Source organism: Rhizobacter sp. OV335 (genome assembly GCF_900142965.1).
Taxonomy (GTDB): Bacteria; Pseudomonadota; Gammaproteobacteria; order Burkholderiales; family Burkholderiaceae_C; genus Rhizobacter.
In genome coordinates this window covers 1-54,394 of record NZ_FRCQ01000024.1, presented here as the reverse complement: position 1 = coordinate 54,394, position 54,394 = coordinate 1, and the positions used below count along the sequence as shown (strand labels likewise).

60 protein-coding genes, 3 tRNA genes and 2 riboswitches (1 of these 65 cut by a window edge) are annotated in these 54,394 nt (G+C 69.3%); of the genes, 31 read left to right on the top strand and 32 right to left on the bottom strand.

What is annotated here, in order from left to right:
• Positions 1–690 carry the 5' portion of a beta-ribofuranosylaminobenzene 5'-phosphate synthase family protein gene (locus BUE42_RS22490; RefSeq protein WP_073467524.1) on the bottom strand. It extends 309 nt beyond the left edge of the window, so 690 of the gene's 999 nt are visible here — the first part of the coding sequence; it begins with the start codon at positions 688–690; its stop codon lies beyond the left edge, outside the window.
• A 116-nt stretch (positions 691–806) separates the two neighbouring features.
• Positions 807–1,196, bottom strand: a complete 390-nt coding sequence (locus BUE42_RS22485; protein ID WP_073467593.1) for a 4a-hydroxytetrahydrobiopterin dehydratase — start codon at positions 1,194–1,196, stop codon at positions 807–809.
• Positions 1,197–1,277: 81 nt separating this feature from the next.
• On the opposite strand from BUE42_RS22485, the gene BUE42_RS22480 reads away from it, so the two are divergent.
• Positions 1,278–2,051 (top strand): pentapeptide repeat-containing protein, encoded by a 774-nt coding sequence (locus BUE42_RS22480; protein WP_083614409.1) that lies wholly within the window; start codon positions 1,278–1,280, stop codon positions 2,049–2,051.
• 391 nt (positions 2,052–2,442) lie between these two features.
• Here BUE42_RS22480 and BUE42_RS22475 read toward each other — a convergent pair whose 3' ends face one another.
• Positions 2,443–2,751 carry a hypothetical protein gene (locus BUE42_RS22475; RefSeq protein WP_073467591.1) on the bottom strand — a complete coding sequence of 103 codons (309 nt, stop codon included), beginning with the start codon at positions 2,749–2,751 and terminating at the stop codon, positions 2,443–2,445.
• Positions 2,752–2,858: 107 nt separating this feature from the next.
• Between BUE42_RS22475 and BUE42_RS22470 the strand changes: the two genes are divergently transcribed.
• Positions 2,859–3,413 carry a flavodoxin family protein gene (locus BUE42_RS22470; protein WP_073467523.1) on the top strand — a complete coding sequence of 185 codons (555 nt, stop codon included), beginning with the start codon at positions 2,859–2,861 and terminating at the stop codon, positions 3,411–3,413.
• Here BUE42_RS22470 and BUE42_RS22465 read toward each other — a convergent pair.
• The 6 genes from BUE42_RS22465 to BUE42_RS22440 all read right to left on the bottom strand — a co-directional run bounded on the left by BUE42_RS22465 (position 3,359) and on the right by BUE42_RS22440 (position 9,040).
• Positions 3,359–4,393: a vWA domain-containing protein gene (locus BUE42_RS22465; protein ID WP_073467522.1), complete on the bottom strand. Its 1,035-nt coding sequence runs from the start codon at positions 4,391–4,393 to the stop codon at positions 3,359–3,361. The genes BUE42_RS22470 and BUE42_RS22465 overlap by 55 nt on opposite strands.
• Positions 4,390–4,935 (bottom strand): hypothetical protein, encoded by a 546-nt coding sequence (locus BUE42_RS22460; RefSeq protein ID WP_073467521.1) that lies wholly within the window; start codon positions 4,933–4,935, stop codon positions 4,390–4,392. The genes BUE42_RS22465 and BUE42_RS22460 overlap by 4 nt, the downstream gene beginning before the upstream one ends.
• A complete protein-coding gene (locus BUE42_RS22455) occupies positions 4,926–5,978 on the bottom strand; it encodes a vWA domain-containing protein (RefSeq protein ID WP_200799012.1) in 1,053 nt (350 codons plus the stop codon). Before BUE42_RS22455 ends, BUE42_RS22460 begins: the two co-directional genes overlap by 10 nt.
• Positions 5,975–6,877: a hypothetical protein gene (locus tag BUE42_RS22450; protein WP_073467520.1), complete on the bottom strand. Its 903-nt coding sequence runs from the start codon at positions 6,875–6,877 to the stop codon at positions 5,975–5,977. The genes BUE42_RS22455 and BUE42_RS22450 overlap by 4 nt, the downstream gene beginning before the upstream one ends.
• Complete coding sequence (locus BUE42_RS22445; RefSeq protein WP_073467589.1) at positions 6,870–7,721, bottom strand: DUF58 domain-containing protein; 852 nt, start codon at positions 7,719–7,721, stop codon at positions 6,870–6,872. The genes BUE42_RS22450 and BUE42_RS22445 overlap by 8 nt, the downstream gene beginning before the upstream one ends.
• A 296-nt stretch (positions 7,722–8,017) precedes the next feature.
• A complete protein-coding gene (locus BUE42_RS22440; protein WP_073467588.1) occupies positions 8,018–9,040 on the bottom strand; it encodes an AAA family ATPase in 1,023 nt (340 codons plus the stop codon).
• A gap of 276 nt (positions 9,041–9,316) precedes the next feature.
• Here BUE42_RS22440 and pqqA point away from each other — a divergent pair, with 276 nt between their 5' ends.
• The 5 genes from pqqA to pqqE all read left to right on the top strand — a co-directional run bounded on the left by pqqA (position 9,317) and on the right by pqqE (position 12,567).
• Positions 9,317–9,391, top strand: a complete 75-nt coding sequence (pqqA, locus tag BUE42_RS22435) for a pyrroloquinoline quinone precursor peptide PqqA (RefSeq protein ID WP_073467587.1) — start codon at positions 9,317–9,319, stop codon at positions 9,389–9,391.
• A 64-nt stretch (positions 9,392–9,455) separates the two neighbouring features.
• Positions 9,456–10,376, top strand: coding sequence for a pyrroloquinoline quinone biosynthesis protein PqqB (gene pqqB / locus BUE42_RS22430; protein ID WP_073467519.1), 921 nt, complete (start codon positions 9,456–9,458; stop codon positions 10,374–10,376).
• Between the two features lie 20 nt (positions 10,377–10,396).
• The gene (gene pqqC / locus BUE42_RS22425) at positions 10,397–11,137 is read left to right on the top strand and encodes a pyrroloquinoline-quinone synthase PqqC (RefSeq protein ID WP_073467586.1); all 741 of its coding nucleotides are present in this window, start codon (positions 10,397–10,399) and stop codon (positions 11,135–11,137) included.
• Positions 11,134–11,409: a pyrroloquinoline quinone biosynthesis peptide chaperone PqqD gene (pqqD, locus tag BUE42_RS22420; RefSeq protein ID WP_073467518.1), complete on the top strand. Its 276-nt coding sequence runs from the start codon at positions 11,134–11,136 to the stop codon at positions 11,407–11,409. Before pqqC ends, pqqD begins: the two co-directional genes overlap by 4 nt.
• A 3-nt stretch (positions 11,410–11,412) precedes the next feature.
• Positions 11,413–12,567, top strand: a complete 1,155-nt coding sequence (pqqE, locus tag BUE42_RS22415) for a pyrroloquinoline quinone biosynthesis protein PqqE (protein ID WP_073467517.1) — start codon at positions 11,413–11,415, stop codon at positions 12,565–12,567.
• Between the two features lie 9 nt (positions 12,568–12,576).
• On the opposite strand, the gene BUE42_RS22410 is transcribed toward pqqE, so the two are convergent.
• From BUE42_RS22410 to BUE42_RS22380, 7 genes are all read right to left on the bottom strand, one after another.
• Positions 12,577–13,122, bottom strand: a complete 546-nt coding sequence (locus BUE42_RS22410) for an SRPBCC family protein (RefSeq protein WP_200799011.1) — start codon at positions 13,120–13,122, stop codon at positions 12,577–12,579.
• Between the two features lie 23 nt (positions 13,123–13,145).
• A complete protein-coding gene (locus BUE42_RS22405; RefSeq protein ID WP_200799010.1) occupies positions 13,146–14,120 on the bottom strand; it encodes a YncE family protein in 975 nt (324 codons plus the stop codon).
• Positions 14,096–14,473, bottom strand: a complete 378-nt coding sequence (locus tag BUE42_RS22400; protein WP_073467514.1) for a hypothetical protein — start codon at positions 14,471–14,473, stop codon at positions 14,096–14,098. Before BUE42_RS22400 ends, BUE42_RS22405 begins: the two co-directional genes overlap by 25 nt.
• On the bottom strand, positions 14,470–15,156 hold the full coding sequence (locus tag BUE42_RS22395) for a hypothetical protein (RefSeq protein ID WP_073467513.1): 687 nt from the start codon (positions 15,154–15,156) through the stop codon (positions 14,470–14,472). The genes BUE42_RS22400 and BUE42_RS22395 overlap by 4 nt, the downstream gene beginning before the upstream one ends.
• 88 nt (positions 15,157–15,244) lie before the next feature.
• Positions 15,245–16,120: a substrate-binding domain-containing protein gene (locus BUE42_RS22390; protein WP_073467512.1), complete on the bottom strand. Its 876-nt coding sequence runs from the start codon at positions 16,118–16,120 to the stop codon at positions 15,245–15,247.
• Positions 16,117–16,512, bottom strand: coding sequence for a c-type cytochrome (locus BUE42_RS22385; protein ID WP_073467511.1), 396 nt, complete (start codon positions 16,510–16,512; stop codon positions 16,117–16,119). Before BUE42_RS22385 ends, BUE42_RS22390 begins: the two co-directional genes overlap by 4 nt.
• Before the next feature lie 112 nt (positions 16,513–16,624).
• On the bottom strand, positions 16,625–18,367 hold the full coding sequence (locus tag BUE42_RS22380; RefSeq protein WP_369822987.1) for a PQQ-dependent ethylene glycol dehydrogenase XoxF: 1,743 nt from the start codon (positions 18,365–18,367) through the stop codon (positions 16,625–16,627).
• A gap of 471 nt (positions 18,368–18,838) precedes the next feature.
• Here BUE42_RS22380 and BUE42_RS22375 point away from each other — a divergent pair, with 471 nt between their 5' ends.
• The 12 genes from BUE42_RS22375 (at position 18,839) to gph (ending at position 30,614) form a co-directional block, all read left to right on the top strand.
• The gene (locus BUE42_RS22375; RefSeq protein ID WP_073467509.1) at positions 18,839–19,552 is read left to right on the top strand and encodes an ATP-binding cassette domain-containing protein; all 714 of its coding nucleotides are present in this window, start codon (positions 18,839–18,841) and stop codon (positions 19,550–19,552) included.
• A 128-nt stretch (positions 19,553–19,680) separates the two neighbouring features.
• Positions 19,681–20,631: a PQQ-dependent catabolism-associated beta-propeller protein gene (locus tag BUE42_RS22370; protein WP_073467585.1), complete on the top strand. Its 951-nt coding sequence runs from the start codon at positions 19,681–19,683 to the stop codon at positions 20,629–20,631.
• A 38-nt stretch (positions 20,632–20,669) separates the two neighbouring features.
• Positions 20,670–21,818, top strand: coding sequence for an ABC transporter substrate-binding protein (locus tag BUE42_RS22365; RefSeq protein WP_073467584.1), 1,149 nt, complete (start codon positions 20,670–20,672; stop codon positions 21,816–21,818).
• Positions 21,819–21,823: 5 nt separating this feature from the next.
• Positions 21,824–22,693: an ABC transporter permease gene (locus BUE42_RS22360; RefSeq protein WP_369822986.1), complete on the top strand. Its 870-nt coding sequence runs from the start codon at positions 21,824–21,826 to the stop codon at positions 22,691–22,693.
• On the top strand, positions 22,690–23,658 hold the full coding sequence (locus BUE42_RS22355) for a Bug family tripartite tricarboxylate transporter substrate binding protein (RefSeq protein ID WP_073467507.1): 969 nt from the start codon (positions 22,690–22,692) through the stop codon (positions 23,656–23,658). The genes BUE42_RS22360 and BUE42_RS22355 overlap by 4 nt, the downstream gene beginning before the upstream one ends.
• Before the next feature lie 22 nt (positions 23,659–23,680).
• Positions 23,681–24,619 (top strand): sensor histidine kinase, encoded by a 939-nt coding sequence (locus BUE42_RS22350; protein WP_159445476.1) that lies wholly within the window; start codon positions 23,681–23,683, stop codon positions 24,617–24,619.
• Positions 24,616–25,257 carry a response regulator gene (locus tag BUE42_RS22345; protein ID WP_073467505.1) on the top strand — a complete coding sequence of 214 codons (642 nt, stop codon included), beginning with the start codon at positions 24,616–24,618 and terminating at the stop codon, positions 25,255–25,257. Before BUE42_RS22350 ends, BUE42_RS22345 begins: the two co-directional genes overlap by 4 nt.
• 345 nt (positions 25,258–25,602) lie before the next feature.
• On the top strand, positions 25,603–27,900 hold the full coding sequence (locus tag BUE42_RS22340) for a TonB-dependent receptor (RefSeq protein ID WP_073467504.1): 2,298 nt from the start codon (positions 25,603–25,605) through the stop codon (positions 27,898–27,900).
• Between the two features lie 118 nt (positions 27,901–28,018).
• Positions 28,019–28,423: a hypothetical protein gene (locus tag BUE42_RS32520; RefSeq protein WP_143171691.1), complete on the top strand. Its 405-nt coding sequence runs from the start codon at positions 28,019–28,021 to the stop codon at positions 28,421–28,423.
• 154 nt (positions 28,424–28,577) lie between these two features.
• Entirely contained in the window at positions 28,578–29,012 is a 435-nt protein-coding gene (locus BUE42_RS22335) for a hypothetical protein (protein WP_073467503.1), read from the top strand.
• 200 nt (positions 29,013–29,212) lie between these two features.
• Positions 29,213–29,671 carry a hypothetical protein gene (locus BUE42_RS22330; RefSeq protein ID WP_143171690.1) on the top strand — a complete coding sequence of 153 codons (459 nt, stop codon included), beginning with the start codon at positions 29,213–29,215 and terminating at the stop codon, positions 29,669–29,671.
• A gap of 268 nt (positions 29,672–29,939) precedes the next feature.
• Positions 29,940–30,614, top strand: a complete 675-nt coding sequence (gph, locus tag BUE42_RS22325; RefSeq protein ID WP_073467501.1) for a phosphoglycolate phosphatase — start codon at positions 29,940–29,942, stop codon at positions 30,612–30,614.
• A gap of 5 nt (positions 30,615–30,619) precedes the next feature.
• Here gph and BUE42_RS22320 read toward each other — a convergent pair whose 3' ends face one another.
• Positions 30,620–31,258, bottom strand: coding sequence for a chalcone isomerase family protein (locus BUE42_RS22320; protein ID WP_369822985.1), 639 nt, complete (start codon positions 31,256–31,258; stop codon positions 30,620–30,622).
• Positions 31,259–31,676: 418 nt separating this feature from the next.
• On the opposite strand from BUE42_RS22320, the gene trpE reads away from it, so the two are divergent.
• Both trpE and BUE42_RS22310 read left to right on the top strand, forming a co-directional pair.
• Positions 31,677–33,161, top strand: a complete 1,485-nt coding sequence (gene trpE / locus BUE42_RS22315) for an anthranilate synthase component I (protein ID WP_073467499.1) — start codon at positions 31,677–31,679, stop codon at positions 33,159–33,161.
• Positions 33,161–33,856 carry a CTP synthase C-terminal region-related (seleno)protein gene (locus BUE42_RS22310; RefSeq protein ID WP_073467498.1) on the top strand — a complete coding sequence of 232 codons (696 nt, stop codon included), beginning with the start codon at positions 33,161–33,163 and terminating at the stop codon, positions 33,854–33,856. The genes trpE and BUE42_RS22310 overlap by 1 nt, the downstream gene beginning before the upstream one ends.
• A gap of 1 nt (position 33,857) precedes the next feature.
• Here BUE42_RS22310 and BUE42_RS22305 read toward each other — a convergent pair whose 3' ends face one another.
• From BUE42_RS22305 to BUE42_RS22240, 14 genes are all read right to left on the bottom strand, one after another.
• Positions 33,858–34,199, bottom strand: coding sequence for a (2Fe-2S) ferredoxin domain-containing protein (locus BUE42_RS22305; protein WP_073467497.1), 342 nt, complete (start codon positions 34,197–34,199; stop codon positions 33,858–33,860).
• A 24-nt stretch (positions 34,200–34,223) separates the two neighbouring features.
• Positions 34,224–36,323 carry a TonB-dependent receptor gene (locus BUE42_RS22300; protein ID WP_083614398.1) on the bottom strand — a complete coding sequence of 700 codons (2,100 nt, stop codon included), beginning with the start codon at positions 36,321–36,323 and terminating at the stop codon, positions 34,224–34,226.
• Between the two features lie 74 nt (positions 36,324–36,397).
• Positions 36,398–36,625: riboswitch (cobalamin riboswitch) on the bottom strand.
• 30 nt (positions 36,626–36,655) lie between these two features.
• On the bottom strand, positions 36,656–37,633 hold the full coding sequence (cobJ, locus tag BUE42_RS22295; RefSeq protein ID WP_073467496.1) for a precorrin-3B C(17)-methyltransferase: 978 nt from the start codon (positions 37,631–37,633) through the stop codon (positions 36,656–36,658).
• Positions 37,630–38,436 (bottom strand): CbtA family protein, encoded by an 807-nt coding sequence (locus BUE42_RS22290; protein ID WP_073467582.1) that lies wholly within the window; start codon positions 38,434–38,436, stop codon positions 37,630–37,632. Before BUE42_RS22290 ends, cobJ begins: the two co-directional genes overlap by 4 nt.
• Before the next feature lie 13 nt (positions 38,437–38,449).
• Complete coding sequence (locus tag BUE42_RS22285) at positions 38,450–38,638, bottom strand: CbtB domain-containing protein (protein ID WP_073467495.1); 189 nt, start codon at positions 38,636–38,638, stop codon at positions 38,450–38,452.
• Between the two features lie 29 nt (positions 38,639–38,667).
• The gene (locus BUE42_RS22280) at positions 38,668–39,063 is read right to left on the bottom strand and encodes a cobalamin biosynthesis protein (protein ID WP_073467494.1); all 396 of its coding nucleotides are present in this window, start codon (positions 39,061–39,063) and stop codon (positions 38,668–38,670) included.
• Positions 39,060–39,803, bottom strand: coding sequence for a cobalamin biosynthesis central domain-containing protein (locus BUE42_RS22275; protein WP_073467493.1), 744 nt, complete (start codon positions 39,801–39,803; stop codon positions 39,060–39,062). The genes BUE42_RS22280 and BUE42_RS22275 overlap by 4 nt, the downstream gene beginning before the upstream one ends.
• On the bottom strand, positions 39,796–40,581 hold the full coding sequence (gene cobI, locus BUE42_RS22270; protein ID WP_073467492.1) for a precorrin-2 C(20)-methyltransferase: 786 nt from the start codon (positions 40,579–40,581) through the stop codon (positions 39,796–39,798). The genes BUE42_RS22275 and cobI overlap by 8 nt, the downstream gene beginning before the upstream one ends.
• A complete protein-coding gene (cbiE, locus tag BUE42_RS22265; RefSeq protein WP_073467491.1) occupies positions 40,578–41,879 on the bottom strand; it encodes a precorrin-6y C5,15-methyltransferase (decarboxylating) subunit CbiE in 1,302 nt (433 codons plus the stop codon). Before cbiE ends, cobI begins: the two co-directional genes overlap by 4 nt.
• Before the next feature lies 1 nt (position 41,880).
• A complete protein-coding gene (locus BUE42_RS22260) occupies positions 41,881–42,990 on the bottom strand; it encodes a cobalt-precorrin-5B (C(1))-methyltransferase (RefSeq protein WP_073467490.1) in 1,110 nt (369 codons plus the stop codon).
• On the bottom strand, positions 42,987–43,679 hold the full coding sequence (locus BUE42_RS22255; RefSeq protein WP_073467489.1) for a precorrin-8X methylmutase: 693 nt from the start codon (positions 43,677–43,679) through the stop codon (positions 42,987–42,989). Before BUE42_RS22255 ends, BUE42_RS22260 begins: the two co-directional genes overlap by 4 nt.
• Positions 43,654–44,538 carry a sirohydrochlorin chelatase gene (locus tag BUE42_RS22250; RefSeq protein ID WP_073467488.1) on the bottom strand — a complete coding sequence of 295 codons (885 nt, stop codon included), beginning with the start codon at positions 44,536–44,538 and terminating at the stop codon, positions 43,654–43,656. Before BUE42_RS22250 ends, BUE42_RS22255 begins: the two co-directional genes overlap by 26 nt.
• Positions 44,535–45,335: a precorrin-4 C(11)-methyltransferase gene (gene cobM / locus BUE42_RS22245; protein WP_073467487.1), complete on the bottom strand. Its 801-nt coding sequence runs from the start codon at positions 45,333–45,335 to the stop codon at positions 44,535–44,537. Before cobM ends, BUE42_RS22250 begins: the two co-directional genes overlap by 4 nt.
• Complete coding sequence (locus BUE42_RS22240) at positions 45,332–46,636, bottom strand: cobyrinate a,c-diamide synthase (RefSeq protein WP_073467486.1); 1,305 nt, start codon at positions 46,634–46,636, stop codon at positions 45,332–45,334. Before BUE42_RS22240 ends, cobM begins: the two co-directional genes overlap by 4 nt.
• 83 nt (positions 46,637–46,719) lie before the next feature.
• Positions 46,720–46,958: riboswitch (cobalamin riboswitch) on the bottom strand.
• A gap of 136 nt (positions 46,959–47,094) precedes the next feature.
• On the opposite strand from BUE42_RS22240, the gene BUE42_RS22235 reads away from it, so the two are divergent.
• From BUE42_RS22235 to BUE42_RS22210, 6 genes are all read left to right on the top strand, one after another.
• On the top strand, positions 47,095–48,165 hold the full coding sequence (locus BUE42_RS22235; protein ID WP_073467485.1) for a Fic family protein: 1,071 nt from the start codon (positions 47,095–47,097) through the stop codon (positions 48,163–48,165).
• A gap of 249 nt (positions 48,166–48,414) precedes the next feature.
• Positions 48,415–48,999: an anthranilate synthase component II gene (locus BUE42_RS22230; protein WP_073467484.1), complete on the top strand. Its 585-nt coding sequence runs from the start codon at positions 48,415–48,417 to the stop codon at positions 48,997–48,999.
• Entirely contained in the window at positions 48,996–50,012 is a 1,017-nt protein-coding gene (gene ltaE, locus BUE42_RS22225; protein WP_073467483.1) for a low-specificity L-threonine aldolase, read from the top strand. The genes BUE42_RS22230 and ltaE overlap by 4 nt, the downstream gene beginning before the upstream one ends.
• A gap of 19 nt (positions 50,013–50,031) precedes the next feature.
• Positions 50,032–51,066, top strand: coding sequence for an anthranilate phosphoribosyltransferase (gene trpD / locus BUE42_RS22220; RefSeq protein ID WP_073467482.1), 1,035 nt, complete (start codon positions 50,032–50,034; stop codon positions 51,064–51,066).
• A complete protein-coding gene (gene trpC, locus BUE42_RS22215; protein WP_073467481.1) occupies positions 51,063–51,851 on the top strand; it encodes an indole-3-glycerol phosphate synthase TrpC in 789 nt (262 codons plus the stop codon). Before trpD ends, trpC begins: the two co-directional genes overlap by 4 nt.
• On the top strand, positions 51,848–52,561 hold the full coding sequence (locus BUE42_RS22210) for a uracil-DNA glycosylase (RefSeq protein WP_073467480.1): 714 nt from the start codon (positions 51,848–51,850) through the stop codon (positions 52,559–52,561). Before trpC ends, BUE42_RS22210 begins: the two co-directional genes overlap by 4 nt.
• A 19-nt stretch (positions 52,562–52,580) precedes the next feature.
• On the opposite strand, the gene BUE42_RS22205 is transcribed toward BUE42_RS22210, so the two are convergent.
• Positions 52,581–53,198, bottom strand: coding sequence for an outer membrane beta-barrel protein (locus BUE42_RS22205; RefSeq protein ID WP_073467479.1), 618 nt, complete (start codon positions 53,196–53,198; stop codon positions 52,581–52,583).
• Positions 53,199–53,336: 138 nt separating this feature from the next.
• Between BUE42_RS22205 and BUE42_RS22200 the strand changes: the two genes are divergently transcribed.
• The 4 genes from BUE42_RS22200 to BUE42_RS22185 form a co-directional block, all read left to right on the top strand.
• Positions 53,337–53,422: transfer RNA gene (locus tag BUE42_RS22200), tRNA-Tyr, on the top strand.
• 135 nt (positions 53,423–53,557) lie between these two features.
• Positions 53,558–53,631 (top strand) — tRNA-Gly (locus BUE42_RS22195).
• Positions 53,632–53,698: 67 nt separating this feature from the next.
• Positions 53,699–53,773 (top strand) — tRNA-Thr (locus BUE42_RS22190).
• Positions 53,774–53,816: 43 nt separating this feature from the next.
• The coding region (locus BUE42_RS22185; RefSeq protein WP_143171689.1) for a GTP-binding protein at positions 53,817–54,394 on the top strand (578 nt) is incomplete at its 3' end.

Sequence of the window (54,394 nt, the reverse complement as noted above, 5' to 3'; positions counted from 1 at the left end):
CTCACCGCTCGCGGCACCGGGCAGCACGCGCATCAGCACCTGGTGGCAGATGTCGGCAGACAGCGCCTGCGGCAAGGGCGGCAGCGTCGCGATGGCCTGCTTCTCCTGCGGGCCCGACAGGCCGCGGTGGCGATCGTCCTGGACCACGATGACGCGCCAGGCGGCCGGGAAGGCGATGCGCGACAGCAGCGGTGCCGGCAGGCCGTCGGGGCCGGGGCCGCCATCGAGCAGCAGGCCGCCCTGGTCGAAGCCGGCGATGCCGATGCCCGAGCGCAGCCCGCGCGCCAGCCACTGCGCGAGCGTCGCGCTGCCGAGCGCCAGGCCGTGCCAGTGCGCGAACACCCGGCCGATGGCCAGCGCGAGCTGCGTGCCCGAGCCGAAGCCCGCATGCGGCGGCAGCACGCGCGTGAGCTGCAGGCGCAGCGGCGCCCGCAGGCCGGTGTGCTCGCGCAGCAGGTGCAGGAAGCGGGTGGCGCGCTCGATCTCGGCCTGCGCGGCGGGCTCCCCGGTCACCACCTCGTCGACCGCTGCGCTGCTCAGCGCGACCTCGGTCGCGAGGCCGTCGATCACCAGCCCCAGGCTGCCGAAGCGGCGGCCCAGCGTGCCGGCTGGATCGAGGAACCCGAGGTGCAATCGGCCCGGCGCGCGAAGCGTCAGCAGGCGGTGGGGGTCGGCGGCGGTGACAGGCATCGGAGCCTGGGTAAGCAAGCGCCGTTCCGCTGGGGTTTACCCCGGAAAAGCGGGGCGGAAGGTGCGCGGCAGCGCGCGCCTGTCCCGGCCGGGGGACACAGTGTCCTGCGGCGGCTTCAGTCGTACTTGATGTACTTGAAGCGCGGATCGTCGGGCGTGCCTTCCAGCGCCGAGCCTTCGTCCGCGCCGGGCCGCCACATCACCACCTCCTCGATCTTCGCGGCGAGCGCGAAATCCTTGTCGGTGATGCCCTTGGCCGCGTGGTTCATCAGCTTCACGGTGACGAAGGCGAACGAGACCGTGAGGTCCGGGTGGTGCCAGGCCGCTTCGGCGAGGTGGCCGACGGTGTTCACCACCATCAGCGTGCCTTTCCAGCCACCGGTCTTGTACTTGCGGCGGATCCAGCCGTCTTCGAGGAACCAGTTCGGCAGCTCGGCCTTCAGGCGGGCCTCGACCTCGTCGGTCGAGTAGGTTTCGTCGGGGGTCTTCTTGCGCCATTGCGACATGTCGGTCTCCTCGGCAGGGTTGACGGCCTTGATCTTTTGCGCGGCACCGCACAGCATCATCGCTCCGCGGGAGCCAACACCATGCGCAGAAGGGTCTGGAACATCGGCATCGCGTCCGCGCTGCTCGGCATGAGCAGCCGTGGCGCGCAGGCCGCGCCTCTCACCGTTGAGCAGGTGCGCGAGCGGCTGGCCGCTGCCACGGCGCAGCAGCCGGCCGACCTGTCGGGTCAGGACTTGTCTGACCTCGACCTGAGCCGCGTCGATTTCCGCCAGGCGCGGCTTGTGGGCGCCAGCCTGTTCGCGTCGAAGCTGGTGCTGAGCCGCTTCAACGGTTGCGACCTGACGCGCGCCAACCTGAACGGCGCGTGGCTGATGGGCACCGACTTCAGCGGCGCCACGCTGGTGGGCAGCAGCCTGCTCAGCGTGGTGGTGCTGGGTGGCGAGGTGAAGAAGCCGCCCACGTTCGCCGGTGCCGACCTGAGCGGGGCGCGCGTCATCGCCGATTTTCCGGGGGTCGACCTGCGCCGCGCGAAGCTGGTCGGGACCAACCTCGGCGTCAACATCAAGAACCAGGGCATGGGGCAGATGCGCACCGACCTGTCGGGCGCCGACCTGAGCGAGGCCGACCTCGAAGGGGCGGACCTGAACCGCTCGCTGATGTCGTTCGCGAAGCTGGTCAACGCCAACCTGCGCGGCGTGAATTTCTTCAACGCGAAGATGGCCGGCGCCGATCTGCGCGGGGCCGATGTCACCGGCGCTGATTTCACCGATGCGGTGCTCGATGACATCGTGCTGACCGACGTGAAAGGCTTGGACAGCGCGAAGGGCTTGGCCCGAAAAAGCCGGTCGCCGTGAGCCCAAGAGGTCCTTGGAGGGACCAGGCCGTTGCAAAGAAACCCCGTTCGCCCTGAGCCTGTCGAAGGGTCTGTGTGCATCGAGCCGGGTCTTCGACAGGCTCAGCCCGAACGGAGGGGGGCAAACCGTTCGCCCTGAGTTTGTCGAAGGGGCTGTGTGCATCGAGCCGGGGCTTCGACAAGCTCAGCCCGAACGGAGGGGGCAAACCGTTCGCCCTGAGCCTGTCGAAGGGCTGCCCTGAGCTTGTCGAAGGGTCTGCGTGCATCGAGCCGGGGCTTCGACAAGCTCAGCCCGAACGGAGGGGGCAAACCGTTCGCCCTGAGCTTGTCGAAGGGTCTGCGTGCATCGAGCCAGGTCTTCGACAGGCTCAGCCCGAACGGAGCTGTGCGCGTCAGCTCTTGCGCTTCACCGACACCGGCTTCGAACCGGCCGCGAGCCGCGTCGCTTCTTCATCCGCCGGCAGCAGCGACGTCAGCGTTCCAGGCGGCAGCTGGCGCAGTTGCGCGGCATCGAGCTTGCCGATGAACTTCCAGCCGGTCGGCAGCTTGATGAACGCGAAGGCGGTCGGCGGATCGACGAAGACGTCGTACTCGTTCACGACGACCGCATCGACGGCCTGGGCCTGGGCGGCCGGCGCTCCGATCAAGGCACCCAGCACGAGCGCGAAACAGAACAGGGGGTGGGCAACGTAGCGGGGCATCGAGAACTCCAGTGGCATGTCGGGTGGAAGGCCAGTGTCGTTGCCGCGTGCTTCAGCCAGACTTCATGGAACACTGCGTGCGTTTCATTCGTTGCCGCCACCCGCCCATGTCCCACTTCCTCTTCATCGTCGCCTCCACCCGCGAGCCCGGCCACGTCGGCAACACCGAATGGCTCGCCCGGCGCGCCGCCGAGAGCCTGCCCGCCGACACCACGCAGACCTGGCTGCACCTCGCGCACATGCCGGTCCAGCCATTCACCGACCAGCGCCACACCGTCGGCACCTACCCGTGGCCCGACGACGGCCACCTGCGCACGCTGCTCGACGCGACGATGGGCTGCACCGATCTCGTCCTGGTGTCGCCCGTCTACTGGTACAGCTTCCCGAGCTCGCTGAAGACCTACCTCGACCACTGGAGCGCCTGGCTGCGCATCGAGGGCCTGCCGTTCAAGGCCGAGATGGCCAGAAAGCGCATGCACCTCGTGACGACCAGCGGCGATCGCGCGAAGGCGCAACCGATGATCGACTCCGCACAGTTGTGCGCCGCCTTCCTGTCGATGCCGTTCGACGGCGCGCTGTGGGGCAAGGGCGGCCCGCCGGGCACGGTTCAGTCCGATGCCACCGCGCTCGCCGCAGCCGACCGCTTCTTCCGCAGCGCCTGACGCATCCGCTGCGCCGCCGGCCACGCGTTGCGCAACAGAAGCAACAGGAACGCCAGCGCCGCCAGCGCGACCCGCCCATCGGCCCGCGCGACTACCGGCTTCGCGAGCGCCGGGTCGGTCAGCGCCTCCGAGAAGCCCGGCGCCGTCTGCAGCCGATGGAAGCGCAAGCCGCGTTCGCTCGCAAGCAGCCGCAGGTAGCCCTCGCGCAAGGCCGACAGGTGCTCGGTGCCCGGCGTCGCTCCCAGTCCTGCCACCGCCGGGCCGGCGCCATCGTCCGCCAGCGCCTCGCCGCTGACGCTCGCGCCACGGCCCTGGCGGCGCATGTCCGTCTGCATCACCTCGTCCGCACGCCAGACGCCGAGCGGCCGCCCGAGCGGATCGGTCTTCGGGATCGGCGACGCCAGCAACTCGCCGACCCCGACCAGCAGCCCCGGCACCTCGCCCGGCTTGTCGTCGAACGCCGGGCGGTACTGCGGGTTCAGCGGCGGGGCCTCCTGGCCGTCGGTGATGAACACCAGCGACGGCTTGCCGGGCAGGTCGCGCGCGATGCCGATGGCGCTGTGCAGGCCCTTCGACACCTCGCTGTTGCCCGACCAGGCCATGCGGCCGTCGATGCGCGCGAGCGTCGCGCGCAGCTCGCCCAGGTTGGCGCACACCTCCACCGGCGCGAGCAGCAGGAACGAGCGGTATTCGGTGAACACCGCCCAGCCGACCTTGGAGCCGCAGGGCAGCTCGAGCAGGCCCTGGCGCAGCGCCTCCTTCGCGAACGCGAGGCGCGACGCCGGCTTGCCGGCCAGCACCTGGTCGGTCACGTTCATGCTCTGCGTGATGTCGAGCACCACCACGTGCTCGAACAGCCGGCGCTCGATGCGCAAGCCGGGGTTCAGGAAGGTCGCGGCCAGCGCGAGGGCCGCCAGCGCCAGCAGCCAGGCGTCGCGCCGGCCGCGCCACGACGCGCGCAGCCACGCGACCGCCTTCATGGCAGGCCCGGCGAGTAGCCGCGCATCGTCGTGACGGCGCGCTCGGCATCGCGCCGGCCGTCGGCGGGCGCGGCCAGCGACTCATCGGGGTCGGGCAGCAGGCGCTGCGCGCGTTCGAGGTTGTAGCGCGCATCCCATTGCCCGGGGTCGTTGCGCAGCACCTCGCGGTAGCCCTCCTTGGCCAGCTCCAGCAGCGGGATCGCGAGCCCCGGCTGCGCGCCGCCGCGCACCTCGATGGCCTGGCGCATCAGCAGGTTCGCGCTGTTGTAGCGCGCCGCCTGGCCGAGCGGCGTGTCGCCTTGCAGCGCGCGGTAGCGCTTCAAGGCCTCGTCGGTGGCGCCGCTCGCGGCCTGCGCATGGGCCAGCGCGAACTGCAACTCGGCGGGCGGCGGGTTGCCGACGGCCACCGGCGGGTCGGCCGCGATGGCCGCGTTCCAGCGATGCAGCCGCCACAGGTGCATGCCGTCGGCGAGTGCCGCCACTGCAACGACTATCAGCACCCCCAGCACGATGCGCGTGCGCCGCCGCGTGTTCACGCCCATCGCCGGATCTCCAGCGCCTGCGCGCCCCACAGCAGCAGCACGCACAGCAGCGCGATCGCATGGCCCCAGGGCGACAGGTCGCGCCGCGGCACGGTGTCGAGGTAGGTGATCGGCATGTTCTCCAGCCGGTTCACGTCGTCGATGGCGGCCTGCAAGGCCTTGTCGTTGTCGGCCTCGTAGGCGCGGTACGGCGTGCCGAGCGACTGGAAGAAGCGGTGCAGCTGGTGCTCGGGCACCGTGTCGGCCGCGCCGAGCGGGTCGCCCGCTTCGGCGTTCAGGCCGGGGCTGTTGGCCGAGCGCAGGTAGAACCAGTTGATGGCGGTGCGCTGCTTGCGCGCGGCGAACGCGATGCGCTCCTGCGTTGCCGGGTCGAGGTGGTCGCCGCCGTCGGACACCAGCATCACGATGCGCGACCCGGTGTAGGGCCGGTCGTCGAAGAACGACAGCGCCTCCAGCAGCGCCAGGCCGATGTTGGTCTCCGACAGGCCGCGCCCGATCTCGCCGGCGGCGATCGCGGCCTGCACCACCTCGTTCTTCTGCGTGAACTCGAGCACGCGCATCGGCAATGTGCTGAACACCACCATGCCGAAGCGGTCGTCGGGCCGGCCGGCCGCGAACTCCGACAGCAAGCGGCGTGCAACCTTGCCCTTGGCGTCGCGCGAGCGGCCCGGCGACAGGCTCATGTAGTAGTCGAGCGCCTCGGGGCCGGTGCCGCGCGGCTTGGCCGTGCCGGCCGCGAGGCGGGCTCCCGCGAAGCCCTGGTCCATGCTGCGGCTGCGGTCGAGCACCACGACGATCTCGGCGCCCTGGCCGACGCGCTCCACCGTGTACTCCGGCCGGTACGGCCCGGCCATCGCCAGCACCAGCAGCGCGAGCGCGAGCACCGCGGCGCCCTTCAGCAGGCGCTGCAGCGTGTCGGACGCGCGGTCGCGCGGCATCAGCGTGACCCAGGCATTGCGCACCGGGTGCGCGGCGCGCGCCCACCACGGCCACAGCGCCAGCGGCAGCAGCACCAGCAGCCACGGCGTGTCGAAATGGATCACGCCGCGCCTCGCTCGGCATCGCGGCACTTGCGGCAGAACTCGACCAGCCAGCGGCCGTCGTTCGCCGCCGGCGGGGCATCGGCGAAGAACTCGTGCCGCGATTGGCGGAAGAACGCCAGCAGCTCGTCGCGCAACGTGGCATAGCGCGGCTGTGCCGCGACGAAGCGGTCGACGCCGTGCTCGAACACCACTTCGCCGGCCGTCAGGTTCAGTGCCTCGTGCAGGCGCTGGAACGCGGCCCGCCGCGCGGGCGCCGGGCTGTCCGGCGGCAGGTGGTTCAGCTGCCGCCATGCGCTCGCGAACGGCCGCTTGCGCCGCGACCACCACGGCAGCGCGAGGTAGACCTGCGCGAGCCAGGCCAGGCACAGCAGCAGCACCGCGCCATAGGCCAGCAGGCGGTGTTGCGCGGCGCGGGTGTCGATCAGCGGCGGCGGCAGGTCGGGCCGCAACTCGCCCAGGCCTTCGCGTGGCGAGACCTCGAGCGGCACCAGCGGCGACACCGTCACCGGCCAGGCGTCGACGCGCAGCGACTGCTCGCGTCCCTCGCCCTTGAAGCCGAGCGAGAACGGCGCGATCTCCAGCGTGCGCACCTCGGCGGGCGCCATGAACACCTGGTAGCGCAGCTGCAGCGTCAGGCGGGTGCCGCCGGCGTCGGCGGTGCTGTGCTGCGACACGCCCTGCAGCTCCAGCGCCTTGCCGCGCGCGCCGGGGCGCGGCAGCGAGGCCTCGTCGAGCTCGAAGCCGTCGGGGATGTGGACGATCAGCTCGCGCTCGACGGTGTCGCCGACGTGGTAGCCGAACGCGCGCGGCTCGACGGTGCTGGCGTGCAGCGTGTCGGGTGCAGCGAGCACCGGGCCGCTGCAGGCGATCAACGCGAGGGTGACCAGGCGTTCACGCATGGAAGTGCCGCGTCACCGTGTCGGCATCGAAGGCGCCTTCGATGAACAAGGGGCTCAGCCGCTGCGCGCGGAACACCCGCAGCAGCGCCTCGTGCCGCTGCGCCTGCTGCGTGCGCCACTGCTCGCGCAGCGCGGGGCGCCACCACACGAGGCGTTGGCGGCCGCTCTCGGGGTCGAGCACCGGGGCCAGGCCGCGCGGCGCGCTCAGGCTGAACTCTTGCGGATCCCACAGCACCACCGGCACCAGGTCATGGTGGGCCAAGCTCGCGAGCACCGTCTGCACCTCGTCGACGGGCCAATGGAAATCGGACAGCAGGAACACCAGCGAACGGCGTTGCGGCAGGTGGCGGTGCGCGTGATGCAGGCCGTGCGCCGAATGGCCGGTGGGTTGCAGGCTGCGCAGCGTGCGCGTCAGCTCGCCGGCCGCGGCGCGCGAGCGGCTTTGCGGCAGCAGCAGGTCGGTGCGCACCTGCTCGTCGCAGGCGATGAAGCCGAAGCTGTCGCCGGTGCGCCAGGCCGACCACGCGAGGCTGTCGACGAAATCCGCCAGCACGGCGAGCCGGGCCTGCGCACCGGCGAAACCCATCGAGGCCGACAGGTCGGCGACGACCGCGACGGGGATCGACTTGCGCTGGCTGTAGACGCGCACCGACCACTGGCCGAACGGATCGCGCAGGCTGGCATGCAGGTCGAGCCGGCGCGGATCGGGCGCGTCGAGCAGCGAGGCGTGGCCGCGAAACTCGAAGCCGCTGTCGCCGCGCCGGCTGCGGTGGTGGCCCGGGAAGTGGCCGAGCGCCGCACTGCCGATGCGGTAGTGGATCTCGGGGAGGGTCGGGGGGGTCATGGTGCGGGCCATCGGTGAAGCGAGTGTTGCGCGGGGCCTTCGACAGGCTCAGTCCGAACGGGTGTGATGCGAACGGAACCCGAATCCGAATACTTGACCGTGCCCGTGCCCCCAAACCGTTCGCCCTGAGCCTGTCGAAGGGCCGGGCTGAGCTTGTCGAAGCCCTCGCTCGATGCGCGCCGGCCCTTCGACAAGCTCAGGTCCTTCGACGGGCTCAGGATGATCGGGCCCTTCGACAAGCTCAGGGCGAACGGGGTTCGTGCGGCCAGATGGTTCTCCCATGTTCATCGACGTGACTACGGCGCCGCGACGCTCGCGAGGATCCCGCTCATCAGCGGCCCCGAGATCTCCTGCCGCCGCATCTCGTACACCGGCTGGTAGCACAGCCGGTGCGCGATGGTCTCGACGAACACCGCCTGCACGTCCTCCGGCGTGACGAAGCTGCGCGCATCGAGCCAGGCCGCGACGCGCGCCGCCCGCAGCAGGTAGCTCATGCCGCGCGGGCTCGCACCGGCCAGCATCAGCTGCGCGGTGTCGAGGCCCGACACCTTGACGCCGTACTCCGCCGGCACGGCCGTCGCACGCCACAGCCCGAGCGCGTAGTCCTGCAGCGCCTGCGAGGCCTGCACGCTGCGCTGGATCGTTTCGGCCACCTCGTTCAGCGCTTGGTGGTTCAGCATCGCCGCCGGCAGCTCTTCCATCAGCCGGTCGGTGTCGTGGTAGCGCGGGTTGAACATCAGCTCGCGGCGGTCGTCATCGCTCGCCGGCGCGTCGATGGTGACCTCCATCATGAAGCGGTCGCGCGCGGCCGACGAGATCTCGAAGGTCTCTTCGCGCTCGACGCGGTTGCGGTCGGCAAACACGATCAGGTGCGGGAACCGGAACTCGCGGTTGAAGGCCGACACGCTGCGCTCCGCCATCACGCGCAGCAGCAGCGAGTGCACCTGCGGCCGCGCGCGGTTGATCTCGTTGAAGAAGAAGATCGCCAGGTCTTCGCCATGGCGGATCAGCGGCCCCGGCTCCACCGCCGGCCGGCCCTCGGCGCTGATGTAGGTGTAGTAGACGAGGTCGTTGGGCATCAGGTCGATCGTGCCCTCGGTGCGCGCGAAGTTGCCGCCGAGCACCTGCGCGAACGCGCGCAGCAGTGTTGTCTTGCCGACGCCGACGTCGCCCTGCAGCAGCACGTGGCCGCGCGCGAACACCGCCAGGTTGACGAGCCGGATCACCCGGGCCTGCCCGATCACCGCCTGGCCCACCGCGGCCTCGAGCGCCAGCGCGCGTTCGCGCCAATCCGTCAACAGCGCATCGTTGCGGTCCATGCCTTGCGTCTCCATGTGGTTCGACGCGGGACACTCTGCGTCAGCCCTGCAACGGACTGGGCATGGAAGGCCTGCGCCCGGGGCTGGGAAGCAAGAGGCAAGCCCGCGAGCTGTCAGTTGGAAAACCCCCGCCGCGGCGATTCATGAAAATCGCCAGTTCGCATTCATGATCACCCGACTGGGCCGATGACCCGCAGCGCGCCACCATGCAGGACGGGACCCAGAGGCCCCCGCAGTTGCCGACCGGCACTGTGAGTCCACCCAAGGAGAGTCTTCATGGTTTGGCAAACACCGACTGCCACGGATTTCCGCTTCGGCTTCGAAATCACGATGTACGTCACGGCCCGCTGATCGCGGCGCTTCGTACTCGCCGGCACCCTGGCGACCCTGGGGTGCCGGCTCCAATACCTCCCTCATGCGCATCACCGTTCTGGGCTCGGCAGCAGGCGGCGGTTTCCCGCAATGGAACTGCAACTGCGACAACTGCGCCGGCGTGCGTTCGGGCCGCGTGCGCGCGAAGGCCCGCACGCAGTCGTCGATCTTCGTGCGGCCGGACGGGGCCGCCGACGGCGTGCTCTTCAACGCCTCGCCCGACATCCTCGAGCAGATCCGGAGCCACCCGGCGTTGCAACCGGCGCGGGCGCTGCGCGACACCGCGATCGCCGGCGTCGTGCTGATGGACGGCCAGATCGACCACGCCACCGGCCTCTTCATGCTGCGCGAACGCACGTCGCCGCTGCCGCTGTGGTGCACCGATCCGGTCGAAGAAGACCTGACCCAGGGCAACCCGGTGCTGCGCGTGCTGTCGCACTTCTGCGGCGTGCAGCGCCAGCGCATCGCGCTCGACGGCACGCCGTTCAGCGTGCCCGGCGTGGCCGGCCTCGCGTTCAAGGCGATGCCGCTGAGCAGCAAGGCCGCGCCGTATTCGCCGCACCGCGAGGCACCGGTGCCGGGCGACAACATCGGCATGACGCTGGTCGACACGGCGCGCCGCACGTCGGTGTTCTATGCGCCGGGGCTGGGCGCGATCACGCCGCCGGTGTTCGACGCGATGGCGAGCGCCGACGTCGTGATGGTCGACGGCACCTTCTGGACCGACGACGAGATGAAGACGCTCGGCTTGAGCAAGAAGTCGGCGCGCGACATCGGCCACCTGCCGCAGTCGGGCGCGGGCGGCATGCTCGAGTGGCTGGGCCGCCTGCCGGCCAGCACGCGGCGCCTGCTGATCCACATCAACAACACCAACCCGATCCTCGACGAGGACTCGCCCCAGCGCGCCGAACTGCAGCGCGCCGGCATCGAGGTCTGCGAGGACGGCATGAGCATCGAGATCTGACCATGACGCTGCGCGCCGACATGCTGAAAGAAGGCCGTCACCCCGCCGACGCCGGTCCGCCCGCGTGGACCCGCGCCGAGTTCGAGGCGCAGCTGCGCGAGCGCGGCAAGTCGTATCACATCCACCATCCGTTCAACGTGATGCTGAACACCGGCAAGGCGACGCCCGAGCAGGTGCGCGGCTGGGTCGCGAACCGCTTCTACTACCAGATCGCGATCCCGATCAAGGACGCGGCGGTGCTGTCGAACTGCCCCGACGCCACGGTGCGCCGCGGCTGGGTGCAGCGCATCCTCGACCACGACGGCTTCGAGCTCGGCGGCGTGAAGGATGCCGGCGGCATCGAGGCTTGGTTGCGGCTCGCGCAGGCGGTGGGGCTGGGCCGCGACGAGGTGCAGGACCTGCGCCACGTGACGCCGGCGGTGCGCTTCGCGGTCGACGCGTATGTCGATTTCGCGCGCCGCGCGCCGTGGCAGGAAGCGGTGTGCTCGTCGCTGACCGAGCTGTTCGCGCCCGAGATCCACAAGCAGCGGCTGGCCACCTGGCCGGAGCACTACGGCTGGATCGAGCCCGAGGGCCTGAGCTACTTCCGCAACCGGCTGGGCCAGGCGCGGCGCGACGTGGAGCAGGGGCTGTCGATCACGCTGGACCACTTCACGACGCGGCCGCTGCAGGAGCGCGCGCTGGAGGTGCTGCAGTTCAAGCTCGACATCCTGTGGGCGATGAACGATGCGATGGCCACCCGCTACGGTGTCACCTCATGAGTGTCCTGTCGACATCAACGCAACCGCGCGTCGGCCCCGGCTTCCGGCTTCAATGGGAACCGGTGCAGGACTGCCATGTGCTGCTCTACCCCGAGGGCATGGTCAAGCTGAACGGCAGCGCCGGCGAGATCATGAAGCGCTGCGATGGCGAGCGCAGCGTCGCCGCGATCGTCGAGGACCTGGAGAAGGCGTTCTCGGCGCAGGGCCTGGAGCCGGACGTGCTGGGCTTCATCGAGCTGGCCGCGAAGCAGCGCTGGCTGGCCTGGGACTGAACGATGGCCACCGTGTCGTCATCCCCGCCCGGACCGCCGCTGTGGCTGCTCGCGGAGCTGACCTACCGCTGCCCGCTGCACTGCGTGTTCTGCTACAACCCGGTCGACTTCGCGCGCCAGGAAGACGAACTCGGCACCGAGGACTGGCTGCGCGTGCTGCGCCAGGGCCGCGAACTCGGCGCGGTGCAATGCGGCCTGTCGGGCGGCGAGCCGCTGCTGCGCGACGACCTGGAAGTGATCGTCGCCGAGGCGCACCGGCTGGGCTACTACACCAACCTGCTGACCTCCGGCGTCGGCCTCACCGAGGCCCGCGCCGCGGCGCTGAAGGAGGCCGGGCTCGACCACGTGCAGCTGTCGTTCCAGGACTCGACCCGCGAGATGAATGACTTCCTGTCGCACACCAAGACCTTCGGCCTGAAGAACAAGGTGGCGCAGATCATCAAGGCCAACGGCTGGCCGATGGTGATGAACGTGGTGATCCACCGCATGAACATCGACCACATCGACCGCATCATCGGCATGGCCGCCGAGCTCGGTGCCGAGTACCTGGAACTCGCCAACACGCAGTACTACTCGTGGGCCTTCCTGAACCGCGACCAGCTGCTGCCGACGCACGAGCAACTGCGCCACGCCGAGGCGGTGACCGACGAATGGCGCGAACGCCTGGGCGACAAGATGCGCCTGTTCTTCGTCGCACCCGATTACCACGAGGGCAAGGCGAAGAAGTGCGTCAACGGCTGGGGCAGCATGTTCCTCACCGTGGCGCCCGACGGCACCGCGCTGCCCTGCCACACCGCGAAGATGCTGCCCGGCCTCAGCTTCCCGAACGTGCGCGAGCACAGCGTGCGCGACATCTGGTTCGACTCCGAAGGCTTCAACCGCTACCGCGGCACCGGCTGGATGAAGGAGCCGTGTGCCAGTTGCGACCAGCGCGAGGTGGACCTCGGCGGTTGCCGCTGCCAGGCGTACCTGATCGCGCACGACCCGGCGATGGCCGACCCGGTGTGCGTCAAGAGCCCGCACCACCACCTGGTGCAGGAGGCGGTCGAGCGCGCAGGCACGGTCGGCGTGAAGGCCGTGGCGGGCGGTTTGGTGGAACACCCGCTGGTGTTCCGCGACCCGGCCAACTCGCGGCGCCTCAGCGCCAAGCCGGCCTGAGCCGGTTCTCTACTTCGCCTCGGCCAGCTTCTTCAGGTTCGCCAGCCCGCTCTGGTACACGCCGGTGATGGCCTTCAGCGCGGCCTCGTCGTTGCGGTCCGGCGGCGGATCGTTCTGCGGGTAGCCGCGGTAGAACGCGCCACGCCATTCGACGATGGATTGGTTGCCGCTCGCGGTGACGGTGATCGTCGAGGTGTAGTTCGTCACCGGCAGGGCGCCGCCATCCTTCGCGCGGTAGCTGTACTTCATCGCGGCGTCGTCGTAGCCCTCCAGCGTCTCGGTCAGCTCGCCGCCGCCCTTCAGCTTCAGCGAGCGCACCGAGCCCACCGCGTTGCCCTGCGAGGCCGGGCTCTCGGCGACGGGCGGGAGCCAGTCCTTCAGTGCGTCGAAGTTCTTGATGCGGGCCCACACCGCAGCGGCGGGGGCATCGATGGTGATCTTCTCGACCACCTTCTGCCGCGTCGGGCCGTGGCCTTCGCCGGTGAGGGGCACGACACCGAGCATCGTGATCGCGGCCAGTGGCGCGAGCCAGCCGCCAAGCAGTTTCATGGGCATGGGGTCCTCCTTCGTGGGTGGGATCAGGGCTGTGCGGGCGCGCCGATGAAGGCGCCGAAGCCGCGGCTGTTCTTGCCGGTGGCGATGCGGCGCACCGCTTGCCCGCTGGCGGCATCGAGCACGCTGACGTCGTCGTCCATCCAGTTGACGACGTAGACCTTGTCGCCATGCGCGGCCACGCCCTCGGGGTAGCCGAAGCCGTTCAGCGTGCGCAGCAGCTTCAGCGAATCGGCGTCGATCACGCTGACGCTGTCGTCGTGCTGGTTGGTCACGTAGAGCAGCGCGCCGCCGAGTGCGAGCGCGGCGCCGTACGGTGCCTTGCCGACCTTCACGGTGGCGATCACGCGCAAGGCACGGCTGTCATGGGTGTCGATCACCGACACATCGTCGCTCTGCACATTGAGGGCGTACAGCCGCTGGCGCATTGCATCGAACAGCAGCGCGAACGGATGGCTGCCGACCTTCACGCGCGACAGCACGCGGCGTTCGCGCACGCCGACCACGGCCACGCTGTCATCGTCGCGCTCGGCGACGAACACGGTGTCGTTGTCGGCATGCGCTGCCACGCCGGCCGGCGCACGGCCCACCTCGATTCGCGCCAGCGGTGGCCCGCTGCCCGCCGCGTCGAACACCATCAGTCGGTTGGCATACCAGTCGGCGGCGAACACCCGCGTGCCATCGGGCGAGGCATCGATGCCCACCGGGCCGTCGCCGGCCGCCAGCGTGCCGACGACGCGCTGCTCGCGCATGTCGATCACCGAGATGTCGCGGCTGTCGGGGTTGGAGACGAACACCTTGCCGGCGCGCGACGCGGCCACCACGCCGGCCGGCGAGCGACCGACGGGGACCGTGGCCACCACCTGCTGCGACGCGAGGTCGATCACCGACACGTCGTTGCTGCCCTGGTTGGTGATCCAGGCGAACGGCGCCGCGACGCTGCCGGACACGAGGCCCGCCAGCAGCGCCGCCACCGCTACTTGGCGTCGTTGATGAAGCACGCCTTGTGCACCTTGGTCTCCAGCTCGCGGTAGCGCTTGATCTGCGGTTTGATGGATTCGTTGTCGCGCAGCGTGCCGCCGCGCTCGCCGCCGATCGACATCGCGTTGACCACCGTGGTCATGCCGACGTAGTCGTCGTAGGCCACCTCGCCGGCCATTGCATCGACCGCGCACGAGCACTTGTTGATCATCTCGAAGTGCGGGCCCGGGTGGGTGCGCATGCACTCCTGCACGTAGATCACGCGCTCCGAGGTCGGGAAGTCGTTGGCCGACGCGGCCACCGGGATCAGCAGCAGCCAGGGCAGGGCGAGGATGCACGTCAGTCGAAACGGCAGTCGATGCAAAAGGTTCATGGTGTGGCTTTCGGGAGGGGCTCGGCGCCTTCGATCAGCAGGTCTTCGCTCAGCAGCGGCGGCGCAGCGGCATCGGCTCCGGCGGCGGCGATGTGCGTGCGGATGCCCAGCACGCCGCCCGGCACCGCGTCCGACAGCAGGAAGCGGTACTCCTTGCCGGCCAGCTTCTCGTAGCGGTAGCGGTTCGGATCGTCGAGGTAGGGCTTGAACGACACCTGGCGGCCGGCGACGGTCTTGCCCTTGTAGACGAACGACGCCGGTGCCACCGTCGCGCCCTGGAAGACCGCCATCCGGATGCGCTTGCGGAAGTAGTTCTCCGGCCCTTGCGTCAGCCGGCGCATCTCGCGGATGTCGTGCTCCAGGAAGTACAGGATCACCGGGTTGGCCTTGGCGTTGTCGATGTCGGGCAGCGGCAACCGGCGCGGTCCGGTGAGGAACTCGCCGGTCGACGCGCAGCAACTGCCGTCGGCCTGCGGCTTGAACGACAGCACCACGGCATCGTCGAAACCGGCTTCCAGGCTGCCGGCCTTGTGGAAGCTGTAGCGCAGCGTCGACGGCGGCCGCAGGTTCGCGAGCTGGTCGGCCAGGAAGATGGCCTGCTCCGCGGCCGAGAACTCCTGCGCCGCAAAGCCGCTCGCCGGCAGCATCACAGCCAGCGCGACCCGCCATGCATGAAAACGCATGATCAAGCGGCCGCCGCGGAACCGGCTTTGCCGGGCCGCTGGCGGCGCCCCCTTGAGGGGGAGGAGCCGAAGGCGATTCGGGGGTGGGTCACTTCATCGGCGCCTTGTACGCGAACGACTCATCGACCAGCGGCACGCCGTAGTCCTTCAGGATCGCCTGGATCGCCGCCTGCTGCGAGTCGATCAGCGCTTCGATCTTCTGCTTCCATTCGCGCTCGCCGTAGCGCACGCCCATCGCCATCTCGTAGTCGAAGCGCACGCCGGGTTCCGATTTCAGCGGCACCACCGTCAGCCGCGGCGACTTGACGCGCTGCGCGAAGTAGCCGGCGATCGGACCCCAGACGATGGCCGCGTCGATCTTGCCGGCGGCGAGGTCCTTCTCGATGATCTCGCCCGGGTACTGCTGCGGGTCGGCGTTCATGATCGGGTAGGGCACACCCTGGTCGACCAGGCGGTGCAGCTTGAGCCAGTCGGACGCCGGCGAGCGGTCGTAGATGCCGATGCGCAGCTTGCCCAGGCGCGTCGGGTCGAGCTTCAGGAAGTCGTCGCCCGACTTCACCTGGTCGAGCCCCTGGCCCTGCGGGAACACCAGCGCATAGGTCGAGCGGTAGTAGGGCTTGGTCGCCGACACCTGGTCGTAGCCGACCGGCACGCCCATCACGATGTCGCACGGGTAGTCCTGCCCCGGCAGCTTGTAGCGCAGCGTGTTGCGGATGAAGGCCAGGCGCTGCGGGAACGAGTAGTACTGCACCGGCAGCCCGAGCGCCTTGCCGAACACGTCGGCGATGCGGTTCTCGATGCCCGCGCCCTCGACGTTCGAGAACGGCAGGTTGTTCGGGTCCTGGCACACGCGCAGCGCCTGGCGCGCCGGCGGCTTGTCGGTGTCCTGCGCAGTGGCCGGGAGGCACGCTGCCGCGCCGGCCAGCGCGAGCGCCAGCGTGAGGATCTTGCGGGTGCGGTTCATTTGTTGGGTTCGACCTTGGCGCGCGTGATGGCGCCGTCCGAACGGCCTTTCAGGTAGGCGTACAGGTCGTTGATGTGTTCCTTGACCTGCGGGCTCTCGCCGAAGCTCGGCATGCCCTTGGGCAGGCGGCCTTCGGTGACGGTCTTGACGAACTCGTCCTGGCTCAGCGTCTTCAGGCTGTTGATCAGCGAGGGCCCGACCAGGCCTTCCTGGTTGGCGCCGTGGCAGCGGTCGCAGGCGGCCGCGCGCCAGGTGCGAAAGCCGTCCATCGTCTTCGCGTCGACCTTGTAGCCGTCGACCACGGTGTAGGGCTTGTCGTCGGCCAGCGCGCTCGCTGCGAGGCACGCCAGCACGGCGACGGAAGTCTGGAACAGAGACTGCTTCAATTTCATTGACCCATCCACCATCAAGGGGGTGGGACGGCATCCCCCGGGGTGCCGTCCCTGTGCCCAGGTTGTCTCTCGATTCTTCTTCTTGCTTCTTCTTGGAGTTGCCGGCCGCCGTTCAGTTCGGCAGGGCAAACACCGTCAACGAACCACCGAGCTCGGTGTACTGCGCCAGTTCGCGGTAGCCACCGACGGCGCCGAGGCCGTCCTGGTCCTTCTCGAGGCCGGCCGCCATGCCGATGCCGGCCCAGCCGCCGATGCCCGAGAACACGCCGATGTACTGCTTGCCCTTGTGCTCATAGCTGAACACGTTGCCGATGATCCCCGACGGCGTCTTGAACTTGAAGAGCTCCTTGTTGATGTCCTTCTTGTCGACGCACTTCAGGTAGCCCTCGAGCGTGCCGTAGCAGCTGAGCCCGCCGGCGGTGTTCAGCGCGCCGCTCCAGACCGAGAACTTCTCGGCATGGCTTTGCACGATCTTGCCGGTGCCGGCATTCCAGGTGATGTAGTTGCCCATGCCGCCGTGGCTGCCCGGGGCCGGGTACATCGACAGCGTCGCGCCGACGTACGGCTGGCCGGCGGTGTACTCGACCTTGAACGGCTCGTAGTCCATGCACACGTGGTTGGTCGGCACGTAGAAGAGCTTGGTCTCCGGGTCGAACGAGGCCGGCTGCTGGTCCTTGCTGCCGAGCGCCGCCGGGCAGATGCCCTTGGTGTTGACGTCAGGCCCGCCCTGCGCGGTCGAGTACTTCGCCACCACCTGCGGGCGCCCGGTCTTCATGTCGACGTGCGTCGCCCAGTTGACCTGCGGGTCGTACTTCTCGGCGACCAGCAGCGCGCCGGTCACGCGGTCCATCGTGTAGCCGAAGCCGTTGCGGTCGAAGTGCACCAGCGCCTTGGTGGGCTTGCCCTTGACGTCGATGTCGGCCAGGATCATCTCGTTGATGCCGTCGAAATCCCACTCGTCGTACGGCGTCATCTGGTAGACCCACTTGGCCATGCCGGTGTCGACGTCACGCGCGAAGATGGTCATCGACCACTTGTTGTCGCCCGGGCGCTGCGCCGGGTTCCAGGTCGACGGGTTGCCGGTGCCGTAGTACATCAGGTTCAGCGCCTTGTCGTAGCTGTACCAGCCCCAGGTGGTGCCGCCGCCGGTCTTCCACTGGTCGCCCTTCCAGGTCTTGGTCGACGAGTCCTTGCCGACCGGCGCCATCGCGCCATTGGTCCAGGTCATGGTCTTGTCGGGGTCGATCAGCATCTCGGCATCGGGCCCGACGCTGTAGCCCTTCCAGGCGAGCTTGCCGTCCTTCAGGTTGTAGGCCGCGATGAAGCCGCGCACGCCCCACTCGCCACCGCTGATGCCGGTGATGACCTTGTCCTTGAAGATGTGCGGCGCGTTGGTGTTCACCGCGCCCAGCTTCGGGTCGCCGTTCTTCACGCTCCAGATGACCTTGCCGGTCTTCGAGTCGAGCGCGAGCAGCATGCTGTCGGCCTGCTGCAGGATGATCTTGCCTTCGGCATAGGCCAGGCCGCGGTTCACCGTGTCGCAGCACATCTGCGGAATCACGGCCGGGTCCTGCTTGGGCTCGTACTTCCAGAGGATCTTCTGGCTGTCGAGGTCGATCGCGAACACCTTGTTCGGGAACGGCGAGTGCAGGTACATCGTGCCGTCGATCACCAGCGGCGAGCCCTCGTGGCCGCGCAGCACGCCGGTCGAGAAGGTCCACGCGACCTGCAATTTACCGACGTTGCCGGTGTTGATCTGGTTGAGCTTGGTGTAGCGCTGGTTGTACATGTCGCCAGCCTGCATCGCCCAGTTCTTGGAGTTGGCGATGTTCTTCTCGACATCCGCATTCGCCATCGCCAATGGCGGCAGAGCAAGCAACACCATGCCCAGATGGCGCCAGATACGCCATGTCGACAGACCGGAATTTCGCATCGAAGTCTCCTGTTTTATGAAGTGAGCAGAGTCCGGTCGCGAAGCACCATTCCGAGATCCACCACACGCAGCGACCCACAGAACTCGGCGTGTGCAGAACCGCAAGTTCTGCGCCCATGTGCCACTGCGGGATTGCCCGAAGAGGGAAAACCCATGTTTCGCTCCAGCGCTGTGACGCTGGTGCTCCGGAAATGAAATGCCGCTGACACCTTGCGCCGAATTCGTGGCAACCACGTTCGGCACAGAGTGTTTCAGCGCCGCGCAGCAGGCGTGACGCGCCGCGCCGACGCCCGTGCGGGCCGCTGTGCCGCGCTGCGTTGCACTGCAGCATCGCGGCGGGCCCGTGTATTGCAGTGTTCGTGGTTCATGAGCTTCGCCATGCCCCCTTCGACGATGCTGCGGACCACCGGACTGACCAAGCGCTATGGCGAGCGCGCGGCGCTGCGGTCGCTGTCGCTGCAGGTGGCCGCGGGCCAGTTCGTCGCGCTGCTCGGCCCCAACGGCGCCGGCAAGTCCACCTTGTTCCAGTTGCTGACCGGGCTGTTCGCCGCCGACGAGGGCGAGGTCGAGGTGGCGGGGCATTCGCTGCGGCGCGCGGCCGCATCGGCGCTGCGCCAGATCGGCGTGGTGTTCCAGCAGGTCTCGCTCGACCTCGACCTGAGCATCCGCCGCAACCTGCTGTTCCAGGCCGACCTGCACGGCCTGCCGCGCCGCCTGGCGCGCGCGCGCATAGCCGCCGGCTGCGAGCGGCTGGGCCTGGGCGGCGAGCTCGACCGCAAGGTGCGCGAGCTGTCGGGCGGCAACCGCCGCAAGGTCGAGCTGGTGCGCGCCGGCCTGCACCACCCGGCGGTGATGCTGATGGACGAGGCCACCGTCGGGCTGGATCCGAAATCGCGCCAAGACCTGCTGGCTGCCCTGCGCAGCGACGTGCGCGAGCGCGGCGTGTGCGTGCTGTGGGCCACCCACTGGGTCGAGGAGGCGATGGCCGCCGACCGCGTGCTGGTGCTGCACCAGGGCGCGCTGCTGGCCGACGGCTCGCCGGCCGAGGTCACGCAGGCGCTCGGCGAATCGACGCTGGAGGCGGGGTTCATCGCCCGCACTGCCTGATGAACTCACTCGCCCCCGCCGTTCACCCTGAGCCTGTCGAAGGGCCCGATCATCCTGAGCTTGTCGAAGGACAAGCTCAGTCCCACCCTTCGACAAGCTCAGGGCGAACGGGATTTCTTTGCCGACGACTGGGCGCTGCATGGGCGCTCGCCGCCTGCTGCACCGCCGCATCGGCGCAGGGCACCGCCTACGTGTCGAGCGAGAAGGACGATGCGTTGACGATGATCGACCTCGCGACGCTGACGGTGAAGGGCACCGTGCCCACCTGCAAGCGCGGTCGGCACATCCAGGTCACGCCCGACCGCAAGATCATGGTGGCCTGCACCGATGCGAACGCGGCCGACGTGATCGACCCGGCCACCGGCAAGTCGCTGCGCCGCGTGCCGCTCGGCGACGAGCCGGAGGCCTTCGACCTGTCGCCCGACGGCAAGACCATCTACGTGTCGAACGAGGATGCCGCCGAGGCCAGCTTCATCGACGCCGCGAGCGGCAAGACGCTGCAGTCGATCAAGGTCGGGCAGGAGCCCGAGGGCGTGAAGGTCAGCGCCGACGGCAAGACGCTGTACATCACCTCCGAGGTCGCGAGCCTGATCCACGTGATCGATGTGGCCACCGCGAAGATCACCAGCAATGTGAAGGTCGGCAAGCGGCCGCGCCGCATGGCGCTGACGCCCGACGGCAAGGAGCTGTGGGTGACCAACGAGCTCGGCGCCAGCATCAGCATCATCGCGACGGCCACCCATGCCGTCACCGACACCATCAAGCTCGAAGTGAAGGGCGCGCGCGCGACCGACATCACGCCGGTCGGCATCCAGATGTCGCGCGACGGCAAGCGGGCCTTCGTCGCGCTCGGCAAGGCCAACCACGTGGCCTTCATCGACGTGGCCAGCCGCAAGACCACGAACCTGGTGCTGGTGGGCAAGCGGGCCTGGAACGTCGCGCTCGACAAGGCCGAGGCGCGGCTGTTCGTCGTCAACGGGTTGAGCGACGACGTGACGGTGGTCGACGTGGCGGGTGCCAAGGCGATCAAGAGCATCCCGGTCGGCCGCGTGCCCTACGGCGTGGCGATCCTCGAATGACGCACGGTGCCGCAGGCCGCCGGGTGAGTGGGACGGTGATGCTGATGTGCTGCGCTGCCTTCGCTGCGACCGCCACCTCGGCCGCCGCGGCCACGCTGAAGGCCACGCTGATCGTGCCGGCCGGCGATGCGCGCCTGGAACGCACGCGGCTGGAGCGCGGCTACCTCGGCCACACCGGCGGTCCGGCGACCGACGGCCTGCAGGTGGCGCTCGATGAAGGCAGGTTCGAACTCGAAGCCGCCGGTGCGGCGGTGGCCCTGAGCGTCGTGACCGCTGCCACGGCGGAGGCCGCACGCGCTGCCGCGCAGGCGGCCGAGAAGGCCGGCGCTGCCGTCGTGCTCACCGACCTCGGCAGCGACGCCACGCTGGCGGCGGCCGATGCGGTGAAGCTGCCGGTGCTGAACCTCGGCGACAGCGCCGACCGGCTGCGCCAGCAGGACTGCCGCGCCCGCCTGTTCCACCTGATCCCGAGCGAGCGCATGCGCGCCGACGCGCTCGCGCAGACGCTGGTGTCGCGCAAGTGGAGCAAGCTGCTGCTGCTGGTCGGCAGTGGCCCGCAGGACGCCGTTCGCGCGGCCACCGCGCAGGCTTCGATCAAGCGCTACGGCCTGCAGCTGGTCGCCAGCAAGCCCTACAAGCTGTCGGCCGACCCGCGCGAGCGCGATCTCGCGAACCCGCTGCTGCTGACCTCCGGCGCTGCGTACGACGCGGTGTGGGTGGTCGACAGCGACGGCGAGTTCGCGCGCAGCCTGCCCTACCGCACCGTGCTGCCGCGGCCGGTGGTCGGCGATGCCGGGCTGGTGGCGCTGGCCTGGCATGCGCAGTTCGAGCGCTATGGCGCGCCGCAGGTGTCACGCCGGTTCGCCAAGGCCGCGAAGCGCCCGATGACCGACCACGACTGGGCGGCGTGGATGGGTGGCAAGGCCTTGATCGCGATCGCCGCGGCCGAGCCGAAGGGGCCGAACGCCGCGTGGGCGAAGGCGCTGGCCGCGACGCCGGTCGACGGCTCGAAAGGCGGCAGCCTGAGCTTCCGTCCGTGGGACGGGCAGCTGCGGCAATCGATGCTGCTGACCGACGGGCAGGGCGTGATCGCGCAGGCGCCGATCGAGGGCTTGCTGCATCCCACCGATGTCCTCGACACCTTGGGCGCCGATGCCCCGGAGAAACTATGCAAAGCGACGCGGTGAAACCCGTGACCCCGCCCGCCGCGGCTGCGGCCGTCGAGGCCGAAGGGCGGCACGGCATCACGCATGCGCTGCAGGCGCTGCAGGCCATCGTGATGCGCGAGCTGTTCAAGTTCTCGCAGCAGACCGGGCGGCTGGTCTCGGCGCTGGTGCGCCCGCTGCTGTGGCTGGCGGTGTTCGCGGCGGGCTTTCGCAACGTGTTCGGCGTCGCCATCGTCGAGCCCTACGACACCTACATCCCCTACGACGTCTACATCGCGCCGGGCCTGGTCGGCATGGTGCTGCTGTTCAACGGCATGCAGTCGTCGCTGGCGATGGTCTACGACCGCGAGATGGGGCTGATGCGGCTGTTGCTGACGGCGCCGCTGCCGCGTTCGTGGCTGCTGTTCAGCAAGCTGTGCGCGACCGCGCTGCTCTCGGTGCTGCAGGCGCTGGCCTTCGTGGTGGTGGCGATGCTGCTGGGCACCGAGCTGCCGCTGTTCTCGTGGGCGGGGCTGCACGCGCTGCTCGCGCTGGTGTGCGGCGCGCTGATGCTGGGGGCGCTGGGGCTGCTGCTGTCGGTACACATCAAGCAGCTGGAGAACTTCGCCGGCACGATGAATTTCGTGATCTTCCCGATGTACTTCCTGTCGACCGCGCTCTACCCGCTGTGGAAGCTGCAGGAGTCGGGCGCCGAGTGGGTGTACCAGGCGGCGCGCTTCAACCCGTTCACGCATGCGGTGGAGTGGATCCGCTTTGCGTTGTATGGCAAGGACCCGGGGATCGCGCCGTGGGTGGTGCTGGGTTGCCTGGTGGTGTTCTTCGTCGTGGCGTGTTGGGGCTACGACCCGCAGCGTGGTTTCGGTGGCCTGGCGAAGCGTGGAGGCGGCCCGGCATGACCGTCACCCGCCGCGGATTTGTCGGCGCTGCCGCGGCGCTCGGCGCCTGGCCGCTGGCGCGCGCGCAGACGCCGTACCCGTCGCGCGCCATCGTGATGTGGATCCCGTGGCCGGCCGGTGGCGCGACCGACATCTCATTGCGCCTGCTGGCCGAGCTGGCGTCGCACCACCTCGGCCAGCCGGTCGTCACCGAGAACCGCGGCGGTGCCGGCGGCACGCTGGCGATGCCGGTGCTGCAGCAGGCCGAGCCCGACGGCTACACGATCGCGCAGCTGCCACAGCCGATCTTCCGCGCGGTGCACACGCAGAAGGTGCTGTGGGATCCGATCCGCGACGTGACGCCGATCATCCAGGTCTCCGGCGTGACCTTCGGCGTGCTGGTCAGCGCGAGCAGCAAGCTGCGCAAGCTCGACGACCTGTTCGCGTACGCGCGCAAGAACCCCGGCCGCCTGACGATCGCGACCAATGGTGTCGGCACCACGCCGCACGTGGTGCTCGAAGAGCTGTTCACCGCGCGCGGCCTGAAGTACATCCACGTGCCGTACAAGGGCACCTCGGAGCAGATGATCGCGGTCGACTCGGGGCAGGTGATGGTCGGCGTCAACTCCACCGGCTTCGGGCCCTTCGTCGATTCGGGCCGGCTGCGATTGCTGGCCACCTTTGCCGCGCAGCGGTCGAAGCGCTGGCCGCAGGTGCCGACCTTGCGCGAGTTGGGCTTCGACATCGTTGCGATGTCGCCTTACGGCCTGGGTGGGCCGCGTGGGCTGCCCGCCGACGTGGTCAAGGTGCTGCACGACGCGTTCAAGGCCGCGATGTTCGACCCGCTGTTCGCGCAGGAGCTGGCCAAGTATGACCAGGAGATCGACTACCTCGGCACGGCCGACTACGCCGAGGTCTGTCGCCAGCAGTTCATCAAGGAGGGGCTCATCGTCGAACGCATGGGCCTGTCTCGTGGCGGCAGCTGAACGGCGCGCGCGGCGCCTCCGCTTGCTGGGCGACATCGCCATCGTCGTGCTCGCGACGCTGGCGAGCTACGGCCTGGCGTCGTTCTTCGAACTGAGCGAACTCGTGCAGCGCTGGGCCCTGCCGCACGAGCACTGGCAGGCCGATGAGTTGCCGTTCAGCCTGACGGTGCTGGCCGGCGGCCTGGCCTGGTACGCGTTGCGGCGCGCGCAGGACGCCCGCGCGCAGCTCGCGCTGCGCGAGCAGGCCGAGGCGCAGGCGCGCGAGCTGCTGACGCACAACCGCGAGCTGGCGCGCCAGCTGATCGCGCTGCAGGAGAGCGAGCGACTGGCCCTGGCGCGCGAGCTGCACGACGAGCTGGGCCAGGGCTGCGCCGCGGTGCGTGCCGAGACAGCCTTCGTTCGCCTGTGCGGCGCGGCCGATCGCAGCGCCACGCTGGCCGCCGTGGAGCGCGCTGATCGCGCGGCGCAGCAGCTGTACCAGGCGGTGCGCGGCATGCTGCGCCGGCTGCGGCCGGCCAACCTCGACGAGCTGGGGCTGGAGGCGGCGCTGCAGGAGCTGTGCGAGTCGTGGGAGGAGCGCAGCGGCGTGCCCTGCATCTTTCACCACGAGGCCTTTGCGCAGGGCTTCGGCGACGCGATCGACATCGCGCTGTACCGCGTGACGCAGGAGGCGCTGACCAACGTGATGCGCCATGCGCAGGCCAGCGCGGTGCATGTGAAGCTGGGCCGCAGCGCGCAGGGCGAGCTGCAGCTGAGCGTCGAGGACGACGGTCGCGGCATGGACCTGGCCGCGGCGACGCGTGGCCTCGGCCTGCTGGGTGCGACCGAGCGGGCCGCGGCACTCGGCGGCGAGCTGGACGTGCGCGCGTCGCCCGGCGCCGGCGTGCAGCTGGTGCTGCGCGTGCCGATGCCCGCGACGGCCGCAGCCGACGCCGCGCTGCCGCACCGGGAGCTCGCGTGATCCGCGTGCTGCTGGCCGACGACCACCCGGTGGTGCGCAGCGGCTACCTGCGCCTGCTCGACCAGGCGGGCGACATCGAGGTGATCGCCGAAGCCGGCGATGCCGACGCGGCGTATGCGGCCTTCATCGCGCACCGGCCCGACGTGCTGGTCACCGACCTCGCGATGCCCGCGGGCGGCGGCCTGGAGCTGCTGCGCCGCGTGCTGCTGCGCGACGCGCAGGCGCGGCTGCTGGTGTTCAGCATGCACGACGCGCCGGTGCTGGTGCGGCGCGCGTTACAGGCCGGCGCGCGAGGGTTCCTGACCAAGGCGAGCCCGCCCGAGTGCCTGGTCGATGCGGTGCGCGAGCTGCACGCCGGACGCCGCTATCTGGGGCGCGAGCTGTCGCCCACGCTGCTCGAACGCGACCCGCACGACGAAGCCGACCGGCTCGCCGAGCTGAGCGCGCGCGAGTTCGAAGTGTTCCGGCTGCTCGCGCAAGGCCACTCGGCCGGCGCCTGTGCCGAGGCGCTGAAGCTCAGCCCGAAGACGGTTGCCAACCTGCAGACGGCGATCAAGGACAAGCTCGGCGTGGCCACCTCGGCGGCGCTGGTGCACCTGGCGATCCGGCATCAGGTGATCAGCACGGCTGGGGCTTGAGGCGAGCCTGCGGTCTTCGCGCATCTGCTCGCGAAGACGGAATCGGGCGACGGCTTGGCGGCTTCATTCGATACCCCCGAGAAACAACACTCCCGTTCGCCCTGAGCAGGGACCGAGCTTGTCGAGGGCCCGTCCGTCGAAGGGTTGCGCCCGACGCGCGCGTGGCCTTCGACAAGCTCAGGGCGAACGGAGCTTCCTTGCAACTGCCGGCCCCCTGGTGTTAACGAGCAGCGCCGCCGGGAAAATTTCCCTGTGCCCTGCACAGCCCGCTTGTTAGCGTGGCACCACCACCACCCAGACGACTCCCGCAACTCCGAGACAAGGAAAAACCACCGGAGACTTGACATGCATCACCCGCTCGCGAACGCCTCGTTGTTGGCGTTGGCCGCATTCGCGCCCGCCGTCCACGCCCAATCGGTCCCGGCGGCCGAGGCGCCGGCACCGGTCGTGCTGCCTGAGGTCGAGATCGTGCTGACCACCCCGGTCCCCGGCACCGGCGTGCCCAAGGACCAGATCCCGTCCAACGTGCAGACCGCCACCGACCGGCGGCTGCGCCAGTTGCAGAGCCTGAACCTGCCGGAGTTCATGCGCACGCAGCTGCCCAGCGTCAATGTCAACGAGGTGCAGGGCAACCCGTACCAGATGGACGTCAACTACCGCGGCTTCACCGCCAGCCCGCTGCTCGGCACGCCGCAGGGCCTGTCGGTGTTCCTCGACGGGGTGCGCGTCAACGAGCCCTTCGGCGACGTCGTCAACTGGGACCTGCTGCCGCGTGCCGCACTCGCCAACATCACGCTGCTGCCCGGCTCGAACCCGCTGTTCGGGCTGAACACGCTGGGCGGCGCGCTGTCGCTGCAGACCAAGAGCGGCGACACGCACCCCGGCACCGAGATCGAGGTCGAGGGCGGCTCGTTCGGCCGCATCAGCACCGAGCTGACGCACGGCCGCAAGCTCGGCGAGACCGGCCACCTCTTCATGGCCTTCGGCGCGCTGAACGAAGACGGCTGGCGCGACGAGTCGCCGTCGCGCGTGCGGCAGCTGTTCGTCAAGGGCGGGCAGCGCAGCAGCAGCTTCTCGTGGGACCTGAGCCTGGGCCATGCCGACAACCAGCTGATCGGCAATGGCGGCCTGCCCGAATCGATGCTGGCGCAGCGCCGCGAGCAGATCTACACGCGGCCGGACCTCACCGACAACGAGGCGACGCTACTCACCTTCAACACCACGGCCAAGCTGACCCCGCAATGGGAGATGGCGGCCACGGCGTATGCGCGGCGCAACCGCGCGTCGACGCTGAACGGCGACCTGAACGACGACTACGACCCGCCGGCCGTCGCGGAGGCCGGCGTCGAGAACCGCACCCGCACGAGCACCGACAGCGAAGGCCTGGCGGTGCAGGCGACCTGGAATGCCCAGCCGCACCGCCTGACGGTTGGGCTGTCGCAGGACCGCTCGCGCACGCACTTCGAGCAGAGCGAGGCCGAGGGCGACCTGGACGCGAGCCGCGCGGTGATCCCGACCGAAGACGCCGAGATCAACGCGAAGATCTCCGGCCGCAGTCGCACCACCAGCGTCTACTTCAGCGACCTGTTCGCGCTGCGATCCAACCTGCAGCTGACCGTCTCGGGCCGCTACAACGACACCCGCGTCAGCACGGTCGACGACGGCCGGGCCGAGCTGGGCCTGCCGACCAAGCTCGATGCCGAAGACCGCTACCGCAAGTTCAACCCGGCGATCGGCGCCACCTGGCAGGTGACACCCAGCTTCACCGCCTACGGCAGCTGGAGCCAGGGCAACCGTGCGCCGAGCCCGATCGAGCTCGGCTGCTCGGACCCGGCCAACGCCTGCGTGCTGCCGAATGCATTGCAGTCGGACCCGCCGTTGAAGCAGGTGGTGTCGCAGACGCTCGAGGCCGGCGTGCGCGGCAAGCTGGGGCAGGGCCTGCGCTGGAATGCGTCGGTCTTCCGGACCATCAATCGGGATGACCTGCTGTTCATCAGCAACGGGCTGTCGGCCGGCTATTTCAGCAACGTCGGGCGCACCGTGCGACAGGGCGTGGAGCTTGGCCTCTCGCAGCAGGTTGGCGCTCTGAACTGGGCACTGTCGTACAGCTGGTTGCGGGCCACCTTCGACTCGTCGGCCTGCCTGGTCTCCGAAGCCAACAGCAGCGCCGAGACCAGCGCCGCCTGCACCGGCGATGACGAGATCGAGGTGCGCAAGGGCAACCGCCTGCCCGGCCTGCCGAGCCACACGCTGAAGCTCAGCCTGGACCTGCAGGCCACGCCGAGCTGGCGCATCGGGGCGCAACTGCGCGCGCAATCGAAGCAGTATGTGCGGGGCAACGAGAACAATGCCCACCAGGCCGATGGCGTCGACTTCTTCGGCAGCGGCAGCACCGCCGGGTTTGCGTTGCTCGACCTGACCACGGGCTGGACCTTCCGGCCGGGCTGGGAGCTGTTCGCCAAGGTGTCGAACGTGTTCGATCGGAAGTATTCGACCGGCGGCCTGCTCGGCACGAACGCGTTCGATGCGAACGGCGCGGTGCAGCCGCCCGCTGACTGGAAGCACGAGCAGTTCGTCGCGCCGGGAGCGCCGCGGGCCGGGTGGATCGGGTTGCGGGTGTCGTTCGGGGGTTCCGAGATCTGAAGGGAGAATGGGTCCGGTCCCTGAACTCCTCTCGGTGAACCCCATGCCCTCGACCCCGTGGTACGCCTCAATAGAGTCTGCAAACGCCAAGCCGGTGTCTTCCCTCTGAGTAGTGCGTATGAATCGTGTCGCGTTCAGCAGCGACAACCTCCATGAAATCCGGGCGTTCTTGTTGCCGACGGTCTGGGACGCGTCGACTGTTATCGTGCTGGCCGGCGAACAACACATCGAGCAGGCCACGATGACGACGAACACTGAATCTGCAAAGCATGGCTTTCAGCGCTGGTGGCATGCGCCGGTCTCGCGAAAGGACCGACTCCTCGGTGTCACGGTTGGTGCAATTGGGTGCTTCTGGATTGCATGCTTTGGACGAGGCTTGCTAGGCCCGTTGCCCATTGACCTCGGCGCCCTTGCGGTTTGGTCGATCTGTGGCGCAGTCGCGGGCGTTCTGCTTGGAACGCTCTTCCCCAAGGCGGTGATGTGTGCCTGCCTTCCGTTCGCCACTTTCGGTGGTGGTAACTGAGTTGGCCAACAGCATGAAGCTTGACCGGCGAGAGTGAAGCCGCCATGGATGACCCTGCTTCGTTGAGCGCACTGACCTCCAACTCCTCCATCGAGCTGAGCTGCCTTCGGCAAGGTGGGGCACGCAGCTGACGTCAAACACTATTCCTACTCAAATGAAAACCCTCACGCTGATTGCAGCGATTCTTCTCGTAGTCTTCCAGAGTGGGTGCTCGAAGACAAACCACGCCTCGACCTATGGAAGCGACAACAAATGGTGGAAGTGCAGCATTGATCCCTCGAAGGGATGCGAGGGCGGAGAGCTGAAGAACCTAGGGCTGACCGAGGCGGAGCAAAAGTACGTCGTCGAAGCCCTGGATAGAGCACCTTGGACACCCAGCCCCGCGACGGCGGAGAGCGTCATTTCTCACTTTGCCGAGAAGCCAAGCATCCATGTCGGCTCCAAGCTCATCTTCGAGAAGGACGCGCACGGCCTGTGCGCGGGTTGTTCGACGTCCGTCTACCTCTACCGAGACCGAATCTCAATGATTCACTACTTCGTGCCGCGCAAGTTCCTTCTGGTCCGGCACGATCCTTCCGTCGACAAATGACAGGTCATAGGCAGAGGCGAGGCGTATGGGGCCAAACCCTTTCATCGAGAGGATGCCTACTGCCTTCGGCCTCCAAGCGACTCTCATGTCATACGTTGAGCGTCAACTCTTTGGCGATCAACTCGGGCAGCGTCGCGGATCGGGTCAACTTTCACATCCGGCTAGCCTGCGCCGGTACTCCTGACCGAAGAAGAGCAGCTATGTCGTTGTCTTTCGAAGCTTTCCTTGCGATGCTCGCGATCGCCGTGTTTCTGCCATTTTTCTTGCGGATGTACCGCGCGTCCGGAATGATGGACTTCGTGAACATTGACCGTGAGTTCAGCCGGTATCGAGAAGGCGGTTTCGTGGCGGCCGAGACCACTATCCTGTTCTCGGACAAGCGAGTGGACCGTTTCGCTCCGAGCAAGTTCGTCGAGATCGGCGCCCCCTATGTGGCCGTATACGTTTGCAAAGACGAGCGCGGGCAGCATTGGTTGTGGAAGCTCTATCGCCCCGCCGAGGCCCGTCCAACACTCCGCAAGTTGATGCCACAGGAGGCCAAGGAGATGCTGCAGCGTAGAAGCATGCTCTTGAGCGACCTGTGCCCCAAGCAGGCCGGACCGGTCGCAACAGCAGCGCTGCCCGCGAAAGCCAAGAGGATCAGTTTCTGGGACAGGTGACCGAGGGCGCTCTGGGCGCGTGAAGATCGGACCTCGCCGCTGTCTGCAAGTGGGCGCGATCCGCTGGCGGCACGGCACGTTGACGAGCGTCCGCATGAAGGCAGCAAGCGGCCGGTCGATAGCTCGAAGCGACCGACCGCAACCGTCGACCTCCCGGTCCTGCCAACGCCGATGACGGCGATCAGGGCTTGGCACGTCGGTGGTTTGAAACTCTATTGTTGAGAGAATGCGGCAGGGCTCGCTACCTTTTGAACTCTATTTCGCAGTTGTGAACTCTATTCGGTCGAACCACCCCGCCTGGCGCGCCGCGCTCATCGACCTCGACGGCACGATGGTCGACACGCTCGGCGACTTCGCCGTCGCGTTGAACGCGATGCTCGGCGAGCTGGCGCTGCCGCCGATCGGCCGCGACTTCATTGCGGACACGGTCGGCAAGGGCTCGGAGCACCTGATCCGCTGCACGCTGGCCGAGGTGGGCGCGGCCGGCGACCGCTACGACGACGCCTGGGCCAGCTACCAGCGGCACTACCGGCGCGTCAACGGCGAGCATGCCGAGGTGTTCCCCGGCGTGGTCGAGGGCCTGCTGCGCCTGCAGCGTGCCGACGTGCCGATGGCCTGCCTGACGAACAAGCCGACGGCCTTCGCGCAGGCCTTGCTCGAGAAGAAGCAGCTGGCCGGCTTCTTCCGCCACGTGTTCGGTGGCGATGCATTCGCGCAGAAGAAGCCGCACCCGCTGCCGCTGCTCGAATCGTGCAAGGCGCTCGGCGTGCCGCCGTCAGACGTGCTGATGGTCGGCGACTCCGCCAACGACGCGCAGGCGGCGCGCGCCGCGGGTTGCCCGGTCGTCCTCGTGACCTACGGCTACAACCACGGCGAACCGGTGCGTCAGGTCGATGCCGATGGCTTCATCGACCGGCTCGACCAGCTGGTGATCGACGCCTGAGGCGATCAGTTGTTGCCGGCGCCGGCACCGTTGCCGGTCGCGGTCTTGCCGAGCAGCGCATCCTTCAGCCCCGAATCGGCGGGCGAATGGCCCAGCCAGATCTTCAGCAGCGACGAATAGAACTCGGGTTCCTTGATCGGCTCGTTGGCCGGCTTGCCGTTGACGACGATCACCGTGCCCTGGCCCGGGGTCCAGTCGACGTAGAACGAATCGCCGGCCACGAGCTTCTTCTTCGCCGAGAACACCTCGCTGAGCTTCAGCGTGCCGGCGATCGACTTCATGAAGTCGTCGCGCGTGGTGTTCTGCTCCATGCCGCGCGTGAACAGCTTGCCGAGTTCGTTCGCGTCGATGTCGCGCAGCATCGTGATGTGCATGCGGCGCGGGCCCGGCGTCGCGAGCACCGCCTCGGGCGTGGTCGCCTTGGCCGTCAGGTACAGGCCGGCGGTGTAGACCTTGAAGATCGCCTTGTAGCGGATGCCGGCGCCGTTCAGCACCAGCTTGGTGTTGGCCACCTGCACGGTGGGCTCGTAGCGCACGCCCGCCAGTTCGATGGCCTGGGGTTGGGCTTGCTGGGCTTGGGCTTGCGCTGCAAGCGGTGCCGCGAGGGCAGCGGCCGTCACGGCCAGCAGGAAGGTTTGACGAATCACGGCAGTCTCCATCTCGTTGTCATGGGGCCCGGCGACCCCAGTATGGGCCGCTGCGGGCAACGCAGGAGTGTCTGACGGTGACAGGCGTCGGTCCATTCATGATTTCACGGACGACCGATCGCTTCCCTCGATGGAATGCCAAGCCTGCTACACTTTTTCGATGTTCATCGCACGCAAGCAAACCAAAGGGTCGAACGACCGGGGAGCCTGGCCCTGGCGGGCCTGATCCACGCGGGCTGGTCCTCCAGCACCCAGGTTTTCTTGCCGTGGGCCACGGGTTGTTTCCAGCCCCCCGCCCTCCGGCTCCATCGGCCGCCGCGCTCGCCGCACACTGCGCGCGCCGCGTGCCACCCGAAGAATGCAGTCACAGGCCCGCCCCTTGGGCGCCGCGCCGGGCCGTGGAGGGCCCTCGAACGTGATCACCGAACTTGAATTCAAGAGCCTCGCCGCGCAGGGCTTCAACCGCATCCCGCTGATCGCCGAAGCCTTCGCCGATCTCGAAACCCCGCTCTCGCTCTACCTGAAGCTCGCCTACGGCACCGGCAGCGGCAAGCACAGCTTCCTGCTCGAATCGGTGGTCGGCGGCGAACGCTTCGGCCGCTATTCGTTCATCGGCCTGCCGGCGCGCACGCAGTTGCGCGCCACCGGCTTTCGCACCGAGGTCGTCACCGATGGCCAGGTCGTCGAGACGCACGAGGGCAACCCGCTCGACTTCGTCGCCGAGTACCAGAAGCGCTTCAAGGTGGCGCTGCGCCCCGGGCTGCCGCGCTTCTGCGGCGGCCTCGCCGGCTACTTCGGCTACGACGCGGTGCGCTTCATCGAGCCCAAGCTCGCCAAGACCGAGCTGCCCGGCGGCATCGGCACGCCCGACATCCTGCTGCTGCAATGCGAGGAGCTGGCCGTCATCGACAACCTGTCGGGCCGGCTCTACCTGATCGTCTACGCCGACCCCGGCCAACCCGAGGCCTTCTTCAAGGCCAAGCGGCGACTGGCGGAGCTGGGCGACAAGCTGAAGTACAGCGTCACCGCGCCGCCGGTGCGCCGCGGCACCTCGCACGCGGTGGAGCGCGAGTTCGCGAAAGAGGACTACCTCGCCGCGGTGCTGAAGGCCAAGGAGTACATCGCGGCCGGCGACATGATGCAGGTGCAGGTCGGGCAGCGGCTGAAGAAGCGCTACACCGAATCGCCGCTCAGCCTGTACCGCGCGCTGCGCTCGCTGAACCCGTCGCCATACATGTACTTCTACGACATGGGCGATTTCCAGATCGTCGGTGCGTCGCCCGAGATCCTGGTGCGCCAGGAGACCACGCCCGAGGGCGAGAAGATCACGATCCGCCCGCTCGCCGGCACCCGCCCGCGCGGCGCGACGCCGGCGCAGGACAAGGCGCTCGAGGCCGAGCTGAGCACCGACCCGAAGGAGCGCGCCGAGCACGTGATGCTGATCGACCTGGCGCGCAACGACATCGGCCGCATCGCGAAGACCGGCACCGTGAAGGTGACCGAGGCCTTCACGGTCGAGCGCTACTCGCACGTGATGCACATCGTCAGCAACGTCGAAGGCCTGCTGAAGGACGGCATGACCAGCCTCGATGTGCTGCGCGCGACCTTCCCGGCCGGCACGCTGACCGGCGCGCCCAAGGTGCGGGCGATGGAGATCATCGACGAGCTCGAACCGGTGAAGCGCGGCATCTACGGCGGCGCCTGCGGCTACCTGAGCTTCGCCGGCGACATGGACGTCGCGATCGCGATCCGCACCGGCATCGTCAAGGACAACACGCTGTACGTGCAGGCCGCGGCCGGCGTGGTGGCCGATTCGGTGCCCGAACTCGAATGGAAGGAGACCGAGGCCAAGGCCCGCGCGCTGATCCGCGCGGCCGAGCTGGTCGAGGAAGGCTTCTGATGGGGGCGCGTCGCATCGGCCTGATCGGCGACCGCGACGACACCATCACCGCGCACCGCGCGATTCCCGCCGCACTGCGGCTGGTCGCCGAGCAGCTCGCGCAGCCGGTCGCGTTCGACTGGCTCGCGAGCGATGCGCTGCCGGCCGACGAGGCGCTCGCCGCGTACGACGGCCTGTGGTGCGTGCCGGGCAGCCCGTACCGCGACATGGACGCGGTGCTGGGGGCGATCCGCGTGGCGCGTGAGCGCGGCGTGCCCTTCCTCGGCACCTGCGGCGGCTTCCAGCATGCGGTGATCGAGTACGCGCGCAACGCGCTCGGCTGGGCCGATGCGGAGCATGCCGAGACGGCGCCGCAGGCGCCGCGCGCGGTGATCAGCGCGCTGGCCTGCTCGCTGGTCGAGGTGAGCCAGGACCTGCGGCTGCAACCCGGCTCGCGCATCGCGGCCGCGTATGGCACCGAGACCGCGCAAGAGGGCTACCGCTGCAACTACGGGCTGAACCCGGCGTTCGCCGCGCAGCTGACGCAGGGCCCGTTGCGCGCCACCGCGCACGACGAGCACGGCGAGGTCCGCGCGATCGAGCTGGACGGCCATCCGTTCTTCGTCGGCACGCTGTTCCAACCCGAGCGCGCCGCGCTGAAGGGCACCGCGCCGCCGATCGTCGCGGCCTTCGTGCGGGCCGCCGCGGCGCGCTGAATCAGCCGGTCGGACCCTGGTGGAACACCAGGTCCTCGACGGGCTGTCCGCCCACCAGGTGCTGCTCGATGATGCGGTCCATGTTGGCCGGCGTCACGTTGTAGTACCAGGTGCCGTCGGGCTGCACGCACATCACCGGGCCGCCCTTGCAGGCGGCGAAGCAGCTGACGCGGCTGCGCTTCACGCGCAGCTCGCCCTCGTGCAGCCCGGCGGCCTTGAACTTGTCGCCCAGGCTGTCGAACAAGGCCTGCGATTCGCCCTGCTCCGTGCAGCGCGGGCCGGTGCAGATCAGCAGGTGGCGGCGGTACTCGCCGATCTTGGGCTTGGTCACTTCGTCGGTCATGGGCTTGCGTTCCTTGGTGAGTCGTCAGAAGGTGGCGCGCATCGAAACGCGCAGCGTGCGCGGCTCCATCGGATGCACGAGTCGGCCATCGGTGCCCGCGCCACCGTTGCAGCGGGGACCGTCGTTGCGCGAGCACGCCGCACCCCAGTACTCGATGTCATAGGCCTCGCGGTCGAACAGGTTCAGCACGTCGAGCGTGAACTGCAGCGACGGGCTGGCGCGCCAGCCGGCCTTCAGGTTCGCGGTCCACAGCGATGACGAGCGCTGCGTGCCGGTCTCCTCCAGCGCGTAGCTGCCGATGTAGCGCCAGCGCAGCCCGCCGAACCACGCGCCATGGTCGTCGGCGGCCAGCGCGAACGAGGCCGAGCGCGGAATCGCGTTCGGCACGTGGGTGCCGCTGCCCGGCTCCGCCTCTTGCTCGAAGCGCGCACGCGACCAGGCCACGTCGGCATCCAGCAGCAGCCAGCGGTTGAGCTGCCAGTCGTTCGACCACTCGATGCCGGCGCGCTTCGAGGCACCCTTGGGCTCGGTCACGCCGGCATCACCGATGAACACCAGCTCGGACGCCAGCTTCACCTGCCACAACGACAAGCTGGTGTTCCAGCCCGGCAGCGGCACCGCCCGCAGGCCGATTTCGCTGCCGGTGGCGCGCACCAGCGCCGGCACCGGATCGAGGGCGGCCGTGACACCGCGCACGTCGTTGCTGTGGAAGCCGCGGCCCCAGTTGGCGTACAGCTCGGTGCGCATCGTGTCGCCGAACGGACCGAAGGCCAGCCCCAGCTTCGGGCTGACTTGGTGGGCGCGGGCGCTGCCACCGTTCTGGACGTTGTCGTCGCCGCCGGTCGGCGTCACGTTCGCACGCACGGTGTCGACGCGCAGGCCCAGGTCGCTGCGCAGCCACGGCTGCCATTGCGTGCGCGCCTCGGTGTAGAGGCCCAGCAGCGTCTCGCGCACACGGTCTTCGCGCACGGTGTCCGTCCGCGCGCGGTTCACCGTGTCGTAAAGACCCAGCGTAGCGATGCGGTCGTGGCGCAGTTGCGCGCCCAGCGTCAGCTGGGTCTCGTGGCCGGCCGGGGCGATGGCCCAATGGCGCGCCACCTGCCCGCCCCACACGGTGCGCTCGTCGGCCTGCTCGTGCTGGTCGCCCTGCGGACCGTTGATGTAGCCGGACGGGTTCGAGAACAGGTTCAGGCCGTAGTCGATCACATAGGCGCTGGCCTGCGTCTGCGTGTTGCCGTCGCTGCCGGCCCAGTCGGCCGACAGGCTGTGGCGGTGCGTGCGCCCGCCGTCGCCCGGCACCAGTTTGCCGAAGCGGTCGATCTCGCCGGAGCTGATCGCGTGTTCGGGCACGTGCTCGGTGGCGGTCCACTCGGCGTGGTACGCCATCGCGGTCAGCGCGTAGCCGTCGCGCGCGGTGCCTTCGGACAGGCGCAGCACGCCGTTGTATTTGCGCAGCCGCTCGGGCTGCTGCCACGGGCCGTCGTTGGTCGCGGCCTCGAAGGCGGCCAGCAGCGTCGGGCCGCTGTCCTTGTCTTGCCCGAGCGGGCGGCTGCCCGCGGCGAGCACACGGCGGAAGTCGTGCGGGCCGACGCTCAGGTCGACCATCGGTGCCGGCAGCGCGCGCTGGTACTCGATGCGGGCCGAGCCGGTGGTCGCGAAATCGCCGTCCTCGGCCGCGTAGACGCCCTTGCGGTAGCGCATCGCGCCGATCAGCTCGGGGATCAGGAAGTTGAGGTCCATGTAGCCCTGGCCGTGCGCATGGCTGGCCATGTTGACCGGCATGCCGTTCACGTAGCTCGCGAAGTCGCTGCCGTGGTCGAGGTTGAAGCCGCGCAGGAAATACTGGTTGGCCTTGCCGTCGCCGCTGTGCTGCGTGACGGTCATGCCGGGCACCGTCTCCAGCACCTCGGCCGGGCGCAGCAGCGGCCGGTTCGCGAGCTGCTGGGCGCTGACCTTGCCTTCGGTGGCGGAGTCGGCCAGCCCGATCATGTCCTGGCCGCGGCCGATGATGGTCACGGGGGCCAGGGCGGTAGGGCTGTCCTCGGCCGCAGCCGGGGCAGGGGTGAAGAAGCTCATCGCCAGGGCCGTGGCGGCCAGGGCGGGGGGCAGCTTGCGCTGTTGCATCGTTGAAAGACTCGTCGCTGCATGGCATCCGCATTCCCGCAGATGCATGCGTGGTGTTCGCCGCGGCCCTCGGGCAGCGGCCCCTCACGCCAGGCCGGTATCCGGACTCGCGAGCCGAGACCTGTCAGGCCTCGAACGCATCGCCTTCCCGGGCCGGTGGGCCCAGTGGCTTGGCGGTCATGAACCGTCGTGACGCGTTTGCGCTCGCACACCGTTGCGGGTGCAGTCGGGGCGTCGAACCCCGTTCCCGTTTGACCCGCGGCGCAGTGAACGCCGCAGGCACCTGGTCGTGTCTGCCGCGCGGGGGCCATCAGCTCGCCCCCGCGCGGGTCTCAGCCCTCCCCCTCGTCGGTCGTCGTGTTGGTGGTGGTGATCTCGACTGGCTCGGCCAGTGTGGCCGCCAGGTAGTCAGCCGGCAGCCCGTGCAGCCGCGCGAGGTCGGCCATGGTGTGGCCTGCGGTGACCTGCGCCTGCAGTGTTTCGAGCCAGCCCAGCAGGCCGGTGCTCAGCGAGCGGCCGGCGCGTTCGCCGTCGCGCGTCTCGCCGCCTTGCTCGATGTCGTACTTGTTCGAGTAGCCGCGCGGCGTGACCATCAGCCCGTCGCGCACGAAGGTGTGGCTGTTGCCGATCAGCACCGTGCTCAGCATGCCGATCTCGCTTTCGGCCATCGTGGCCAGCGTGGTGAACTCGATGCGCTCGCGGCGCCGGTAGGCGCTCTTGACGACTGCGACCGGCGTATCGGGCCGGCGGTGCCGCAGGAACAGCCGTTGCGCCTCGACGATCTGCCGCGTGCGGCGGCCGCTCTTCGGGTTGTAGAGCGCGACGACGAAGTCGGCCTGCGCGGCCGCATCGAGCCGGCGCGCGATCACCGGCCACGGCGTCAGCAGGTCGCTCAGCGAGATCGAACAGAAGTCGTGCGTCAGTGGCGCGCCGACGCGGGCCGCGCAGGCGTTGATCGCCGACGCGCCGGGCACCACCTCGACCTGCACTTCGTCGGCCGGTGTCCAGCCGGCCTGGAACAGCACTTCGTAGGTCGGCCCGGCCATGCCGTAGACGCCGGCATCGCCCGACGAGATCAGCGCGACCTTCTTGCCGGCGCGGGCCGCCTCGAGCGCGCTGACGGCCCGGTCGAGCTCCTCGGTCATGCCCTTGCGCACGACCTCCTTGCCGTCGAGCAGGTCGGCGACCAGCTTGATGTAGGTGACGTAGCCGACGACGACATCGGCCTCGGCGATCGCCTCGCGGGCGCGCTGGGTCATGTGCTCGACGGCACCGGGGCCGATCCCGACCAGCGTGATCTTGCCGCTCATGCCAGGCTCCCGGTGGGTAGCGCCGCAGCGCTGGAAGATCGATCGAGCAAGGGCGCCAGCCAGCGCTTGAACACCGGCGCGGCAACGATGCCCATCGAGATCCAGAACAGCGACGCCGACACATGCGTCGCCAGCACGAAATCGCGGCCGAGCACCTGCAGGCGCTGGTGCGCCTCGCCGCTGAACGCGCCGAGCGGGTCGCCGATCAACTGCGGCGCGCCGATCACGAACGGCAGCGCGAGCCACGCCGCGGCAGCCGCCCAGCGCCACGGCTTGCTGCCGAACGCGACCAGCGCGCAGGCCGACAGCGCGCTGCCGGCAGCGAGCAGCCACCACAGCTGCCGCAGGTGCAGGTCGGCGGCTTCCATGCCCGGCACCTCGGCCGGCAGGCCGAGCGACGGCCACAGGTGCAGGCTCAGCCAGCCGGTCGCGGCGACCGCCGCGGCGATCGGCCAGGCGCCTGCCCCGGCCGGCATCCCGCGTTTCCAGGCCCATGCTCCCATCGCCGCGAACACCAGCAGCGCGAGCGCGAACGCATTCAGCAGGTTGGCGACCCAGGTCCAGAAGCTGCGCTCGAGGCCGTCGGCCGGCGTCCAGTCCACGTCGTGGTGGTGCGCATGGGCCGCTTCTTCCGGTGTGTGGGCATGGGCGTCGAGGGCGGCCTGCACGGGTGCCTTCTGCACCTCGAACTCCTCGGCCGCGAGGATGATCGGCACCGCCTGCCAGCGTTGCACGACCCACTGCAGGCTGCCCACCGCCAAGGCGACGAGCAGCGCACACCACACCAGGCGTCGGAACAGCATCATCGGCTCCCGCTCAGTGGCACGGACGGCCGGTGGCGTGGCGCACGTCGTGCGCCGCGTTGTGCGCGAGCGGGCTCTCGGCGAACGCGACGCCGTACAGCATCACGACCCCGAGCAGCGCGCCGGCGGCGAGCTGGCGCAGCACGCCGCGCGAGGCGGTGGCGGGCAGGGCGATCGAGGGTTGCAGGGTTTGCGGGTTCATGGTGTTTCCTTTCAGAAGAGGAGGGAGAGTCATCTGCAGCGTGCGACTGAGACGGTGGCGTGGCGACCGTCGTCGCCGCGCAGGATGTGTTTCTCGACCAGCAACGAGCTGGCTGGCGCCGCGCCGGCCGCGAGCAGCGCGGCGGCCTCGCTGACCGATGGCGTGCCGGTGTAGCGCCGCACCGTCTCCGACGGGTTCGGCACCTGCACCTCGGCCAGCTCGGCGGCGTCGTAGAAGTGCAGCGACCAGCCGCGCTGCCCGGCCAGTTCCAGCAGGCCGCGTTCGTTGGATTTCAGCGTGATGCTGGCGACCGCCGCGACATCGGCGAGCGCGACGCCGGCCAGCGCCAGCGCCTCGCCGACCGCGCGCGACAGCGTCTCGACCGGCGTGCCGCGGTCGCAGCCGAGCCCGAGCGCGACCCTCATGGCGCAGCCTCGTCGAGCGGCGGGCGGTAGACGACCAGGCGCTCGTTCAACTGCTGCCACAGCGTGTCGTCGATCGCGCGCCGCGTGACCCACAGCACCGCCTTGAAGCGCGCCAGGTCCACGTCTTCGAAGCGCTCGAAGCGGTGGATGCTGGCCGGCAGCGGCGTCGGCCGGGTCCACCAGTTCGGGCTGCCGGCTTCCTGCACGAAGGCGATCGGTTCGCCGTTGACGACGTGGGCCGACACGCGGGTGATGTTGAGCTTCGGCGCCTCGACCTTCCAGCCGAGCTCGCGGCCGAGGATGTCGACCGGGATGGTCTTGCCGACGTCGGAGGCGGTGGTCAGCACGGGTGTCGCGCCGAGCAGCGCGGCGACCTGTTCCGCGCAGGCGTTCGCGCCGCCCACGTGGCCCGACAGCACCGGGATCACGAACTGGCCGGCGTCGTCGACGACGGTGATGCCGGGGTCCCCGTCCTTCGATTTCAGGTGCGGCGCGATCAGCCGCACGACGGCACCGAGCGAGACGAAGAAGATCAGTTGGTCGTAGGCCGCGAACAGCGGGCCGATCTCGTCGCGCAACGCGGCGGTGTAGGCGCGCAGCGGGTTCGCGAGGCCGGCGAAGGTGGCGGCGAATTTCTCGGCGCAGACGATGTGGGCGTGCGGCAGTTGCGCAGCCAGTTGGGCCGCCTGGGTTGCGCCGTGCTTGGTGATCGCGACGATCGCGATGCGGGGGTCAGTCATCGAGGGTCTCCGGGCTGGATTTCTTGAGGCATCCGCGGATCCGTTCGCCACGGACACGCAAATGGTTGTGGACCAGCATCAGCGACAGGTAGCTGACCTTCTGGCCGCGCAGCGACAGCATCTCGGCACCGCGCAGCACGCGTTCGTCCGGCGCGCCGCAGCGCTCGATGAAGGCCGCGCCGTCCAGCAGCGCGCGCTGCTGCAGCCAGTCGAGCAGGTCCTCGATCAGCGGCTTGACCTTCATCAGCACCAGCGTGTCGAAATCGCCGAGCAGGCGGTCGAGTGCGCTGACGCCATAGGCCGCCGGCACCACCGCGATGGTGTCGTCCTGCTCGCCCAGCGGGCGGCCCAGCGTGGCCGCGGCGGCGTTGAAGGCGTTGACGCCGGCGATGGTGTCGACCGCGATGCGCTCGTCGCGGGCCTTCACGGTGCGCGCCAGGTGGCCGAAGGTTGCGTAGGTGCTCGCATCGCCCTCGACCAGGAACAGCACGTCGCGCCCGGCCAGCAGCAGCGGCAGCACGGTGTCGGCGGCGCGGTGCCAGCTGCGCAGCAGCTTCTCCTCGTCGTGCGTCATCGGGAACAGCAGCGGCAGGTGCTCGGCCGGCGGCGTGAGCTCGCTGCGAACGACGATGTCGAACGCGTAGCTCGGCGTCTTCGTGCTGCGCGTCGGGTAGGTCCACACGGTGTCGCGGCGTTCCAGCTGCGCCCACGCGGCGCGCGTGATCAGGCCGGGGTCGCCCGGGCCGAGGCTGACGCCGATCAATCGTCCGAGCGTCATGACGCCGCCTTTCGCGCGCAGACGATCCACACCGGGTTCTCGGCCGCCATCCGGTGCATGTGCAGGATCGGCTTGCTGCGTGAGGCCTGCAGCATCACGACGTCCCACTCGGTGCCGAGTCCGGCGAGCGTGCTGGTGGCCGTGCCCAGGTTCTCGATCGTCACGAAGTTCATCACCAGCTGCCCGCCCGGCCGCAGCCGCCGCAGGCACAGCGCGATCAGCTCGGCCAGTTCGCCGCCCGAGCCGCCGATGAAGACCGCGTCCGGATCGGCCCAGCCGTCCATCGCCTGCGGCGCCTTCGCGTGCACCAGCGTGTGGTTGCCGACCCCCAGCGCCGCGCGGTTGCGGCCGGCGATGGCCACGTCGTCGTCGTTCTTCTCGATCGCGTACACATGGCCGGCCGGGCACAGCCGCGCCGCCTCCAGCCCGACCGCGCCTGAACCGGCGCCGATGTCCCAGACGATGCTGTCTTCGCGCAGCTGCAGGCGCGCGAGCGACACCGCCCGCACCTCCAGCTTGGTGATCAGGCCCTTGTCCGGATGGCGCTGTTCGTAGCTCGCGTCCGGCAGGCCGAAGCGCACCGGCAGGGCCCGCGCCGACTGGCGCCACAGCAGCACGACGTTCGGATCGGCGAAGCTCGCCTGCGCCGCGTCGGCGATCGACAAGCCGGTGACGATGCGCTCATCGGGCTGCAGCAGCCGCTCGGCGACCGCGATCTGGAAGTCGTCCGCCAGGCCCTCGGCCTGCATCATCCGCGCGATGCGGTCGGGCGTGTTGTCGGGGCTGGTCAGCACCGCCAGCCGCGCCTGGCGGCGCAGCGATTGCGCGAGCGCGTACAGGCCGTGCGACGGCTCGGCGCCCGGGCCGGGCCATTCGCCGGCGTCCTTCGCATGGACGCTCTCGATCTTCAGGTCCTGCCACACCAGCCCGACGCGGGCGCAGGCGAGCTGGATGGTCGACAGGTTGGGCAGCACCTCGATCGCGTCCAGGCACAGCTGCATGCCGAGGTAGCCGGCGATGCCGTGGCACAGCGGGTCGCCGGTGGCCAGCACCACGCAGCGCTTGCCGGTGGCCTGGGCCTGGCGGATGTCCTCGGCCACGGCAGCCAGGCCGCCGATCGCGCGGCGCTCGGCCTCGGGCTGGATGCGCGATTCGAGCAGCGCCAGCGTGCGCTTGGCGCCGATCACCAGGTCGGCCTCGGCCAGCGCCTGCAGCGCCGGTGCGCCCAGGCTGGCGGCGCCGTCGTCGAGCACGCCGACGATGCGACAGCGGTGCGGGCGGGGAGCGTCGTGGGTCATGTCATTCCTCATTCGAAGAGGCCTCCGCCACCTTCTTGCCGTCGAAATCGCAGACCAGCACGTCGAGCCGGAAGCGGCCCGGGTAGCGGCCCATCACGGTGCTCACCACCTGGCGCGCCAGCGCACGGTGGAACGGGTCGATCAACCCCAGCGCCTGCATGCGCTCGGCCGCGAAGCGCGCGGTCTCGGCCGCGGCGATCGCGGCGCATTCGTCGGGCGGCGCGCCGATGCTGGCGGCCAGCCGGGCCAGCAGCTCGGTGTCGACCTCGGCGCGGTTCGCGTGCGTGATGGTCTCGCCCTGCGCGATCTTGGTCAGCTTGCCGACCATGCCGCCGATCACGATGCGCTTCAGCTTCGCCTTCACCGCGGCGTCGAGCGCGTAGCGCAGGAAATCGCCCATCTGCACGAAGCAGGCCTCGGGCAGGCCGGGCATCTCGGCGATCGCGAACTTTTCGGTGCGCCCGCCGGTGGTCAGCACGACGGTGTCGCTGCCGGTGGTGGCCGCGACCTCGACCCCTTGCACCACGCTCGCGCGGTAGGCCGCGGTGCTGTACGGCTTGACGATGCCGGTGGTGCCGAGGATCGAGATGCCGCCGAGGATGCCCAGGCGCGCGTTCAGGGTCTTCTTCGCCATCTCGAGGCCCTGCGGCACCGAGATCGTGACCTGCAGGCCGTCGCTCGCGAGCAGCGCGGTGCCGACCTCGCGCACGTTCTCTTCGATGTTGCGGCGCGGCACCGGGTTGATCGCCGGCCCGCCGACCGCGAGGCCGAGCCCGGCCATCGTCACGGTGCCGACGCCGAAGCCGCCGAGCAGCACCACCTCGCCGGCCGCGCCGGGCAGGCGCAGCACGTCGGCCGTCAGGTGGGCCTTGTCGGTGCAGTCGGGGTCGTCGCCGGCGTCCTTGATCACCATCGCGTGCGCGCTGCCGGCGTCGCACTGGCCGTCGCTCACGTCGAAGCGCACGCGCTGGCCGTTCGGCAGCAGCGCCTCGACCGACGGCGGCACCTCGCCGTCGATCAGGCCCAGGACCGCCGCGCGCGCGGCCGCAGCCGAACACGCACCGGTCGTGAAACCGGTGCGGGTGCCGCGCTTGACGGTCTTCTCCATCATGGCGGGGTGGCCCCCGGTGCGTGCTCCGGCGTCGCCTCGGCGAGGCTGAGCAGCGCGTGGATCGCGGCGACGACCAGCGTCGAGCCGCCCTTGCGGCCGCGGATCACGATCCACGGCACGTCGTCGACCTGCGACATCAGCTCCTTCGATTCGGCGGCCGAGACAAAGCCGACCGGCATGCCGACCACCAGCGCCGGGCGCGCGCCTTCGTCACGGATCAGCCGCACCAGCTCGATCAGCGCAGTCGGCGCGTTGCCGATGCCGACGACCGCGTCGTCAAGCAGCCCGAGCCGGTGCGCCTTGCGCATCGCCTGCACCGCGCGCGTCGTGTCGTCGGCCTTGGCCTGCGCGATCACGTCGGCATCGGCGATGAACTGGTGCGTGCGCATGCCGAAGTGCGCCAGGCGCGGCGCCGACAGGCCGACGCAGATCATCTCGACATCGGCGACCACGCGCGATCGCCCCGACAGGATCGCGTGGATGCCGGCCGTCACCGCGCGCGGATGGAAGGCGGTCAGCCCGTTGAAGTCGAAGTCGGCATTCGCGTGGATCATGCGGCGCACGATCGGCCACTGGTGCGGCGCGTAGTCGTGCGGGCCGACCTCGCGGTCGATCACCGCGAAGCTGTCGTGCTCGATCGCCCGGCCGGCGCGCGTGAGCTGTTCAGTGACCGTGTTCTGCGTGGTCATGGGCGTGCTCGTGGGGATGCGCATGTTCGTGTGGATGCGCGTGATCGTGATCGTGGTGATGGGCCTCCCACTGCGCGGCTTCGTCGCTCACGGGCACCGCGGCCAGCGCGCCGTGCATCAGCGCGTCGACGCGCCCGGCCAGCAGCTGCGCGATCTCGGGCTCGAAGCCGAAGTGCGTGCCGCTCGCGAAGCGCACCTGCGGGTACTGGAGGCGCAGGTGCTCGACCTGCCGGCCGATGCGCTGGATCAGCGTGCCGGTGAAGAGGTAGTAGGGCAGCACGATCACCTGCCGCATGCCCAGCTGCACCTGGCGCTGCACCACGCGCTCGAGCCGCGGCCAGGCGATGCCGGTGAAGGCCAAGTCGACCAGCTCGTGGTCGCCTTCCTCGAACAGCCAGCGCGCCATCCGCGCCATCTCGCCGTTGGCCTCGCGGTTCGACGAGCCGCGGCCGAGCAGCACGACGCCGGTGCCGGTCGGGTCGGGCATGTCGAGCGCATGCATGCACTGCTTGAGCTGGCGGCGCAGCACCTCCAGCACCGGCTCGCACACGCCCAGGTGCGGCGCGTAGTCGAAGCGCACGCCGGCATGGCGCAGCCGGGCCCGCGCGATGTGCGACGGGATCTCGACGTTGACGTGGCCGGCCGCGTTCAGGATCAGCGGCACGACGATCACGCGCTCGGAGCCGGTCGCGGCGAGGTCCAGCCCATCCTCGACCTCGACCTCGGCGAACTCGATGAAGCACAGCTCGGTGCGCCAGTGCGGATGGCGGGCGCGCCAGAGCGCGGCGAAGCGCTCGATCTCGTCGTTGCCGCTCTTCTCGCGCGAGCCGTGGCCGACCAGCAGGATGGTGTCTTTCATGGGGCGGTCGCTTTCCGGAAGCGGTGGGTGAATGCAGCGTCGTAGAGCTTCGATTTGGTGAGTTCGGCCCAGCCGCGCGCGCCCAGCGCCGGGCTCGCGATCACCATCGCCTGGCTGACGATGCCGGCCTCGCGGCACTGCTGCTTGATGGTGGCCAGCGTGCCGCGCACGATGCGTTCCTCGCCGGGCCAGCTCGCCTTGTGCACGACCAGCATCGGCGCGTCGTCGGCCCAGCCGGCCTCGCGCAGCCCGGCCTCGATCTTGTGCAGCAGCGTGATCGACAGGAAGATGCACAGCGTGCAGCGGTGCGCCGCCAGCTCGGCCAGCGATTCGCCCGCCGGCATCGGCGTGCGGCCTTCGACGCGCGTGAAGATCACCGTCTGCGTGACCTCGGGCAGCGTGAAGCTCTCGACCGCCGCGGCCGCCGAGGCCATCGCCGACGACACGCCGGGCACCACCGCGATCGGGATGCCGGCCGCGTCGAGCGGCTGCACCAGCTCGATCAGCGTGCCGTACAGCGCCGGGTCGCCGGTCTGCAGCCGCACGACGGTCTCGCAGCGCGCGGCTTGCTCGATCAACCAGGCGACCATCTGCTCGAGCGTCATGTCCTTGCTGTCCGCGATCACGCAGCCGGGCGGGGCCCAACGCGTGGCGGCCTCGTTGACCAGCGAGCCGGCGAACAGGATCGCGCCGGCGCGCTCGATCAGCGCGCGGCCCTTGACGGTGATCAGCTCGGGGTCGCCGGGGCCGGCGCCGACGAACCACACGCGGCCCGACATCGCGTTCACGGCGCTCATCGCGTGAACAGGCGCGCGACGGCCTGCGGGTTGGACGGGAAATAGGCGTGGAAGTACGAGGCGGTCAGCCGGCCGCTGCGGTACACCGCCTCGCCGCGCCGGCCGGCACGCATCGGCTGCGTGGTGCACAGCGGGGTCATCGGCGATTCGAGCCGCGAGTAGTGGAAGCTGTGGCCGCGCAGCGTGCCTTCGGGCAGCGCGGCCTCGTGCAGGCCGATGCTGGCCAGCCGCGTCTGCATCGCCGCGTGGCCCGGCAGCAGCCCGGCCATCGCGGCGCGGCGGCCCTGCACGTCGGTCAGCGCCTGCAGCAGCAGCAACAGCCCGCCGCATTCGGCCAGCATCGGCGTGCCGGCCGCATGGTGGTCGCGCAGCGCCTGGTGCATGAAGCGGTTGGCGGCCAGCGTGTCCAGGTGCAGCTCGGGGTAGCCGCCGGGCAGCCAGATCGCGTCGCACGGCGGCGGCGCGGTGTCGTGCAGCGGCGAGAAGAACGCGAGGCTGGCGCCCATCGCCTGCAGCAGCGCGAGGTTGGCGGTGTAGAGGAACGAGAACGCGGTGTCGCGCGCGACCGCGATGCGCACGCCGCGCAGCAGCGGCTCGACGGGCGGCGCGTGGCCGGGCTCGAAGCTGACCGCGGGCGGCAGCTCGCCGGCATCGGGGCCGAGCGCGTCGGCGGCGCGGTCGAGGCGGGCGTCGAGGTCGTCGAGCTCGGCGGCCTGCACCAGGCCGAGGTGGCGTTCGGGCAGCGCGATCTGCTCGTCGCGCGGCAGCGCACCCCACCAGCGCATCGACGCGGGCAGACTCTCGCGCAGCAGCGCGGCGTGGCTGTCGCCGGCGACGCGGTTGGCGAGCACGCCGGCCATCGCCAGGCCGTCGCGGTAGCTCGCGAGGCCGAGCGCGATCGCGCCGAAGGTCTGCGCCATCGCGCTGCCGTCGATCACCGCGAGCACCGGCAGGCCGAAGCGCAGCGCGAGGTCGGCGGTCGACGGCGTGCCGTCGTGCAGCCCCATCACGCCTTCGACGAGGACCAGGTCGGCGTGCTGCGCGGCATCGTGCAGCAGCGCGCGGCAGTGCGCGTCGCCGCCCATCCACAGGTCGAGCTGCTGCACCGGCGAGCCGCTGGCGCGGGCGAGGATCATCGGGTCGAGGAAATCGGGTCCGGCCTTGAAGACCCGCACGCGGCGGCCGCGGCGGGCGTGCAGGCGCGCGAGCGCGGCGGTGACGCTGGTCTTGCCCTGGCCGGAGGCGGGCGCGGACACCAGCAGGGCAGGGCAGCGCACGGGGCGCAGCTCGGGGACTTCCATCGAATGGACAACTCGCAACAGACCGGCCGTCGCCCTGCTTCCCCGCAGGGTTTCGTGAACAGGCATGCGCTGCGTTGCCGCGGGCGCGCACCCACTGGGTTGGCCGGTCTCCGGGCTGGCGGACATCTCCCGTGCACCCTTCCCATCGGCGCGGGGCCGACAGTGGGTGATTCGCACGGGAGCGCTCTCCGGGGAGGGCGTCCGCTTACCGTTGCGGGGGCAGCTCAGGTTGGATCCGCCCCGGCAGGGCTCGTCTTCCTGATTCCCGTTTCACTGCCGCGACCGGACGGCCGCGGCGAGCACCAACGTGGGCGGCATGATAGCCCGCCGAGCCCGCCGAGCGCGGCGAGCAGCTGCCCGGCACGAGTGCCTGGGACATGTCAAAGAAATCGGAATTTCTATGCGCATGGCGGCTCACATGCATAGAAAATCGCTTTTCCTATACATGTCGCCTGTCCATGGTCATCGCCCCACTCCCACAGCTCAATCCCGCGCGCTTCGATGCACCAGCCATCCTCAAGCGGTTGGCGAGCAGCAGTCGGGCACTTGCCGAGTTGAAGGGGATTGCCGCCTCCATCCCGAACCAGGGAATCCTGATCAACACCTTGGGTCTCCAGGAAGCGAAGGACAGTTCCGAGATCGAAAACATCGTCACCACGCATGACGAACTCTTCAAGGACGATGTGCTGCCAGAGGCCTTTGCGAACCCGGCGGCCAAGGAAGTATTGCGTTACCGGCAGGCGCTGCGCGTCGGATTCGACCTGGTGCGTGACAGCGGGTTGCTGACCGCCAACCACATCATCGAGATCCAGGCCGAGCTGGAGCGCAACAACGCCGGCTTCAGGAAACTGCCTGGCACGGCCCTCAAGGATTCGAGCGGGCAGACGGTCTACATGCCGCCGCAGACGCCGTCCGAGATCGTCGAGTTGATGCGTGGCCTGGAGCACTTCGTCAACGAGCCCGAGCTATTCCCGGTCGACCCGTTGATCAAGATGGCGTTGATTCATCACCAGTTCGAGAGCATCCATCCGTTCTACGACGGGAATGGGCGCACGGGACGCCTCATCAACGTCCTGTACTTGGTGAAAGAAGGCTTGCTCGACATACCGGTTCTTTACCTGAGCAGCCACATCGTTCGCACCAAGGCCGACTACTACCGTCTTCTGCAAGCGGTGCGCGACCAGGATCGATGGGAGGACTGGGTGCTCTACATGCTGGAGGCGGTGGAAGCAACCGCCGGTCGGACCATCGCGACGATTCATGCCATCAAGGCGGCGCTGTTCGACTACAAGCATCGGATTCGCAGCGGCTACAAGTTCTACAGCCAGGACTTGATCAACAACCTGTTCACTCACCCGTACACCAAGATCGAGTTCCTGCAAAACGACCTGGGCGTCTCGCGTGTGACTGCGACCAAGTACCTGGAGACGTTGACGCAGGGCGGTTTCGTGCGCAAACAGAAGGTCGGTCGCGGAAACTACTACGTGAACCTGGCGCTGAACGCCGTCTTGCAGCCGCCCCAGCCTTAGCCCCGGAATATCCCGGAGGGCTTTTCTCGGAAGCCGGCCCGAGGCCATAATGCGGCCCCATGGTCTCCACGCGTTCATTCACAGCGACGCTCCGCGGTTGGCGTTGGCGCAAGCCAACGACCTGAACCCACCTCATGGCGCCCGCGCGGGCGCTCCAGTCTTCCGCCGCGCCCCTGCCCCCGACCCCGCGATCCACCCGCCGTCGGCCGGCACCCGCCCCGAACCCACTGATTCCAGAGGCCTGAGCACATGCTGCTGATGATCGACAACTACGACTCCTTCACCTTCAACCTGGTGCAGTACTTCGCCGAGCTCGGCGAGGACGTGCGGGTGTTCCGCAACGACGAGATCACGCTCGACGGCATCCGCGAACTGAAGCCCGACCGGCTGGTGCTGTCGCCCGGGCCGTGCTCGCCGGCCGAGGCCGGCATCTGCGTCGACGCGATCCGCGAGTTCACCGGCCGGCTGCCGATCCTCGGCGTGTGCCTGGGGCACCAGGCGATCGGCGCAGCGCTGGGCGGCAAGATCATCCGCGCGAAGACGCAGATGCACGGCAAGACCGACGTCATCACCACCGACAAGCGCGGTGTCTACACCGAGCTGCCGCAGCAGTTCACCGTGATCCGCTACCACTCGCTGGTGATCGAGCGCGACACGCTGCCCGCCGAGCTGGAGATCACGTCGACCTCGCAGGACGACGAGATCATGGGCGTGCGCCACACCGCACTGGCCGGCACCAAGACGCCGCTCGAAGGCGTGCAGTTCCACCCCGAATCCATCCTCACCGAACACGGGCACGCGATGCTGAAGAACTTCCTGGAGTTGCGCGCATGAACGCCGGCGTGGTCGACCTTCGCAGCGACACCATCACGCGGCCGACGCCGGCGATGCGCGAGGCGATGGCCCGTGCCGAGGTCGGTGACGACGTCTTCGGCGACGACCCGACCGTCAATGCGCTGCAGGAGCGCATCGCCGCGCTGCTCGGCAAGGAGGCCGCGCTGTTCGTGCCGACCGGCACGCAGAGCAACCTGGTCGGCATGATGACCCACTGCGGCCGCGGCGACGAGTACATCGTCGGCCAGATGGCCCACACCTACCGCTGGGAAGGCGGCGGCGCCGCGGTGCTGGGCAGCGTGCAGCCGCAGCCGCTCGAGCACCAGCCCGACGGCACGCTGGCGCTCGCCGACATCGAAGCCGCGATCAAGCCCGACGACGCGCACTTCGCCCGCTCGCGCCTGCTGTGCCTCGAGAACACGCTCGGCGGCAAGGTGCTGCCGCAGTCTTACCTGGCCGATGCGACCGGCCTGGCGCGCCGGCGCGGCCTCGCGACCCACCTCGATGGCGCACGGCTCTTCAACGCCGCGGTGAAGCAGGGCATCGCCGCGCGCGAGATCGCCGCGCACTTCGACAGCGTGTCGGTCTGCTTCTCGAAGGGCCTGGGCGCGCCGGTCGGCTCGGCGCTGGTCGGCTCGAAGGCCTTCATCCACGGCGCGCACCGCTGGCGCAAGATGCTCGGCGGTGGCATGCGCCAGTCGGGCGTGCTGGCGGCCGCGGTGCTGCATGCGCTCGACCACCACGTCGAGCGCCTCGCCGACGACCATGCGCTCGCGCAGCGGCTGGCCGCGGGCCTGGCCGACGTGCCCGGCGTGACGGTCGAGCCGCCGCAGACCAACATCGTGTTCGTCGACGTGCAGGGCCCGAAGGCTGCTGGCCTGCTCGACCACCTGAAGGCGCGCGGCGTGCTGGCCACCGGCCTGTACCGGCTGCGCTTCGTCACCCACCTCGACGTCGATGCCGCCGGCGTCGACCGCGCGATCGCCGCGGTGCGCGAGCACATGTCCCCCTGACGCCTTGACGAGCCGAACCATGTCCATCAGCAACACCGAAGCCCTGGCCCGCGTCATCGACCACCGCGAGATCTTCCACGACGAGATGCTGACGCTGATGCGCCGCATCATGAGCGGCGAGATGTCGCCTGTGATGATCGCCGCGCTGTCGATGGGGCTGCGCGTCAAGAAGGAAACCATCGGCGAGATCGCCGCCGCCGCGCAGGTGATGCGCGAGTTCGCGACGCCGGTGGTGGTGGCCGACACGACGCACCTGGTCGACCTGTGCGGCACCGGCGGCGACGCGGCGCACACCTTCAACATCTCGACCGCGGCGATGTTCGTCGCGGCCGCGGCCGGCGCGCGCATCGCCAAGCACGGCGGGCGCAGCGTGTCGTCGAGTTCGGGCAGCGCCGACGTGCTCGAGGCCTTCGGCGCCAACGTCAACCTGAATGCCGCGCAGGTCGCGCAGTGCCTGCAGGAAAGCGGCATCGGCTTCATGTTCGCGCCCAACCACCATGCGTCGATGAAGCATGCCGGCCCGGTGCGCAAGGAACTCGGCGTGCGCACGATCTTCAACATCCTCGGCCCGCTGACCAACCCGGCCGGCGCGCCCAACCAGCTGATGGGCGTGTTCCACGCCGACCTGGTCGGCATCCAGGTGCGCGTGCTGCAGCGCCTGGGCTCGGAGCACGTGATGGTGGTCTACGGCATGAACGGCATGGACGAGATCTCGCTGTCGGGCGAGACGCTGGTCGGCGAGCTGAAGAATGGCGAGGTGCGCGAGTACATGGTGCACCCGAGCGACTTCGGCATGCCGGTCTACGACACCCGCGTGCTGAAGGTGGCCGACAAGGCCGAGTCGGTGCAGTGCATCCAGCGTGCGTTCGCGAATGAAGACGGGCCGGTGCGCGACATCGTGCTGCTGAATGCCGGTGCGGCGCTGTACTGCGCGAACGTCGCGTCCTCGGTGACCGAGGGCGTGCGGATGGCGCGCGAAGCGGTGGCCTCGGGCAAGGCGCTGGCCAAGCTGAGCCAGTTCGTCGCGGTGACCAACCAGTTCAAGGCGGCATGAGCGATATCCTGAACAAGATCGTTGCGGTCAAGCGCGACGAGATCGTGGCAGCACGCAAGCTGCGCGACGAAGCCTCGGTGCGGCGCGAGGCCGAATCGCTCGGCGGGCTGCGTGACTTCACGAAGGCATTGCGCGACAAGATCGCCGCCGGCTCGGCCGCGGTGATCGCCGAGGTCAAGAAGGCGAGCCCGAGCAAGGGCGTGCTGCGCGAGCACTTCGTGCCGGCCGAGATCGCCGCCAGCTACGAGAAGCACGGCGCGGCCTGCCTCAGCGTGCTGACCGACCGGCAGTTCTTCCAGGGCTCGGTCGACTACCTGAAGGCCGCCCGCGCCGCCTGTGCGCTGCCGGTGCTGCGCAAGGATTTCATGGTCGACGCCTACCAGGTGTTCGAGGCGCGCGCGATGGGGGCCGACTGCATCCTGCTGATCGCCGCCTGCCTCGACGATGCGCAGATGGCCGACCTCGAAGCCCAGGCGCAGGCGCTCGGCATGGCGGTGCTGGTCGAGGTGCACGACGGCGCCGAACTCGATCGCGCGCTGCGGCTGAAGACGCCGCTGGTCGGCATCAACAACCGCAACCTGCGGACCTTCGAGGTCACGCTCGACACCTCGATCGGCCTGCTGAAGCACGTGCCCGGCGACCGGCTGCTGGTGACCGAGAGCGGCATCCTCGCGCGCTCCGACGTGCAGCGCATGCGCGACGCGAACGTGCATGCCTTCCTCGTCGGCGAGGCCTTCATGCGGGCGCCGGACCCCGGCGTGGCGCTGGCCGAGCTGTTCCGGTGAGTTCGTTGTCGCTGACGACACCGCTGGCACAGGTGCTCGATGCCGCGCCGGCCGGCTGGCGCGAGGTGCTGCAACCGTGGCGAGACTCCGCCGCCGGCAAGGGCTTGATCGAATTCGTCGATCGGCGCGTCGCCGACGGGGCGGTGGTCTACCCGCCCGCGCCGCTGCGCGCGCTGGAACTGACGGCGCTGTCCGACGTGCGCGTGCTGATCCTCGGGCAGGACCCGTACCACGGCCCGGGCCAGGCGCACGGGTTGGCGTTCTCGGTGCCGGCCGGCGTGGCCTTGCCGCCCAGCCTGCGCAACATCGTCAAGGAACTGGTGCGCGACCTCGGCGAAGCGCCGGCGACCGGCGACCTGTCCGGCTGGGCCGCGCAAGGCGTGCTGCTGCTGAACACGACGCTGACCGTCGAGCAGGCCGCGCCCGCGAGCCACGCCCGCCATGGCTGGGAGCCGCTGACCGAGCGCATCGTCGCGGCGGTCGCGGGCCGGCGCCGGCCCTGCGTGTACATGCTGTGGGGCGCGCATGCGCAGCAGTTCGCCGCGTTGATCCGCGACACCGGCGGGCCCGATGCGTTGCTGCTGGCGTCGAACCATCCGTCGCCGCTGTCGGCGCGCCGCCCGCCGGTGCCCTTCATCGGCAACGGGCACTTCGGTGCGGCGCAACGACACCTGCAGGCACACGGCGGCGCGATCGACTGGAGCCGCTGAGGCTTCCGCCGGCCGGGCGTCAGTTGAAGTAGTAGCTGATGTAGAAGCCGACGTGGCTGCCGTCGTACTCCGGCGCGGTCGAGTAGCCCTTCAGCTTGAACTTCTCGTGCACGGCGCGCAGCTTCAGCGCGATCGCCTGCGTCATGAAGTACTCGCCCTCGAGCACGACACCGGTCGACGATTCGAATTCGACGTTGCCGACATCGAGCGCGCCGCTGGACGAGAACTTCGCGTTCTGCGACCAGCGCAGACCGCCACCGAGTCGCCATTGGTCGTTCAGGTCCCAGTGGCCCAGTACCTCGACGGGATAGCGGTCGAAGGTCTTGCGGCCGTCGTCGCCGTTGCGCGTCTCGCCGTTGATCGTCTGGAAGTGGTAGCCGACGCTGATCTGCGCCGAGAACGGGCTGTCGAAATGCACGTCGACGCCGGCCTTCACGTCGACCAGGCCGCCGGCGCGGATCGACGTGCTGTGGCCGTCCTCGAACTCGACCGAGTCGAGCTTGTCGCCGCCCCAGGTCAGGCCGAGGCCGACGAACGGGCGCACCCGCACGCCGGGGCCGCTGTTGTCAGGCTGTGCCTGGGCGTGGGCCGAGGCCGACAACGCGAGCACCGCGGCGGCCAGGATGATCTTCTTCATGGGGTCTCTCCTCCGTGTCACCCGCGAAAATGCCGCGGCGGGCGCGATTATCGGGGCCCGGCGGCCGCTGCGACGGCGTTTTTTGCGGCGCTGGTTTGTCAGGGGCCTCAACTCGATGTATAGTCCCGAGTTCGCCGCGGAGGGGTGCCCGAGTGGCTAAAGGGGGCAGACTGTAAATCTGTTGGCTTACGCCTACGCTGGTTCGAATCCAGCCTCCTCCACCACGGCGAAACATATTCTGCAAGTTGCTAGACCGCTGGACGTTAGATCGCTAGATGTAGTTGTTGCAAGAGCTGTGTGCAAGACCGTTCCGGTGAGGTCTCGATGAGAGGCCCGGCCGGGGCGGGTGGGGCTCCCGGGCGGGAGTAGTTCAATGGTAGAACCCTAGCCTTCCAAGCTAATGACGCGGGTTCGATTCCCGTCTCCCGCTCCACAAGGTGTCGTCAGAGGCTTGACTGCCAGAGGTTGTCAGCCCTGTGTCGACAGGACACAAGAGACCTGCCCATGTGGCTCAGTGGTAGAGCACTCCCTTGGTAAGGGAGAGGTCGCGCGTTCGATCCGCGCCATGGGCACCAGTTTTTTCAGCACTGTCAATCTCGACCGCTAGGAGCGCGAAAAATGGCAAAAGGCAAATTCGAGCGGACCAAGCCGCACGTGAACGTGGGCACGATTGGTCACGTGGACCATGGGAAGACGACGCTGACGGCGGCGATCACGACGGTGCTGTCGGCGAAGTTCGGCGGCGAAGCGAAGGCGTACGACCAGATCGACGCGGCGCCGGAAGAAAAGGCGCGCGGCATCACGATCAACACGGCGCACGTCGAGTACGAGACGGCGAACCGCCACTACGCGCACGTCGACTGCCCGGGGCACGCCGACTACGTGAAGAACATGATCACGGGTGCGGCGCAGATGGACGGCGCGATCCTGGTGGTGTCGGCCGCTGACGGCCCGATGCCGCAGACGCGTGAGCACATCCTGCTGGCCCGCCAGGTCGGCGTGCCGTACATCATCGTGTTCATGAACAAGTGCGACATGGTCGATGACGCCGAGCTGCTGGAGCTCGTCGAGATGGAAGTCCGCGAGCTGCTGGACAAGTACGACTTCCCGGGCGACAAGACGCCGATCATCCACGGCAGCGCGAAGCTGGCGATGGAAGGCGACAAGGGCGAGCTGGGCGAAGGCGCGATCCTGAA

Coding starts and splice junctions, on each gene's coding strand:
- cobJ (WP_073467496.1), bottom strand. CDS start 37,633: ATGAGCGGCAAGATCACGCTGGTCGGGATCGGCCCCGGTGCCGTCGAG.
- BUE42_RS22260 (WP_073467490.1), bottom strand. CDS start 42,990: ATGATGGAGAAGACCGTCAAGCGCGGCACCCGCACCGGTTTCACGACC.
- BUE42_RS22485 (WP_073467593.1), bottom strand. CDS start 1,196: ATGTCGCAATGGCGCAAGAAGACCCCCGACGAAACCTACTCGACCGAC.
- pqqB (WP_073467519.1), top strand. CDS start 9,456: ATGCGCATCACCGTTCTGGGCTCGGCAGCAGGCGGCGGTTTCCCGCAA.
- BUE42_RS22390 (WP_073467512.1), bottom strand. CDS start 16,120: ATGAACCGCACCCGCAAGATCCTCACGCTGGCGCTCGCGCTGGCCGGC.
- BUE42_RS22305 (WP_073467497.1), bottom strand. CDS start 34,199: ATGACCGACGAAGTGACCAAGCCCAAGATCGGCGAGTACCGCCGCCAC.
- BUE42_RS22290 (WP_073467582.1), bottom strand. CDS start 38,436: ATGCTGTTCCGACGCCTGGTGTGGTGTGCGCTGCTCGTCGCCTTGGCG.
- BUE42_RS22480 (WP_083614409.1), top strand. CDS start 1,278: ATGCGCAGAAGGGTCTGGAACATCGGCATCGCGTCCGCGCTGCTCGGC.
- BUE42_RS22235 (WP_073467485.1), top strand. CDS start 47,095: ATGGTCATCGCCCCACTCCCACAGCTCAATCCCGCGCGCTTCGATGCA.
- BUE42_RS22285 (WP_073467495.1), bottom strand. CDS start 38,638: ATGAACCCGCAAACCCTGCAACCCTCGATCGCCCTGCCCGCCACCGCC.
- BUE42_RS22240 (WP_073467486.1), bottom strand. CDS start 46,636: ATGGAAGTCCCCGAGCTGCGCCCCGTGCGCTGCCCTGCCCTGCTGGTG.
- BUE42_RS22385 (WP_073467511.1), bottom strand. CDS start 16,512: ATGAAATTGAAGCAGTCTCTGTTCCAGACTTCCGTCGCCGTGCTGGCG.
- BUE42_RS22310 (WP_073467498.1), top strand. CDS start 33,161: ATGGGGGCGCGTCGCATCGGCCTGATCGGCGACCGCGACGACACCATC.
- BUE42_RS32520 (WP_143171691.1), top strand. CDS start 28,019: ATGAATCGTGTCGCGTTCAGCAGCGACAACCTCCATGAAATCCGGGCG.
- BUE42_RS22400 (WP_073467514.1), bottom strand. CDS start 14,473: ATGAACCTTTTGCATCGACTGCCGTTTCGACTGACGTGCATCCTCGCC.
- BUE42_RS22205 (WP_073467479.1), bottom strand. CDS start 53,198: ATGAAGAAGATCATCCTGGCCGCCGCGGTGCTCGCGTTGTCGGCCTCG.
- BUE42_RS22335 (WP_073467503.1), top strand. CDS start 28,578: ATGAAAACCCTCACGCTGATTGCAGCGATTCTTCTCGTAGTCTTCCAG.
- BUE42_RS22275 (WP_073467493.1), bottom strand. CDS start 39,803: ATGACTGACCCCCGCATCGCGATCGTCGCGATCACCAAGCACGGCGCA.
- trpC (WP_073467481.1), top strand. CDS start 51,063: ATGAGCGATATCCTGAACAAGATCGTTGCGGTCAAGCGCGACGAGATC.
- trpD (WP_073467482.1), top strand. CDS start 50,032: ATGTCCATCAGCAACACCGAAGCCCTGGCCCGCGTCATCGACCACCGC.
- ltaE (WP_073467483.1), top strand. CDS start 48,996: ATGAACGCCGGCGTGGTCGACCTTCGCAGCGACACCATCACGCGGCCG.
- cobM (WP_073467487.1), bottom strand. CDS start 45,335: ATGAGCGCCGTGAACGCGATGTCGGGCCGCGTGTGGTTCGTCGGCGCC.
- BUE42_RS22280 (WP_073467494.1), bottom strand. CDS start 39,063: ATGAGGGTCGCGCTCGGGCTCGGCTGCGACCGCGGCACGCCGGTCGAG.
- pqqD (WP_073467518.1), top strand. CDS start 11,134: ATGAGTGTCCTGTCGACATCAACGCAACCGCGCGTCGGCCCCGGCTTC.
- BUE42_RS22330 (WP_143171690.1), top strand. CDS start 29,213: ATGTCGTTGTCTTTCGAAGCTTTCCTTGCGATGCTCGCGATCGCCGTG.
- BUE42_RS22410 (WP_200799011.1), bottom strand. CDS start 13,122: ATGCCCATGAAACTGCTTGGCGGCTGGCTCGCGCCACTGGCCGCGATC.
- BUE42_RS22340 (WP_073467504.1), top strand. CDS start 25,603: ATGCATCACCCGCTCGCGAACGCCTCGTTGTTGGCGTTGGCCGCATTC.
- pqqC (WP_073467586.1), top strand. CDS start 10,397: ATGCTGAAAGAAGGCCGTCACCCCGCCGACGCCGGTCCGCCCGCGTGG.
- BUE42_RS22440 (WP_073467588.1), bottom strand. CDS start 9,040: ATGGACCGCAACGATGCGCTGTTGACGGATTGGCGCGAACGCGCGCTG.
- BUE42_RS22230 (WP_073467484.1), top strand. CDS start 48,415: ATGCTGCTGATGATCGACAACTACGACTCCTTCACCTTCAACCTGGTG.
- BUE42_RS22395 (WP_073467513.1), bottom strand. CDS start 15,156: ATGCGTTTTCATGCATGGCGGGTCGCGCTGGCTGTGATGCTGCCGGCG.
- cbiE (WP_073467491.1), bottom strand. CDS start 41,879: ATGACCCACGACGCTCCCCGCCCGCACCGCTGTCGCATCGTCGGCGTG.
- BUE42_RS22450 (WP_073467520.1), bottom strand. CDS start 6,877: ATGCGTGAACGCCTGGTCACCCTCGCGTTGATCGCCTGCAGCGGCCCG.
- pqqE (WP_073467517.1), top strand. CDS start 11,413: ATGGCCACCGTGTCGTCATCCCCGCCCGGACCGCCGCTGTGGCTGCTC.
- BUE42_RS22355 (WP_073467507.1), top strand. CDS start 22,690: ATGACCGTCACCCGCCGCGGATTTGTCGGCGCTGCCGCGGCGCTCGGC.
- BUE42_RS22375 (WP_073467509.1), top strand. CDS start 18,839: ATGCTGCGGACCACCGGACTGACCAAGCGCTATGGCGAGCGCGCGGCG.
- BUE42_RS22475 (WP_073467591.1), bottom strand. CDS start 2,751: ATGCCCCGCTACGTTGCCCACCCCCTGTTCTGTTTCGCGCTCGTGCTG.
- cobI (WP_073467492.1), bottom strand. CDS start 40,581: ATGACGCTCGGACGATTGATCGGCGTCAGCCTCGGCCCGGGCGACCCC.
- BUE42_RS22300 (WP_083614398.1), bottom strand. CDS start 36,323: ATGCAACAGCGCAAGCTGCCCCCCGCCCTGGCCGCCACGGCCCTGGCG.
- BUE42_RS22470 (WP_073467523.1), top strand. CDS start 2,859: ATGTCCCACTTCCTCTTCATCGTCGCCTCCACCCGCGAGCCCGGCCAC.
- BUE42_RS22365 (WP_073467584.1), top strand. CDS start 20,670: ATGCTGATGTGCTGCGCTGCCTTCGCTGCGACCGCCACCTCGGCCGCC.
- BUE42_RS22255 (WP_073467489.1), bottom strand. CDS start 43,679: ATGACCACGCAGAACACGGTCACTGAACAGCTCACGCGCGCCGGCCGG.
- BUE42_RS22380 (WP_369822987.1), bottom strand. CDS start 18,367: ATGGCGAATGCGGATGTCGAGAAGAACATCGCCAACTCCAAGAACTGG.
- BUE42_RS22445 (WP_073467589.1), bottom strand. CDS start 7,721: ATGACCCCCCCGACCCTCCCCGAGATCCACTACCGCATCGGCAGTGCG.
- BUE42_RS22250 (WP_073467488.1), bottom strand. CDS start 44,538: ATGAAAGACACCATCCTGCTGGTCGGCCACGGCTCGCGCGAGAAGAGC.
- BUE42_RS22465 (WP_073467522.1), bottom strand. CDS start 4,393: ATGAAGGCGGTCGCGTGGCTGCGCGCGTCGTGGCGCGGCCGGCGCGAC.
- BUE42_RS22460 (WP_073467521.1), bottom strand. CDS start 4,935: ATGGGCGTGAACACGCGGCGGCGCACGCGCATCGTGCTGGGGGTGCTG.